This is a genomic window from sulfur-oxidizing endosymbiont of Gigantopelta aegis (assembly GCF_016097415.1).
GTDB lineage: Bacteria > Pseudomonadota > Gammaproteobacteria > GRL18 > GRL18 > GRL18.
Map to the genome: position 1 here is coordinate 187,505 of NZ_JAEHGE010000003.1, position 57,671 is coordinate 245,175.

The following is a 57,671-nucleotide window of genomic DNA, read 5'->3' on the forward strand; positions in this document are numbered from 1 at the left end:
AATACTTTTTTAATATTGATGCCTATCTCTATTTCGTCGATAGTTGTCAAAAGGCTGGCATGGATAAGCCAATTGTTCCGGGGATTATGCCCATCTCGAACTATTCACGTTTGGCTGGCTTTTCAGATATGTGTGGCGCAGAGATTCCGCGCTGGTTGGCAAAACGTCTGCAAGGCTATGGTGATGATATCGACTCCATTAAGGCACTAGGTTTAGAAGTGATCTCTAAACTCTGTGAACAATTATTGGCCGCTGGCGCACCCGGCTTACATTTTTATACGCTCAATCAAAGTAAAACGACGCTACAAATTTGTGAGAATCTTGGCCTTAAAAAATAAGCTTGTTTTTATCAAGCATCACCCTGATAAAGTGATGCTTCACAGATCAACTGATTTTTCTAGGTTCAATACAATTTAACTAAAAATCAGTTTCAAGCCCACCGCAATGGTCACAAATTCAAATACCCGTTTTATCCAACGGTTATTTGCTACTATGGCGAGGTGCGCCCCTGTAAAGCCACCGACTAATGAGCCTATTAATAGGGCTGGTAGCCAGTCCCACTGGATTTCACTGAGCATACCCAGGGTCAATGCGCCACTGCCATTCCAGAACACCCCGACTAATACCAGCGTATAAGCAACTGCCGTTTTATAATCCAAGCCGAACCAGCGTACCAGCCAAAGCGTGACGAACAGCCCCGTGCCTGAGGTCAAAGAGCCATTGAGAATGCCAATTAGAAATAGGCTCAATCCGCCTATTATCATACCTTTAGCGTGTCGATTTAAGTTTTGCAGCTCTTGCCCTAAGTCTGCTTTAAGCCAGGAGTAGACACCCAGCGATATCGTCAAAAAGCCCAATGCCATTTTTGCTTCATATTCTGGGATCTGAACAATAATAAACCCGCCAGCAATCACCCCAGGTACGCCTGAAAGCAATATAAACACAGAGAAGCCCAGTTTTAGCTTTCCGGTGCGTAAGTGGCGGATAGTCGCTCCCACACCCAATGCAACACTCGCTACTTTATGGGTAGCCAGAGCAATGCTAAAGGGGAGTCCCAAAAAAATTAGCATGGGTAATTGGATTAAGCCAGCCCCTCCACCGGCAAAGGCTGAAAATGTATTTGCCACGAAAGAAATAGCCAGCAGAAGCAACTGCTCAGCAATAGTCATATATACCTCTTTTATTCTAATTAGGGTTTATTTATAATTGGGTGTTATTTACTTTGCCAACAAGCAATAAAGTGTTATACATTAGCCACACTTGAAAAGGAATCCACAGCGCGTCGCCCTTATTACCCAAAATTGATAAGTGAAACTGGTAATAAGCCTGTGCTGCGACTAAACTGAACACTAACTATGTTAATACGACCCCCTAATTATAAAAACCATCCTATTTTTAATCGAACCAGCCTCTCGCTTGCGTTTCTGCTATGCCTGCTATTATTATCCAATAGCCTCTATGCCGATCGAAGCTTTATCAAGTGCTGGAAAAATGCCGATGGCCTTACGGAATGTGGTAATCGAATTCCCCGAGAATACTATAACCAACGAATTCGTTACATCGATGACAAGGGCATTACGCGTAAAGTCAAAGAACGCTCGAAAACCCGTGAAGAACTAGATGAACAATTTGAAGCCGATAAATTACAAGCATTAGAAGCCAAACAACAACAGAAAATCAAAGAATACGATGAAGTCCTGCTCAAAACCTATTTGAAAATTGATGACTTATTGGCCTCCTTAAACTCCAAACTCGCGATTATTGAATCACGTTCCATTATTCTTGATTCCAGTATTGAGCTCAAAAAACGAGAGTTTGGTAATCTCATTAGAAAGGCAGCAAATATGGAGCGTTCAGGTAAGCCAATATCAAAGTCATTATCATCACAGCTTGATAGCACCCGCACCACCCTGAGAAACCTGCAAAATCAGGTCAGCATTCAAGAAATTGAAACAGCAAAAATAAAAAAGGTATTTGCACACGATGTCGAACGCTTTATTCTATCCAAGGCCGAGCGAATTAAATATACTCTTAGCACCCCTAGTCAGGCAAAAAAATTACATGCCGTACGAGTAAATTGTCTCAATGAGGCGCAATGTGATTTACAATGGCAAAAAGCCAATGACTTTATCAAAGAGTTTGCCAGTACAAAGCCAATTTACACCACCGACAAAGTGTCTGTTACTGACATACCCAAAACACATAATGACATTGCCATGTCGCTATCAATACTTGACGATAAATCTGATCGTCAGCCCAATGATAATAAATTGATTATTTTTCAAATTCGTTGTAACCCTGATCGAAAAGGTCAGGAGTTTTGTGCTTCTTCTGAAATAAACAACTTATTAAAAGAGTTCAAAAGCATTATTTATCAGCAATAAACACAAGAGTACTAATTAGTGCCCATCCGTAAATAGGTTTTTTATATAAATAATCGTAGGGTGGGCATGGCTTTATCTGCCCACGCTGACTCAAGCGCTTATTATGTACACTTTCAGCGTGGGCACAAAAAGCGTGCCCACCCTACGGTCAAAATTATCAAATAATTCTAGAATAAACGGATGGATAACAATTAGTCATTTTTAACACTGACACTATTAACACTTACACTATTAACAAAGAACAACCATTTCCTTACCCAGTTTTCATCAGGCCGCTTAACGAATCGACTGCGCACATATTTGCTTAACTGCCCTTCAATAAAGCTGGACAGCACCTCAGCAAATTGACTGATGTTGCCCTGATAACTCAATTGTCCTTTAAGTTCTGCCTCTCTTAATATCTGCCTGAGTTGTGTTTCAATGCGTTGAAAAAACTGATCGGTGCGTTTTAGTAAACGTTCATGCTCACCAATTAAGGCATCTCCTAGTAAAACACGCGTAATACCGGGGTTTTTGCTCGAAAAAGTCAGTACAATTGCCATGATTTTTTCTACCTGTGCGAAAACCCCATCCTGTTTTTTGATTACCTGAGCAATCAAGCCAAAGACCGTCTCTTCACTGAATTCAATCAATGCTTCAAACATTTTGGCCTTACTGGGAAAATGACGATATAAGGCTGCTTCAGAGACGCCAACCGCTTTGGCTAGGTTGGCAGTCGTTATCCGTTCACCAGGGCGTTGCTCTAGCTCTAGAGCAAGCGCTTGGAGTATTTGCTCCTTACGATTGATCTTGGTGGCTTTTTTTTTTGTCTTGGCTGTCGTCATGGTATTATTTTTTCACTCATCATAATCATGACTCTCTTCCGCACAGTCACCAAAAATTAAAGTGCCAATACCTTCATCGGTAAACAACTCTAACATCACCGCATGCTCAATGCGGCCATCAATAATATGTGCTGAACAGACGTTATTTGCTACCGCTTCCAGTGCACAACGAATTTTAGGTAACATACCACCATGTATAGTGCCATCTGCAATGAGTTCATCCACTCTTGAAACACTCAAACCGGTCAATAACTGATCTTTTTTATCTAATAACCCGGTGGTATTGGTTAATAAAATTAATTTTTCAGCATCCAGCTCTTCTGCCAGTTTACCTGCAACCAGATCAGCATTAATATTATATGACTCACCATTCTTGCCCAGTCCAATCGGTGCTATCACTGGAATAAAATCACCATGAATAAGCATATCAATGATCGATGTATCAATATTTGTCACTTCGCCGACATGCCCAATATCGATAATTTCCGGTGCATCCATACCTTCAGCCTGATGACTAAAGGCCATTTTTTTTGCACTGATCAAGGCGCCATCTTTGCCTGTTAAACCTACAGCTTTAGCACCATGCGAATTAAGTAAGGCAACAATTTCTTTATTTACCTGACCACCAAGTACCATTTCAACCACATCCATGGTTTCTTTATCGGTCACACGCATACCACCAATAAATTCACTTTCCTTACCAATGCGTTTTAATAAATTGCCAATTTGAGGCCCACCACCATGCACAACAACTGGATTTAAACCAACGAGTTTTAGCAGAACAATATCCCGAGCAAAACCATTTTTCAACACATCATCTGTCATTGCGTTACCACCGTATTTTATCACGATAGTTTTACCTTGGAATTTTCTAATATAGGGTAAGGCTTCACTTAATACATGGGCAATCGTCGTTGCCGAACTATTATCAATACTCATAATTTCTCTAATTAATTCTATTTCTTTTGTTAAAAAATAATTTGTTAACAAGCGTATTTTAAAGAGCTTCTCTTAAAATATTTTGCTTAAAACGGAAAGTCTAGTTCCGGCTCAACAGCAAGTATTGACTCTTTAAAGGCATTAGCAATGCGTTGTAGTGCTTCTTCATCATTGGCCTCAAAACGCATGGTTAAATTGTCAGTAGTATTGGAGGCTCTCACCAATCCCCAGCCATCTGAATATTCAACTCGAATGCCATCAATAGTAATAATTTCACCATCACTAAAGCGACTCACATCAGCACTTATTTTTTCCATGATTTTAGGCCCATTATCCGTTGCAACAAGAATTTCCGGGGTGTTTAACGAATCAGGCAATTCAGCAAAAATCTGCCGTGATTTTCTTAAATCAATTGATAGGATTTCTAATACTCTAGCAGCGACAAACAATGCATCATCAAAACCAAACCAGCGTTCTTTAATAAAAATATGGCCACTCATTTCACCCGCAAGTAATGCCCCTGTCTCCAAAAGTTTACTTTTCATAAATGAATGACCACTTTTACACATGATAGCCTTGCCACCTAAACTACTAATATAGTGATCGAGTTTCCATGTTGATTTAACATCATACAAAATAGTGGCATCTTTATTACGAGACAAGATATCTTTTGCCAATAGCATTAAAATTCTATCCGGCCAGATAATCTCTCCTCCTGATGAAACCAGACCAATCCTATCGCCATCACCATCAAAGGCAATACCTAAGTCTGCTTTAATTTCATTCACTTTTTCAATCAGCTCAGCCATGTTTTCTGGACGACTAGGATCAGGATCGTGTGCCGGGAAAGTACCATCAACATCAGCATTTAATGCTGTGACTTTACAGCCTAGCTGCTCAAAAAAGGTAGTTGAAAATTTACCCGCAACACCATTTCCCGTATCAATGACGATATTCATCGGTCTTGCTAAAATAATGTTGCCTGTTATTTTAGTCATGTAGTCTTCCATGATATTCATTTGAACTAACTTACCTTCGCCACTGACCATTTCACCCTTAAGCACTTTTTGTCTGAGTTGTTGCAGTCGCACATCACTATAACTATGACCCATGATCATAATTTTCATACCATTATAATTGGCGGGGTTATGACTGGCTGTTATGATTATGCCATTACCAGCGGTTTTTGTGAGCGCACTAAAATATAAAATAGGGCTGGTGACCATGCCAATATCAACCACATTAATCCCGCTTTCCAGCAAGGCTTCTATTAATGCTTTCACCAGTTCAGGGCTGCTCTCACGCCCATCACAGGCCACAGAAATTTGTGCTTGTTTTTGTTCGGTTAATTCAACCGCAATCGCATAGGCTATTTTTTTCACCACGACGGGATTAATAAGCTCACCGACTACACCTCTAATATCATAGGCTCTGAATATTTTATCAGTAACAAAGTCTAAATATTCCTTATCCGATTCACCATGTACAGAAATACCATCAGCATTATTAAGATTACTATTCGCTGCCTCTTTTTTATCGCCATGCGTGATATTTTTATCTCTGTCAGGTAATGACACATAGCTTTTCTGCCTAGCATTTTTAATGATGAATACCAACCAGACTAATGATGAAATTAATAGAATTGCAGCCAAGCCCAAATAAACCATTACCTGCCATAATAATTCATTAGGTGTTGCTATTTGTTGTTCTGCAGGCCAAAACCTGAGGCTCCATTGAGTGCCCGCTATTTTTTTTGTTACCTGTAAAGGAAGTTTTTTTAATGCACTATTGCCTTTTTTAGCTAATATTAATTTTCTGCCAGAAAAACTCTGCACAATTTCAAGATAACCATTTTTTTCTTTAAAATCCACAATCAGTTTTTTTATGTAAGTCTGTGGTAGTTTGGCTAAAATATAGCCTGACACTATATCTTTTTTCAGATCGACATCCAGATAGGTTACTTTTTGTATAAAGAGTAATTTGGCTTCTTTAGTATTTGCTCTATGTACTTCTATTTTCATAAAACTATCCGACTTTTTACCATTGGATGCTTTTAATTCATTTAATAAGGACAAGACCCCATAGCCCATTTCAGGATCATCAATAATGTCATCATCATGAAAATCAGCAGGAATTATCTCCACAATAGACTGCTCACCCAAACGCGCTTCAAGTTCTGTTTTCAATACACCTTGCCATGATGGAATAGCAAAGTTTTTAATGTATTCGGCATCTTTTAGAATATGATTAAAATTATTCAGTTTGTATTTTAAAATTTGATTAGTTTGTCTTAGGTTTTTTACGCTTTGAGCTTCTGCTCTTTCTTTTAAACCTATTTGGTATTTTTTTTCTACACTTTCTTTGGTAGTAGAAGCACCATAAAATAAGCCCAGAGAAGTCATCATCATAAGGACAATAATCGCAATATTACGCACCATTATTTTATTTTCAGAAGCGACCGGATTGCTGTCTTTTTTGCTGTTTAAAATGTTTTTTGTACGACTATCAGGCTTTTTATTTTCCCCTTTTTTATTGCGCTTCTCATCAATTTCTTCTCTGCGCTTTGCAGAGGCTTCCTTTTTGATCATTGCCTTGATATTTTCTTTTACATTATTCATAGAATCCGTTTCCGTCTATTTCGCTAGCTTATGCTATGACTTGCCCAAATAAATTTCTAATGACTACCTGTATGACCAAAGCCACCTTCACCACGTTGACTTTGATCAAATGATTCAACAATTTTAAGTTGCGCCTGAACAACAGGTACAAACACTAATTGTGCAATGCGTTCACCGGGTTTGATAACAAAAGTTGTTTTACCACGGTTCCAACAGGAGACAAAAAGTTGCCCTTGATAGTCCGAATCAATTAGCCCAACTAAATTGCCTAGGACAATACCATGCTTATGTCCTAAACCTGAGCGAGGTAAGATAATCGCCGCCATTTCATTATTAGAAATATGGATAGCAAGCCCCGTTGGAATCAACAACGTGTCCCCGGGTAATAGGGGAGTCTCTTCATCTAAAATTGCTCTTAAATCCATTCCGGCTGAACCCTGAGTTGCATATTCTGGCATTGGAAACTCTGTGCCAACTCTGGAGTCAAGAATTTTAACTTCAACTTCGTTCATAAATACTGTTTTCCTTGGTAAGATATTATTGAGACACTAATGAGTGTCCATCCATAAATAGGGTTCTTTATCAGTATAAATAGTAGCGTGGGCACAAAATGCGTGCCCACCCTACGGTCACTTTTTGATATGCTGAATCGTTACCATTTATCTAACTAAATAATAGTACAATTTTGTCAATTAATTGTTGTGCTAGTTGTGTTTTGCTAGCAAAGGGTAATTTTTTTGTGGCGACATCATCATTCGGCTGATTGCGCCAAAATAAATGCAAGGCATTATTATCAGCCTCAAAGCCTTGATTTTCACCCACCTGATTCGCGGCTATCATATCTAGGTTTTTCCGCTGTAACTTTTCTAGCGCATAATTTTCTACATTATTCGTCTCTGCGGCAAAACCAACACAAATAGGCTTGTTAGGCAAAGCGGCAACAGCACTCAAAATATCTGGATTTTTCACAAACTCCAGTACCAAGCGATCGGCATGTTTCTTAATCTTTTCATTGGCCATCTGAACCGGGCGATAATCAGCCACTGCTGCCGTCGCAATAAAAATATCAACTTGCGTATTATCATCTGTACCGCTGTCACCGGCATTGCTATCACTGGAGCGAAGCTGTGCAAAAACTTCATCATGCATTTGCTGCGCACTACGCACCGCTCGAAAATCACAATCAATCGGTGCGTCCAATGCCGTTGGGCCACTGATTAAAATAACCTTTGCACATTCATTAATTGCAGCCTGAGCAATTGCATAACCCATTTTACCGCTACTGCGATTGCTCATATAGCGTACCGGATCAATATCTTCGATAGTGGGGCCTGCCGTGATGAGTAGGGTTTTGCCTATTAAACGCTGCTTGTTTATTCCCAATACTGCCGTGCAACGCTCAAGTATCTGCTCCGGCTCAACCATTCGACCAGGGCCTACATCACCACAAGCCTGTTCACCCTCTGCCGGGCCGGAGAAATAGATGTTTGAGCGTTGAGACAAGAGTTTGATATTGGCGACTGTCGCTTCATTTCGCCACATCTGTTGATTCATTGCTGGGGCAATCAATAGGGGAGCCGTTGTCGCTAAACACAAAGTGCTAAGTAAATTGTCCGCCAAACCATGAGTTATCTTAGCAAGAGTGTTTGCCGTTGCTGGAGCAACAACGATCAAATCAGCCCAACGCGCTAACTCAATATGCCCCATACCAGCCTCTGCCTGCATATCAAACACATCACCACGCACACTATTGCCTGAGAGAGCCTGAAAGGTCAGTGGTGTGACAAACGTCTCTGCGGCATGGGTCATCACCACCTGCACTTGTGCGCCTTGCTTAACCAATAGACGCACTAATAGCGCAGACTTGTAGGCCGCGATGCCGCCACAGACCGCAACAATGATTTTCTTTTGATGCAAAGACTGATTTATAAGGGGGTTAAAAACTGACATAGTGGTATTTTACCGATTAGTAAGCACTTACTGCAAGAATCATTGCTTAAGTATATTCCATTTGTAAGAAAATGCTCTCATGCACAGCCTCTTTATTTGTTTATCATAACAGTGCTTGCAAGGATGCAATTAAATCAACAGGAGTATGGAATGCCTATTATTGACTGGCCTGAGGCCGAACGCCCCCGTGAAAAATTATTACAGCGGGGCGCAGATGCCCTCACTGATGCCGAATTATTGGCTATTTTCCTACGCACAGGTACCAAGGGTTTTACTGCCATCGATCTTGCCTACCAATTATTGGAACACTTTTCCTCATTACGCAACCTCTTCAACGCCGATCTGGAAGAGTTTTCACAAACCAAGGGTGTTGGCCCGGCCAAATATGTACAACTACAAGCCGTACTAGAAATGTCCAAGCGCTATCTCGGAGAAACAATGGAAAATCAGGATGTTATTAGTAGCCCTGAAGACACCCGTCAGTTTCTAAAAAGCCAACTAGGCAATCGACCTTATGAAGTGTTTGCAGCGTTATTTTTAGATAATCGCCATCGTGTAATCAAATTCGAAGAATTGTTTCGTGGCACCATTGACGGGGCTTCAGTATATCCAAGAGAAGTCGTCAAAACAGCCCTAGAACATAATGCGGCGGCCTTGATTATAGCCCACAATCATCCCTCCGGTGTAGCAGAGCCAAGTACTGCCGATGAAAGAATCACCCTGCGTCTAAAAGAAGCACTGGCTTTAGTAGACATCCGCCTATTGGATCATTTAGTCATTGGTGATGGCGAAGTCGTTTCCCTCGCTGAACGGGGCATCCTATGACGTCGATGCTACTTATTCATCATCCTGATAATAGTAGTCATATTTTTCCAGTATACCGATCATAAATGCCCAGGCTTCACTATAGGACAGGCCACTATCATCCGGAATAATAATTTTTACATACAGCGTTTTTTGATATTCTGCTTTTAATTGCGCTAATATTTTGTGCAGTCTTGCCTCAGAGACTTTTTGATAAGCCCCTGTATCAGATGCTCTAAATTGAATTAGTTCTTGACCGGCCAGTTTTTCATAACGCACTTCAACCACATGCTTGCCCACTGCTGAGCGAGAAGGTTTAATCAGCTTATTGTATTTATCTTCCAGGGTTTCATATTCACCCACCAACACACTATGCTGTTGCTGAACCGCTGAAATCTGCCGTTCATAATTACTGATATTATCCTGAAAGTTCTGATTTTTTTTGCTCAGACTGGCTAGTTCTTCATCACGGTTATCCAAGGTTAAGGATTGCTGGGTTAATTGTTGTTCTCTTCTGGCCAGTGCTAAGGCCTTTATATCCAGCTTGCTCTGTAGGGAACTCATGGTGGAATTCGCCTGAGACAATTGCTGTTTGGCACGTGCTATATCAGTTGATTTAGATTTAATGACCCGATTCAAACGCTTATGTTCATCACTGAACTGAGCCAATTGCTTATCCTGCTCAACAATCAGTCGGTCTCGCTCTAAGGCGCTTTCTCTTGCTTGCATCAAGCGCAGGCGTAAAAGGGATAATTCTGACTGAGTTTGCACCAGTCTTTCTTCCAAAGTCGCTTTTTCTTTGGTGGTTTTTTGAATCACTTCTGAAGTGCGGCGTTCGGCCTCAAGGCTCAATTGCAGTTTTCTAGTGATTTCCTGGCGTTTATCCTGACTGATAAGCAAATCATGGGACGTTTTTTGCTGCGCAGCAATGCTGTCTTTAAGACGTTGTGATATTTTCTGCTCAACCACAATACGGTTCTGTAGTTCTGTCACCAACTCCCAGTTTTTTACCATCAAAATCGTTGTAGCAATCAAGAAAATCATCACCACAACGGTCATGATATCAGTAAAGGATGGCCAAAAAGACTCCTCAACTAATTGCGACTGATTTTGTCTTAAATCAATAAACCCATCACTCATTAGCAATACCCATTGTCTGTCGTGTTTCCATGGTTATTTCTTGTCTGAGTCTGAGTCTAAGCCTGATTGCTGTGTTGCCTTGGCCTTAGCGACAAAATTGGATGCAACTTGTGCATCTGCTGCTACGCCTTTATCTTCAGCCGTATTTTGAAAAGAATGGCTTTGGGAGAAATGCTGATGATCTTCAGGTAAACGAAAGCCTAGTCTTAATAGCTCTTTAATGTCCGTCAAATCATTGGACATACCCGCAACTCGTTCATCGTATTTAGATGTGATTTCATTCACTTTTGAACCCATTTCCAAATATTGCTGCTGTGATAATTGCATATTGGCTGCGGTATGACGCAAAGATTTGATCAACTCTGCCAGTTGATGAATCATATTTTCACTTTGATGAGAGAAACGTGGCACTAGGTGCAAGGTCGTCACCTGTTCAATCGCACTGAATAAATTAGTTTGAATATCGGTCAGTTTTAAATAAAAATAACCAAACAACATATAACAAATAATGGCCGTCGTCGTGGTAGAAAGTGCTGTAGACATGCCATGAATAACTTGCCCCATGCTGGCAATACCATTGCTTTCCATTAAGCTCGAAGCCCCCAAAAGGGCAATAGATAAGGAAATAATAGTACCGAATACGCCAGTGAGAATAAGAATGTTTGACACAAACTTGGGCAGACTCAAACGCGTACTTTCCGATGCCACCATGGTGGCCGCGAGGGCATTTTGATTGACCGGTGCATGCTGACGATAAATCTCCTGCATGGTCACATAGCGATGATAAATCAGGCTATTTTTATTAATGGTATCGGTCGGATTAAAATTATCCCGATGCACATTAATAATAAATTTGCCGACCGCCCGTTCTTCTTTCCAATAGAACAAGAGCGACAATACTAACTTGGCCATGCCGAGAGAAAACAGCCCTACAATTGACCCATTAATAATGTAGCCGGTATCGGTTAACTGATTTTTTAAGTACACATTTTGAATATATTCAAAATTATAAAAGATCATTATGACAACCAGAATACTGACGATTATCAGGCGTATCAGGACATTAAAACTATAATTTGATTTAAACTGTATCATAATCCAATAATAAACTAATATTTAGATGTAAAAAATTGGGGTTTCCACCTAGATTTGCCCCAAGACAGCGATAAATAACCCTGTCTTGGATGCAAAGTAATGAAACCCTGGGCTCATTAAGTTACTTAAACACTTGTTGCTGTTGACTTCTTTTGCGAATTTGTTCGTTAAAAAAATTACGATAATAAAACAACGCACTGACTCCATTGGCTTTCACATCAACCACTTTCCAGCCTCTTGGTGTTTTTAAAAATTTGAAATCAACCTGAACACTGCCGCCATTTTCTCGCATAATTCGAGCAGATGCCAGAGCCTCGTTCTCACTCGTGCGTTTTGACCTAAAGCCATCAACTACGGGTGGGTAGTTTTGATAATTGCTGAGTTTTTGTACAAAGGTGGTAATAAAGAGTTCACTGAAGGTTTCTGTAAACTGCATCTGCTGTTCCGGTGACATCAGGCGATAATAACGACCTGCCACCCAACGTGCCATGTATTCAAAATCAAAGTGTGGAGTGATTTCCTGCTTCAAGAAATAGGTAATCTGTTCCAGTGAGGCATTTTCCTGAGGACGTGCTAAGAAATTCAATACCTTCTTAATGGAATATTCCAACATTTCAGCCGGTGAGGACGTTTGTGCTGAAGGCAATAGTACTCTTGATGGACGATAATACTGTGAATAATAATTACCCTGATGACCCTGATACTGATAGTCAGGCTGTCCCTGATAGGCTTGTTGTTGATACGACTCATTTTTCACAGTATATGAACGAGTATTATTGTCATTATCAATGGTTTTAATCGTCACCGATGCACTAGACACTGTGAAAACGGTACTCATCGTAAATAAAGCTGCTCCGAGTAGAGCAATCTTTTTTATATTCATGGACATTCCTTTTTCTCACCTTATATTATAGTTTTTAGATGCTTAGATAATGATAACATTAGCTCAAATCGAAAGAAATCAATTAAATGGACAAATAATCTGTTTATTTAGCAATTACTTCATCAAATAACTTGCCTAGCGACGCGTTTTTGCGTAAAATCTCGCCTCTTGCTCGAAGTAGCTTTCGAACTACGTGAGCAAAGTATTATTTAAGCGATTGATTGGAGAACAAAAATGTCTAAGGTATGTCAGGTTACAGGCAAACGTCCTGTTGCGGGAAATCATGTTTCTCATGCCAATAACAAAGTCAAACGTCGTTTTTTACCTAACCTTCATTCCCACCGTTTTTGGGTTGAAAGTGAAAACCGTTTTATAAAATTACGTGTTACCGCTAGCGGCATGCGTACAATTGACAAACGTGGTATCGATGTGGTTCTAGCCGAGATGCGTGCTAGAGGCGAAAAAATATAATCATTTCATAATAGTCACTAAAATGATTTACCGAGAATTGTTTTTTTTAAACAAATTTTAAAAGTCAAAAAGTGAGTAGGAGAAAACAAAATGCGTGATAAAATCAAATTAGTATCTTCAGAAGGTACTGGTCACTATTACACAACAACTAAGAACAAGCGCACCATGGCTGAAAAACTGGAACTTAAGAAGTATGATCCCGTTGTTCGTAAGCACGTCATGTATAAAGAAGCTAAAATTAAATAATTTTTTAGACTTTTTTAATCGTTCGATCGCTTAATTGTTGTAGCTTGCTTTTTATAAGCCGGCTTTAAAAAGCCTGTCTATTCATTTAGTCAGGCTTTTTTTGTTACTTTTTAGTAAGCTTTAAATCTGCAAGCGTCATCACCTGGCTGATAAAATAAGCAGGCTGCTCATAGGGGTGCTCTTTTAATAGCCTTTCCAACACCGTATCAATGTTTTCATCCGCACAGACCATTTCTACTTTATACTCTGCTATTTGCTCTAACTGATTGATTTCACCAAGACTAGGCTGACTCCCTTTTAACGCACGAAACTGACCATTTCCCAGAACTTCCCAGCAACATTGGTCATAATTGCCAATTTTACCCGCACCAGACTCAAATAAGGCTTGCTTAACCCGCTCATTATCTGAGTCTGGGATGTAATAAGTGAGATAATACAATTTATAGGCCCTTTACCATTAACATGCTTCGTAATTATAATTTATCCTCAAAGTACAACGTATGCCTATCCGTATGCTAAATCAAGCTTTTTGAGCTTAATCACTACCATTGCTATTGTCTTTAATAACAATAAAATCATCAATAATTATTTCTAGTGCCTTGAATTTTACAAATCTGACCAGATTTTAAAAATATAACAATTAACAGGAGACAAACAATGAGCATTGAAGTTAATGGTAAAACAATCGCAACAGATGAAGAAGGTTTTCTGCTTAATCCTGATGACTGGAATGAAGACACTATGGAAGCTTTAATCAAACAACATGAAGCAGCAGGTCATAAGCCAGTGAATGAAACAGCACGGGGATTAGTCGAATATTTTAGAGAATATTATGAAGATAAAATGATGCATCCAAGCATGCATAAATTGATTCTAACGTTAGGTAAAGTCAAAGGAAAACATTTCCGTGATCAGGAAGAATACAAAAAGTTTTTATATGAACTTTTTCCACACGGTCCTGTCATCATGCTCAGTAAACTGGCGGGATTACCTAAACCAGTAGAAGAGGTAGAAGCTTAACGATAAATCACTAAAAAGGTGAACATAAAAATGTTCACCTTTTTTATACCGACTCCATTTTTATAAGGACTTTTTGCAGAAATACCAGTCAACACATTCATGTCCTTCCTGAAGGCATTTTTCAGCAGCTTCTGCTGTGGCAGGTGGTGGTACAATGACCTTATCACCGGGTTGCCAGTTTTCAGGTGTTGCCACACCATTTGCATCAGAAGTTTGAATAGCCTTAACTAGGCGAACGAATTCATCTATAGAACGGCCATTGCTCATGGGATAGTAAACCATGGCTCTGAGTATTCCTTTATCATCAATAATAAAAGTAGCGCGTACTGCCGATGTATCCGCTGCACCGGGGTGAATCATGCCATAGCTTTTAGCCACTTTCATGTCCAGATCCGCTATGATAGGAAAAGGAATATCAACATCAAATTTTTCCTTAATATTACGGATCCAGGCCAGATGTGAATAATGACTAATGTGGCTATACTTAACCGGACACACAACTTAAAATAACTAAAAGATAAAAAGTGTGACCTAAAATGAATGATCAAACAAAAAACCGAATAAAAGCTATACATCAGAATTTAAAGAATCAGCTGTCAAATTAGCTAATGAGACGGATCAACCCGTTTCTCAGACTGCCAGGGAGCTAGGTGTTAATGTAAATACTCTACATACCTGGATCAGTAAATATTCCAAACCGGTGAAGACGGTAGCCAATAGAAGTGATGAACACATTTATGATGAAGTAAAACGTCTGAAAAAGAATTGGCAAAAGTGATTCAGGAGCGTGATTTATTAAAAAGGCCACAGCGTACTTTGCAAGGGAAACTTTGTGAAGTACGCATGGATAACTGATCAGGCTAAAGATTACCCGGTAACGATTCTGTGCCGTTTTATGGATGTTTCCGTAGTTGCTATTATGATTGGGTTAGCTCTCCTAAAACGGATAGAGAGAAAGAAAATGAAGCGCTTACTGAGCAGCTAAAAAACTGTTTGAAGACAGTCGCAAGACTTATGGAACCCGTCGTCTTAAAAGAAAACTGGCTGAAAAAGGCGTTCATATAAGCCGCCGGAGAATTGGTCGATTAATGAAAAAGCCGGTTTGTTTTGTAAAACGAAGAGACGCTTTAAAGCGACGACTAATTCCAAGCATAATAAGCGTATATCTCCAAATTTACTGGAAAGAGAGTTTACTGTCTCTCAACCTGATCGCTACTATGTGGGTGATATTACCTATATTGCCACCAAGGAAGGCTGGTTATATTTAGCGGTTGTCATTGACTTATTCTCTAGGCAAATTGTTGGCTGGTCGATGGATGAGCGAATGAAAGCCAAGCTAGTCAATGATGCTTTACTGATGGCCATATGGAAGCGTAAACCAATGGATGGATTGCTTTGGCATACTGACCGAGGTAGCCAATATGCCTCTGATAGTCATAGAAAAATATTGTCGGATCATAACATAATTCAGTCTATGAGCCGCAAAGGAAATTGCTGGGACAATGCTGTATCAGAGAGCTTCTTTCATAGTTTGAAAACTGAATTGACGCACCATTGTCGATTCAAAACCAGAGTAGAAGCAAAGCAGGCAATATTTGAATATATTGAGGTATTTTATAATCGGGAGCGACTTCATTCGGCTAATGATTATTTGTCACCAGTCGATTATGAAATACAGCAGGAAATAGCTTAAATCGATTGATTGAAGAGGGGTAAAAGGCGACATAAATGCCGCCCATTACCGTTGACGGCCATCGGCTCCTCAGCCTGTGCCGTGAAGATATTGTAACAGGATCATTACCGTTGTGAAAATACCTTGGGTGAATGGAACGGCTCTATCGTTCCAGAGGGCAAAGCCCTTTCTCTTCATCTGTTTAAAGTTAACATGAGAAACTAAAATGATAGGAAATACAAAATGACAAAAATCACTTGAAACAGCCAAAAAATATTTAGAAAACTGTCCGGAAAAGTGTTGACACATCAGAAATACATTTTAAATCACAACATAAAGTAGTACCAAACAAACCTGCAATAGATAATGACTTCGATGAATCGACTCAGAAAGTTAAAATTAATGTCAGTAATAATCAGTTTAATGTTGAAACCTTAAACGATAAAACTTTGGCTGATAAAACATTAGCCGACAAACAAAAAACAATCAAATACTAACACCAAAGCCTAATGCTGTGACGGCCAATGCTGGTAAATTAATGAAGGTGGCCAATGAAGTAGATTTTGTGGGTGTGCAAAAAAATATAGATATCAATGACCCGACACAATTAGAGAAAGTTTTTACAATCCCAATAAGTCGTTACAATCCATTGTCGAAAAAGTCTGTATAAAATCACGTAAAGAAGATGCTATTATTCAACTCAACGCCTTTAATCATATTTTTTATTTTGACTATCAAGAACAACGTGTTTATAGCAACGTAGGGCCTGGTATTATTCGCCCACTCTGTCTTATGCCGCACGATAACCAAGTATCGTACAAGATAAAAGATGCCTCTTTTCGTGATGAATTACATGACATCATTCAATCCAATAAAAACAAAACACGACAAAAGAATCAGGAAAAACAAAGTTGGCGTATGGAGTCTTTTACCTGGCTGATTAGTCTTTGGTCTTCACGGGATCGCGTTCCTAGAGGCACACCTTTAGATCGTCCGGTTTATTTGATGCAATGGCCTAACATGACACGTTTAGCCGCTGTTCCTCATGGTGTGCGCATTGCAGCCTTGCTCTACGAACAGGCTAGCAACCTACCCGATGTTGCCCGTCAACTCGACATTGAACAACGTTATGTCTTTGCTTTTTATAGTGCCTGTAAATCCATCGGACTGGCCAATATTTCACGACGTCAAATAGATAAAACCTTTGTTAATGAGCAACCAAAACGACACAAAAACAAATCAATACTGGCTAAATTATTGGGTAAACTCTTGCATTTTGGAGAGAAAGGAGAGAAACCTCCCATCAGTAAATCTGCCTGAATAAGTACTTTTCACTTACATTATCATTATTCTTCTAAGGAATGAATTATGAACGAATTAAAAATTATCTTTGCTGGTCCTGTTGGTTCTGGAAAACCACCGCCATTGAAACCCTCAGTGACAGTGCACCGGTTTCTACCAATCAAAGCGCCACGGATATGACTCGCGTTAGAAAGGCTGAAACCACGGTTGCCATGGACTATGGCACGATGACCTTAGATGCTCAGGAAAAAATACACCTCTATGGCACTCCTGGGCAGGAACGCTTTGATTTCATGTGGGACATTCTCACCAGCAATGGTTTAGGGCTTATATTATTGCTGGATAATACCCGCCGGATCCTTTGAATGATATTGATGTGTCAACACTTTTCCGGACAGTTTTCTAAATATTTTTTGGCTGTTTCAAGTGATTTTTGTCATTTTGTATTTCCTATCATTTTAGTTTCTCATGTTAACTTTAAACAGATGAAGAGAAAGGGCTTTGCCCTCTGGAACGATAGAGCCGTTCCATTCACCCAAGGTATTTTCACAACGGTAATGATCCTGTTACAATATCTTCACGGCACAGGCTGAGGAGCCGATGGCCGTCAACGGTAATGGGCGGCATTTATGTCGCCTTTACCCCTCTTCAATCAATCGATTTAAGCTATTTCCTGCTGTATTTCATAATCGACTGGTGACAAATAATCATTAGCCGAATGAAGTCGCTCCCGATTATAAAATACCTCAATATATTCAAATATTGCCTGCTTTGCTTCTACTCTGGTTTTGAATCGACAATGGTGCGTCAATTCAGTTTTCAAACTATGAAAGAAGCTCTCTGATACAGCATTGTCCCAGCAATTTCCTTTGCGGCTCATAGACTGAATTATGTTATGATCCGACAATATTTTTCTATGACTATCAGAGGCATATTGGCTACCTCGGTCAGTATGCCAAAGCAATCCATCCATTGGTTTACGCTTCCATATGGCCATCAGTAAAGCATCATTGACTAGCTTGGCTTTCATTCGCTCATCCATCGACCAGCCAACAATTTGCCTAGAGAATAAGTCAATGACAACCGCTAAATATAACCAGCCTTCCTTGGTGGCAATATAGGTAATATCACCCACATAGTAGCGATCAGGTTGAGAGACAGTAAACTCTCTTTCCAGTAAATTTGGAGATATACGCTTATTATGCTTGGAATTAGTCGTCGCTTTAAAGCGTCTCTTCGTTTTACAAAACAAACCGGCTTTTTCATTAATCGACCAATTCTCCGGCGGCTTATATGAACGCCTTTTTCAGCCAGTTTTCTTTTAAGACGACGGGTTCCATAAGTCTTGCGACTGTCTTCAAACAGTTTTTTAGCTGCTCAGTAAGCGCTTCATTTTCTTTCTCTCTATCCGTTTTAGGAGAGCTAACCCAATCATAATAGCAACTACGGGAAACATCCATAAACGGCACAGAATCGTTACCGGGTAATCTTTAGCCTGATCAGTTATCCATGCGTACTTCACAAAGTTTCCCTTGCAAAGTACGCTGTGGCCTTTTAATAAATCACGCTCCTGAATCACTTTTGCCAATTCTTTTTCAGACGTTTTACTTCATCATAAATGTGTTCATCACTTCTATTGGCTACCGTCTTCACCGGTTTGGAATATTTACTGATCCAGGTATGTAGAGTATTTACATTAACACCTAGCTCCTGGCAGTCTGAGAAACGGGTTGATCCGTCTCATTAGCTAATTTGACAGCTGATTCTTTAAATTCTGATGTATAGCTTTTATTCGGTTTTTTTGTTTGATCATTCATTTTAGGTCACACTTTTTATCTTTTAGTTATTTTAAGTTGTGTGTCCGGTTAAGTATAGCCACATTATATGACTTTTTTTCTTGATTCGTTTAAGGATTATATTAAAGAAACCGGGGTTTCAATTGGCATTACACAAACAGATATTGTGCCTTTGGTTAAGATGGATCAGTATCAGCGTAGGCTTAAAGAACTGGGCTTTAAGGGAGCTATTTTTGAAGTGGATGCCCGTAATTTTGATGATATGTCTTATTTGGTTCAAGCCTTATTATTTACTATTGATCCTGGCCTGGAGTGTTCCGCATGAATGATGCTGCCTTAGAAAGATTAACCGATAAAAATCTGCTCCCTTCACCGGCAGGGGCTTATTATTGTGTTAGTTCCAGCGATAATGAACCCGCTCGTCTTTTTTTACAACAATTAATGGATGGTAATGAAAGCCTAACTTTTGATAGTGATACCTTGGCTGATATTTTTAAGGATATGTCGGGTCTACAAGATGAAGTCATTTATCACCTACAAAAACTCAATTTTTTACAGCAATTTGAACAAAAACAAAGTATTAAAGAGGGGACAATTGAAGATTCTCTACCAGATCTTTTAAAACAATTATCCAGCGACAAAAAAGCCTTGCTGGCAGATGGTCAGGGATTTTATTTAGCCAGTCATGGCTTTACTCATGAAGCCTCCGAAGAACTCTCAGCAATGAGTGGTGATTTTGTGACGCTTTATAGTCGTCATCAGGGTATTATCAAAGGCAATTTGAACATCCATTCCGGTGCTTTTGCTCTGGTTGATGCTGGCGGATATAGTCAACTGGGCTTCTGGCCTATATACATTGGTGAATTAGTCTTTATGTTGGTCATCTCTGGTGTCCCCCGTTTTGATCAGCAAGCTTTTGTTGATTTAGTCTGGCATTTACATAAGCGTTATTATAGTTATCAATCACCAACAGAGAACAACAACTAAAACTTATGTAACGATTCAGAAAATTATAAAGCACAATCAGAGTATCAGGTTGAGCGGTTTGTCTTTACAGGGTTTTGAAAACAGGATGTTTTCATAAAGCGTCACATGGATGTGCTTGAGCGTCCCTGTAAAGACAAACTGCTCAAGCTGGTACGGGAATTATACAGAACAATTATAGTTTATTTACTTACACACTTTTTATGATCAAAAAGAGGAAAGAACAATGAGAGAAGATATGTTATCTTCCATTTTGAATGAACTCAATGGAACTTCTGCTGATATTGAAGCATCTGCCGTCATTTCTACAGATGGTTTAATGATTGCTGCAGTATTACCACAGAGCTTAGATGAAGATAGGGTCGGTGCCATGAGTGCAGCGATGCTATCCTTAGGCGATCGCACTTCACAGGAACTTGCCCGAGGTGAATTAGAGCAAGTTTTAATTAAAGGTCGAGAGGGTTTTGTGCTCATGACCCATGCCGGTGAAGAAGCGGTTGTGACTGTATTAGCCAAACCAAAGGCAAAACTAGGATTGATTTTTCTCGATGTTAAACGTGCTGCTGATAGTATTACCAAGCTATTATAAATGCACTCTAAGCTTTGACAGTCTTACTATTAACGATAAGTTGTAAACAATAGGGTTTCATTATGCATGATATGAAAACTGACGATCTACCCGGCGATCAGTATCAGGAAGCACATCTTAAGTACCATGATGGGCAAGAACGTGATGTATTATTCACTGATATTGAAACAGAGTTCCCCGATGGCTGTCTCATTGTGTCACGAACGGATCTTAATGGTGTTATCACCCATGTCAATAAGTCCTTTGTTACCATGTCCGGTTTTGAGGAAGATGAACTCATTGGCCAAGCACATTATATTTTAAGACATCCGGAAATGCCGCCTGCTGCTTTTGGTGATTTATGGAAGACCGTTTCTAACAAAGAAAAATGGCATGGCTATGTTAAAAATCTGCGTAAAGATGGGGGGTTTTATTGGGTCTATGCTACGGTGATTCCGAATATTCGCGAGGGGAAAATCATTAGTTATACCTCCGTCAGAAGAAAGCCTTCGGCCAAAAAAGTCGCTGAATGCATTAAATTATATCCCACTCTTTTTTAAGCTATTTTTTAATGTCTATTTTTATAGAAAGTCATTCAAGTACTCTAGGAAAGCATCATGTCATATACGCTCACGATCAGTCCTGACTTTAAGCCTGATCTTATTTCCGGCTGGTATATCTTTAACACCTGGTTACAAAAAACCATTGGGGAAAATATTCACTTAGAAATGGTGAACAATTTTTCTGAATTGGGTGAGTTAATCGATGCGGATAAAATTGATCTTATCTATGCCAACCCTTTTGATATGACCAAGCTAATTCGTGAAAAATCTTTTCTTCCGGTCACTAAGCCGATTGGCAAACTGGATGAGGCTGTGATTATTGTTCATGCTGATAGTGACATACAAACAGTAGAAGAACTACAAGCAGGCATCAAAGTTTCTATCACGGATGCACCCGATGTCAATATGGTCGGCAGCATTATGCTTGAGTCCGCTGATATTTATCCAGCTGATTTTTCTACCCTAAATTGCAGCAATAATATCACTATTGCGAAAAATGTCATGAAGGGTGAAAGTGATATTGGTTTTATGCTTGCTGATTCTTTTGATGAACTGTCTTCTTTGGTCAAAAAGCAATTAAAGCTTTTAATACGCAGTAAAATTGATCTTTTACATCATACTTTTTTGATCAGTCCTAAATTATCTCAGCAGTTTTCAGCCATACAGTCTGCAATGGTTCAACTTGACCAGAATGTCAGTGGTAAAAGTTTACTACAAAGTCTGGAACTTGAAAAATGGCAGGCATTGGACAATGAAGAAGCTGAATTTATGATTGACCTTATCGATACGCTACAACCCGAATAGTTTTTGGAGGTTTACCATGTCATTTAATTTGACTATTAGCCCAGATTTTAAACCGGAATTAATCTCCGGCTGGTATATTTTTAATACCTGGTTACAAAAGCAAATCAATGTGCCTATCCATATCAATATGGTCAATGATTTTCAAGAGTTATCACAGGCCATCGATAGCGATAGCATCGATCTCATTTATGCCAACCCTTGTGATATTGCTAGACTCATCCGGGAGAAGTCTTTTTCCCCGGTAGTTAAGCCCTTAGGCAGTCACGATGAAACAGTCATTATTTCTAAAATTGGCAGTCCTATCACTAAAATAGAAGATCTCAGTAGCGGCTTAAAAGTGGCGCTCACTGACGTACCCGATGTGAATACGATGGGGATGATCATGCTCGAACCAGCTGATATTTCACCGGATGATATAGTATCCCTTCCCTGTAGCAATTATATTACGGTTGCCAAAAAGGTGATTAATGGTGAGGCTGATGTCGGTTTTCTCCTCGCTGATGCCTATGGTGAGTTTTCTAAATTGGTCAAAAATCAAACCCATGCACTCATCACCAGCCAAATCCATGTGCTTCATCATGCTTTATTAGCGGGTCCTAAGTTCTCTGAACACTTTGAAAGTTTACAACAGACTTTATCCAACATGCATAATGAGCCATCCGGTGTCTCTATTTTGAAAAATTTAGAATTGGATAAGTGGCAAGTCATGGATCATGATGAAGCTGAATTTTTAATTGATTTGATAGATACGCTTTCGACTTAAGGATCGCCCAAAGAATCACCCTAAAAATTATTTGGGTAGCGATATGATTCCTGTTAATATAGGTGGGTATATCTCTTTATTTTAGCTATATCTCTTTATTTTAACTGGATTTATCATGAAATTATTAATTCGCAACCTTGATCGCAGCACCACTGAAGCTGATTTAAAAGATTTATTCGAGGGCTATGGTACTGTGCAATCCTGTAATCTGGTCTTAGATAAAGACAGTGGCAAATCCAAGGGCTTTGCCTTTGTTGAAATGCCTAAACTGGGTGAAGCCAAGGCCGCCATGAAAAATCTGAATGGCAGACACGTCGATGATAATATGATTCGAGTTAAAAAAGCTGAAAGCAAGGCATAGCTGTGGTAGTTTAGTCACGGTACTCGAGTTGTAAACCCTTAAGAAAATTACGTAGAATTTGATCTTTACATTCACGATAATGTTTATGACCCGGCTTACGGAAAAAGGCACTGAGTTCGTGTTTGCTCATTTCAAAACCTGCTTTCAATAGAGTCTTTAAAACGTCTTCAGCTTGCATATTGAGGGCAATCTTTAATTTCATAAAGATAATATTATTGCTCAGGCGTTTTTCCGGCTCATGTTGTGGACCCTCTTTTTTGCCACGTTTTTCATTGATCAAACCATTCAAAAAGATAGCCATGTTCAAGTCTTCTAGTTTTACAAAGCCTTCATCTTCTTCTTTTTTTAGCCAGCTACTAATTTCTTCACGACTGACCTTATGATCGGCTAAAGCAAAGAGAGCAATCATTTTATTGTCATTAATATCAAAAATGTAACGAATGCGGCGTAAAATATCATTATTGGTCATTTAATTGTCCTGAATTTATCGAAATTATGAACTAAAGATTTTATAACTGTTCAGTATAATTCCCGTATCAGGTTAAATAGCTTGTCTTTACAGGGACGCTCGAGCACATCCATGTGACGCTTTATGAAAACATCCTGTTTTCAAAAACCCTGTAAAGACAAGCTATTCAACCTGATACCATGTGGGTTGTTTTAATCTACTGAATAGTTACGATTTTTTTACGAATTGGGTCAAAATAACAATCTGTTGACCATTAACCCGGCCTTCAATGTGTTCCGGATTGTCAGCCACCAAAGAAATACCACGTACTGCTGTGCCACGTTTAGCGACAAAGCTCGTGCCTTTTACATTCAAATCCTTAATGATCACCACCGTGTCACCGGCTTCAAGTTGTACACCATTGCTGTCTTTATGAATGACTTGAGGTTCATCATCACTATCGCCTTGCTTAGCACCTTCTCCCGTCGCTTGAGCCCAGGCCATCATAGCATCATCGAGGTATAACATATCTAATAAATCTTGTGGCCAGCCTTCAGCACTGAGTCGAGTGAGCATTCGCCAAGCCATCACCTGCACGGCAGGGACTTGGCTCCACATGCTATCATTGAGACAACGCCAATGATTAATATCCATTTTATCCGGATTATCAATTTGTGATGAACAGGTTTGGCAAAGTATAATATTGCTCTCGTCATCACTTTTTGCATCAATGCTATTCACAGTAATAGAACCTGACACTTCATAAGCCTGTAAATCATTTGTGGCGCCACAAAGTTCACATTTTGAATCACTACGCTCATGTAAGGTTTTTTCTATACTCATATTTTTCTCTGCTTATTGTGGATTCAATTGGGATAATTCATCAAGTAGGTTCTCAACGAGTTGCACCCCTTTTTCATCCATATTTTTTGTTAATACTTTCAAGTCACGCTCGCCATTTATTAAGGGACGAATCATCGCTCCTAAATAGCGAATATCACCACTTGATGCGACCATTTGCTCTGCCATATCGCCGAGCACTGATAATGCCTTTACATCACCCTTAGTTGCTGCATCAATTATATTGGCCAAGCCCGGTGCGGCAAATTTTTTATCTGCTGGCGCATCCATTTTCGGCAATTGAGTTTGGTCTTGAAGACCAACGAGGATGGCAAGGGCAATAGCTGCGTCTTCTTCATCTAGGCCAACGAGTAAATTCGTATCGCGTGAGCCAGATAAAATTTTTCGGATGCGTGCAATCAAGTCCTGCCAACCATTTTGCTCTGATGCTTGTAACACTGGCTCCAGTTGTGACAATAAACTTTGATTTTGACAGGCCATGACGACACTATTGATCAATTGCGCATGTACCTGGGCAATTTGTTTGGTTTTTTCGGGTAATTTTGCCATTGTTTTTCTTTTTTCTATTGAAGTCGTTGTGTCTTTGACCAAATGATATTCTGGGTCAAATTGTTGATTAATTTCAATGACAACTGATCTTGCTGCCTTCCCTGATACATGGAACAGCTTCCATTGAAGCCTCCACTTAGCTGATATTCGCTTTGCTCTAAGGCTGACTGCAAAACAAATTTTCCTGAACGCTGTATGCGATTTTTGATCGCCTGATTCAGTAATTCACTTTTATTACTATCAGCAGTATCTACAGAAGGAATAGGGGAGAGATAAACTCTTATGCGTCGCTCTGCACTGGCTTTGTTGACCGCTCGACTGTGTAACATCGCATCAATCATTTTATTGACTGCTAATAAATAATCAGCCGTCGAAATATTTTGTCTCATGGACTGATCTTGGCAGGGTGATTGTTGTTTATCATTTGCCTTGACTATAGCCCGCTCAGCATTCGACTCTTCAGAAAGAATGGGAAATTGTGTCTGGCAAGCGGTTAATAATAACATCAGTGAGGAAACGATTAGTTTTTTCAAAAGAAAGACCTCAGATCATCAAATTCATAATATCTGCTTTATTTTAAACCATTTTGACGGTCTTAGTGGGATATAAATGCATTATAAGTGCTGAATAATGATTTTTTACTAAAAAAGCTCTGCTTCACCGGATTCTGTGGAATTTTCTTTGTTGGTTAGATTTGAGATAACAGATTGAAGTAGTACGGCATATTGCGATAAGTCACCACTTTCAGAGATACTTTCTTTGGTGGTTCTTATTACTACGATTTATTAGATTTTTTGTGTGCTTTATTCAACATTTTTTAAGTGGTAAAAAGAGCTTAAACTGAGCACCTTTGCCAATTTCGCTTTGACATTCAATGCTACCATTTAATTTTTGCACGACTAAATTATAAACAATATGTGTACCCAAGCCCGTTCCTCCTTGACCACGTTTTGTGGTTACAAAAGGATCAAATAATTTATCTAAAATATTCTCCGGTATACCAGCACCATTATCAGAATACTTAAAATTCAGTGTTCCATCTTCCATAAGGAAATCAATGTTAATGTCCCCTGTCGATGCTGTTTCAAAGGCATGAATAATTGAGTTCATCACAAGGTTACTCACTATTTGATAAAAAACACCTTGATAACTCATCACCTTCAGGGTCTTATCACCTGTAATTTTAAAGTTGATATTGATTTGTTTTAAATTGGGTTCAAGCACTTTAATGATTTGTTGTAAATTTTCATAAAAATTAAAACAACTGGATTCTTCTATATGCTGATCAACAGCCACTTTTTTAAAATTACTGATAAGATGTGCTGCACGCTTAATATTCCCTAGTGCAATTTCACCACTTTCCTGTACAACATCCATATAGTCTGTGAAATCTTGTTCTAATAAATCATGATTCTCATGTTTCTTTTTAAGCTCTATACTCGCATCATTCAAATAGCTAATCGCGGTTAAACAAATACCAATGGGAGTATTTATTTCATGTGCAACACCGGCCACAAGATTGCCCAGAGAGGCCATTTTCTCAGTCTCAACGAGTTTTTCCTGCATATTCAATAAAAGTTCATTTTGTTGTTTTAATTCCTTTGTACGTTGTTCTACTTTTAAGTGTAAATTTTGTTTTTCTTTTTTCAAATCATCATAGGCTGATTTTAAGCGTTGAATCATTAATTTGAAGGTATTAGCTAAAACACCTATTTCATCGGGCCGCTCTAAAATATTATTTTCAATTTTTATTTGCTCATCAGAAAATGAAAAATTCTGTATGTTTTTACTCAACTGTGTCAGTGGAGATGTATGCATACGAATAATAAAAAGTGTTGCAGTTAAAATTAATGCCATAAAAAAAACCATCACACTGAGTAAAATATAAATTTCTTTATTTTTAAATGCAGAGAAAATATTGTCTGACGTATAATAGGCAATATGCGCATTAGCAAAAATTTCATCGTTGACCTTAGATGAATAAATAATTTCTTTGACGGGCTCACCCTGATAGCTTAATTCACGACTCATCGATAAATTAAACGCTGCTAAGGTAGGTGAATATTGAGCAATTTTTTCTGCATCCGTATGGATAATAATATGCCCTTTTGGTCCGGACAAATACCCATAGGCATAAATATCTTTTAGGACGATTGCGCTCAACCAACGCTCTAATAATTCATAATCCCTTGAGATCAGAGCATCAATACTCCCTTCGGCCAGACTTTTGGCACTGGCATAAGCCAAACGCTCTTTTTCTTCCAAGTGCTGATTATGCTGATTAAGCAAAATCGTGTAACCTGAAGTCAGCATTGCACCAATAAAAAGAAAAATAAGACTAATGGCAATTGTTGAAAATAAACTTAAATGAAATCTAGCCACTAAACTCGCCAGATTTTAGCAATTCTTTGGTTAAATTCTCTATAGCTGGATCATAAGGAATAAAACGTTTGATTTTCATTTTCTGCATGGCTTTAAGCACGGCCTGACCTTCTTCAGAATCTGGCATAGTAATAACAATTTTCTTTATTTTTATGAGTAATTCGTGTTCAAACCCAGTTCTAGAAGCTAATACATTTTCTGGATAATGGCCACTCGAGGCAATAATTTTTAACTCACCGGTGTCTATTTTTTTCTTCATTAATTGATAGTTCACACCACACATGGTCGCAGCATCGGCTTTGCCCAATAAGACATCATAAATTGAGTTGGTTAGATTTTTAGTAAACAATTCGGTGGTTTCTTCTTTCTTAGATTCAACTCATAAGTGCAACACTATTTGGTTGTATTTGTGATATTTGCTGGTTTATCGCTGGCTCATGAAATTCCCGGGGTGGCCGAGCGTAGCGATGGCCACCCCGGGAATTTCATGAGACAGCGACGCGCCTGACGGCGCTACTAAAAAAATCATAAGTACAGCAATGATTTGCTCGAAAAAATGGCCAATTGCTTGTAAAATCGGCCATTTTCTCCTGCAAGAGTAAAGTGACTTATGAGAACTTACAAGCAATTGACACAAGAACAAAGATACTACATTTCGACTGAGATTAAAAATGGCATTTCCCAGTCTAAAATTGCTCAGGCGATTGAGGTGAGTAAATCTACTATATGCCGTGAAATTAAACGCAACGCTGGTTTACGTGGCTATCGATTTAAGCAAGCTCAAGAAAAAGCCGTTAAGCGTCGCTACAATGCTTCTAAAGCAATTAAAATGACGGATGACATGATTGCCCTTATTGATGAAAAGCTTTCACAGCACCAGTGGAGTCCTGAACAGATATCAGGTTGGTTACTGAATGACAAAATGCTACTTCTTAGCCATGAACGTATTTATCAACACATATGGGATGATAAGAAGCAAGGTGGTGATTTACATCAGTATTTAAGGCGTCAGGGAAAGAAATACCAAAAGCGTGGTAGTAACGGTAAAAGCAGTCGAGGACAAATAATTAATCGAATTTCCATTGATGACCGTCCTAAGATTGTTGATGATAAACGTCGTGTTGGTGACTGGGAAATTGATACAGTGATCGGTAAAGGACACAGTGGTGCTCTGGTCACGATTGTAGAAAGAAAAACGCTTTACACATTAGTAGCAAGAGTGAATGGCAAACAGGCTGATTGGGTGACACAAGCAACAATACAATTGCTTAAACCCTTTAAAGACAGGCTTCATAGTATTACCGCAGACAATGGTAAAGAGTTTGCTTATCATGAGCAGGTAAGCAAAGCTCTTGATACAGCATTTTATTTTGCCCACCCTTATTCTTCATGGGAGCGAGGGTTAAATGAAAATACTAATGGACTGATTAGACAATATTTTCCTAAAGATACAGACTTTAAAGAAGTGACTGATAAAGAGGTTTACAACATGATGGAAAAACTTAATAATAGACCTAGAAAGGCACTCGGCTTTCAAACACCATTCCAGGCAATGAAAAAATCATTTGCAAGAACTGGAATTTCCTGCGTTGCACTTCAGAGTTGAATCCGCGTTTGGTTTTCAGGCCATGTTGATAAAGATAGGCTCTGGGTGCTAAATAACCGCCTGCGCCCATTGGGCTAACAAAGGCAAAGGTTTTGCCCTTGAGTTGGCTGACATTATTAATTTCTGAATCACTACGGACAAATATTGAACTCTGACTGGTAGTACTATCTTCAATATTTTCCATTTGGGCAATGGCAACTGCCTTATCTGCTTGCTTTAATAGGTAAAAAATATGTGAATTGACATAAAAAAGGTCAACTTGTTTTTTTTCTGCCATTTTTTTCAGCTTACCAAAGCCTCTGGGTGCAATGATATTAACAGGTATGCCAATTGCATTTTCCAGATAATTAGCAAATGGTTTCCAGTTTTTATAGGTTTTTAAAGGCGGGGCTAACGACAGGATTCCAAGGTTAATTTCCTTAAGCTTCTCATTAACCATCTCATTAACTTGAGCAGCATAGAGAGGATTCGCCAAGGAAAATATTGTGAATATTGCAAGAAGAAGTGAACGGCTAATGAAATTAACCGATAAATGCTTGATACTCATTAAATAATTCCCCTAATGCAATATATTTTAAATAGTCCAAAAAGCTATCCATTGCATATTTTGTTCTTAATTAAAAATAGGTGAAATTATCGTTTTTGTCAATAAAGCCTAAGGTGGATTCGCGTTAGCTTAAGCCCCACTTGAAGTAAAGGGATCGGATAAGATATCCTTCATACTTGCACCGGACAAAAATGCCAGCTTACTGACTTTTTGTACCATTTCTGCTGAACCACACAAAAATATCTTCCAAGCTCGTAAAGACTTGTGATTGGCCAAAGCAATATCCGGCGCATGTCCAGAACTAATACCTTCAAGATCTTCCACCCCATGTACGCAAGCATGATACGTTAAATTATCATGTGCTTGTGCCAGAGCAGTCAAAGCATCATGCAAATACAGTTCTTCAATATTAACAGCACCATGATAAAGATGTATTTCGCCCTTGTGTTGCTGATGTAAGGCATCACGAACAATGCCATACAAGGGGGCTAGCCCTGTACCTGTGCCCAGCATTAAAATACTTTGTTCAGCATCATCTGAATAAAAGCAATGACCATTGGGACCTTCAATATCAAGGTGCATACCAACTGATAATTCATTCACTAGCCATTGGCTCATTTTACCATCGGGCACATTACGTACCTGCAATTCAAGAAATTCTTCTTCACTGGGTAAGCTGGCCAGGGAATAACTACGAATATCACTCGCTGGATTTTTAACATTGATAAACTGTCCCGCATGGTAAAACATCGGCACCGGTGTCTCAAAGCGAAAACGCCACACCATAGGTGATAATTGTTCTTTTTCAACCAGATGAGCAGAAACGAAAACATCTTCATCATCAGGCAAGGCCACTTCAATATCTTGCTCAGGCTGACATTGGCAGGCGAGAAAGTGATTTAACCTTTTTTGTGTTGGCTTTAGGTCTTTTTGTGCTGATTCGTTCACTTCACCTTTGACACAATGCATAAGACAAATATGACAGGCTCCGGCACGACAGGAGTTAGCCACGTTGATGTTATTACGCAATAATGTCTCAAGTACGGTTTCATCCTGTAATTGAGCATATTTTACGCCCTGATAGCTTATTTCTGCCACAATTAAAACCTCATTTTAACGATTTAAAACATCATCTTTGGTGCCACCGGCTATAGCCATTACTTCTGCTATCAGCTCATCAGCCACATTCAATTCTTGTAAGGTACTTTGCAGATGTCCGGCAACGGCTGCAAAATGACTTTCATTCAGTCCTTTTGCAACTAATGGTGCATGTGCCTTGCGCATATCTTCGCCGGTATAGTTATTCGGACCACCAAAAGCCATCGTTAGAAAAGACTTTTGTTTGGCATGCTGGGCTTCCATATCCACTGTTTCAAAAAAATGACTAATGCTATCATCCGTTAATACTTTACGGTAAAAAATATCAACTGCGGCTTCAACTGCGGCTTCACCACCAATTTTTTCGAATAATGTGCTCATACTATTTTTCCTATTTGCTTGAATTATTTAAAAGATGCATTTTATATATATGTTATAAATAATTCAAGTGATATTAGTATTTATTAATTTACTTATTGTTTTTTCTTTTAATTAACGATATTGTCATAGCTTACTACCTTTTATCTTAATGAGCCAACTCACGAGAAAAGTATGCAGCTTACCCAGAAAACAGAATTTGCTTTGAGAATTTTGATTTATCTGTCACTTCAGGATAAACAAAAACTCAGCAATATCACTGAAATTTCTGACTGTTTTTCCTTATCGCGCAATCATATTGTAAAAATTGTCCACGAACTGGGGAAACTGGATTTTATTAAAACAACTCGGGGAAAGGGTGGAGGCTTACAATTAAATCACCATTGCCATGATATACGCTTAGGTGATGTGGTAAGAAAAATGGAGAGCAATCTAGACATTGTAGATTGTGAAAAACCCGCCTGTCCTATTGTGCCAATATGCCGCTTAAAAGGTATCTTACATCAGGCGCGTGATGCGTTTTTAGCTCAATTGGATTTATTTACTCTGGAAGATTTGAAGCAGCAGCCTGAGCAATTATTGCAATTGCTTCATCACGTTAATTAGTACCCATCCGTCAATACGGTTCTTTACTCATAAAGAACCGTAGGGTGGGCATGGCTTTATCTGCCCACGCTGACTCAATACCTTGTCTTCACACTTTCAGCGTGGGCAGATAAAGCCATGCCCACCCTACAGTCACAATTATCAAATAAAGGGATGGACACAAATTAGCTAAATTTTTCACTTCGTCGCTGCCAATTAACTTAATACCTATCTTAATGAAGTCAGTCCCACAAAACTTCCCTCATTATTTTCTGCCAGTTTACGCATTAGGGCTGCAAAGCGAGCAATATTAACTTCCGTGCCAGGATGGTTAAATAATACTGGAAAACCGACTGCATTAATCCTTACTCTTTTTTTGCTCGCACGATTTGTTTTATTAAGTCGTGCTACTGTTTCAACCACAGCCTGTATCGAACCACGAGCAAAATCATCGCCAAAAATATACAGTGAAATAGCTTTATCACTGCTATAAAAACGTCGAATAGCCTGAGAAATCCCCTCTTCAGGTGATGAATTGGAAAAAGGCTCCCATGAAACCAAGCGTTTTAATATCGCTCGCCGTCTACCCGGTGTATCTTTAATCCAGCGACCCGCATATTGACTGAACATATAGTCACCCATGTCATTCATCACTTGAATTCCTTTTACATTAGGATAAATTTTAAGTATTTCCTGCATTTTTTTTCTCACTAGGGGCCAGGCAAAATTTCGCATTGAACCCGATGTATCAATAATAAAAATAATGTATTCACTATTAACACTGATGCCACCCACAGTATTTTCTTTATTTACAACGGCTGTTGTTTGTTGCAAACGACGCATTTCATCCGTTAGACTTTGTTTCGCTTGAGCTAATTTTTCTTTAATGATGGATTGCGCATTAAGACTATTATTGGCATCTTTAAATTCATTTTTTAATTGGCTCAATGCCGATGCCTGATTTTTTTTCTGACTTTTAAGAGTGCTGTTCTCTTTGGTTGAACGAGTAAGTGCTCTATCGGTGGTTTTTATTTCACCCTGAATAATTTCTAATTGCTGTTCAAGTGCTGCCAATACTTTTCTCAAGTCCGTTGTGGTTTCTTCTATGACCAGAGGCTGTGATATTTTACTAATAACTAATAATAATATAATTGCACCAAAGCCACAGGAAACCACGTCTAAAAAAGACAGGCTGAACACTTCAATGCTTTTTCTTTGCGAGCGTTTTTTCATGGCCAGTCTCGACTTGGAGTAATAAAGGAACCTCTGGTATCAATTGCCAACTTCCAAAACAATGCGGCGGCCATTGGATCACCTTCCATTGCTAAGAGTATTGTATTCACAGGAATTTTATTATTAATTATTTTTATAGCATTACGAAATAATTTGATACGACTCGCTGAATCAATTTTACTTTTATTCGTCTTTGTCGCGCCTTGAGTGGGCAGGCCATCGGTAATTAAAATAATATTATCTGGTTTTCGCGAAAATTTATTGGCACTTGCAAATGCCTTCCTTAAATTTGTTCCTCTTTGTGGCACGATTTTCTTTAGTTGAGCAAACACACGATTAAGCTTTTCTTTATCTGTACTTTTTAGCCATTGATAGGGTTTTTCATTCTTAAGTGAAGAGTTCAAGTCATTAGTTTTATCATTAAAACTAATGATAGCAAAGCGACTATTTACCGGAAGGTTTGCTACCATCCATTGCACACTTTTAATAGCCTGCTGCCATTTTCTTGAAGCGCGTTTAATGTGATTAGGCATATTGCGTTTGACGATAATGTTAACGATTGTTTCATCTAACATAGACGCTGAACTATCCAATAAAAATAGTATTCGTTTACCCCCTAATTTTAATCCGGTTAAATATTGTCGATGCCCTTCACCTTCATATTGTCGAACTTTATTGCCGGTCTTAGCTTGTGATATATCATTAATCTTTTTCTGGGTGATATTACTTTTATTCATGGCTTTGATTTCATTTTGCAAGGCCAGTATTTTTTTTCTTATGGCTTGATTTTTCTTATTGTCCTGATTATTTTTTTTAATTATTTCTGCTTGCTTAGATTTCAGCTGTTTGATTGCATCATTTATTTGACTGGATTCATCAGCATTCTCCTGCAACTTAGTTTGCATCGCTAAATGATAAATTTTTGCTGCTTCTGTTGCTCTTTCTATCCTATCAACTTCAGCAGTAAGATCCTGTGTTTTTATTTTATTATCACTGACTATCTGTGAATTAATGATCAGCACCAATAAAACCACGGCACCAAAACCACAAAACATAATATCGAGAAACGCGAGATTAAAGGAGGAAATATCCCTCTTTTTATTTTTCATGGTGGAATTTACAAAGCGTCAGAATTATTACTAGCAATCATAGGCTTCTCAACCTTGCGATCAGGTTAGTATCACAATAGCTTTCAGAATCTAGCACCAGGCGTTCTTGTAATAATTGTAATTGATGAATAAAAAACATCAGTACAATGGAGATGACCAGTGCAATAAAAGTTGAATTAAAGGCAACACCAAGCGATTCTGTCACTCCAGTAATATCACCTTCCATTGCACGATTTGCCTGTGATAGCGCATCACCAATACCACGAACCGTACCAATAAATCCAACTGATGGAATGGCCCAGGCGATATAACGAATAATTGACAATTCAGTGTCCAGTCTTTGTGATTCTGACTCACAAATATCACGCATTGCCGTGGCTGAATCATGCACATTGGAAGTTGCTGCAAAACGTTGAATAGTCACTTTTAATGCTTTGGGTAATAAATATTGTTGCATGTTTGCTGGTAGTTCTTGTAAGCGTTGTAGCAAGGATCTGGCATCTTCTGGGCCAATGGGAAGGTCGACAGGTAATTTTAATAAGTCCATATCCAATAACTTACCTTGTTGACGTGATAAAAATCCCTTATAGCCCATAATAGAAAAAGCCCAGAACATTAATATAAAACAGGCTTCTTGCTCATAATCCCTTACTACCACATAAAAATTTCTTTTTTGCACATAAGTAGTATCCTTGAGCATCAACTCATGTTCTTGTTGGATGAATGCATCGGCTTGTGGGCGTATAACTGAAATATAAAAAGCATGGACAATTATAAAGGCAATTAATAAGGAAAAAATTTGCACAATTAGTTCCGTAGGAATATCTCTTCTATTATTCATTATTTTTCCAAATTAATTAAATCGTTTATTTTTACTGTCATTTCATATATCCACTGGAAATGATACTGAACTATCGGCATTAATTTTTTCACTGGGAATAAAAGTTGGCGGCCAATTTTTTGATTTTTGTTTAGTCTTTTGTTTGGTATTTAAAGGTGCTTTTTTTGATTGTGATTTTTGCTGTTTCTTTTCTTCAGCATAGAGATGATTACTGCCCATCATCACAGCCAATATAAAAATTAATAGTGGCAATATTATTTTTACCGCTATTTTAGGCTTTGTTTTAAACCTTATTTTAAGCATTAGTTTTGATATTAGTATCATAGTGCATATCTCGCCAGTCTAAAACCAATATCATTGGCTTTCTTTTTACTATAACTTCTATAACTGAGCCTTAATTCCTTAATCGATGAGTCACGCCAACTTGAATCTCTTACGACTCGATGGGTGCCTTTTTTAGGCCCTTTAGGATTAATAGTAATTTTCTGTCTATTGACAGAACCTACAAAAGGGGAGTAATAGTCCTGACACCATTCGGATACATTACCACCTAAATCATAAAAGCCTCGCGCATTTTTTTTATACTGACCTATAGAACTGCTTACTGCAGACTGATCATTATAATTATCAATAATATTGCTCACAAAAGACTGAGCCGATTCATCTGCAAAATTACCTGCCATATCAGGTGGCGGAAAGCCACCCGACCAGGGATATTTCTGCTGATTTTTTCCCCTTGCCGCATAAGCCCATTCTGCTTCATAGGGCAGTCTATAACCTGTTATTTTTTTATGGCGATCAATGGCACTCATTTTACCCTTGTATTCTTGATAGAATGGTTTAAGACCTTCCTTCTTACTTAACCAATTGGCAAATTTTGCAGCATCATCCCAACTTATGTTCACCACCGGCTGTTTAGCTATTGCTAGACTTTTTATTGAACTGCCACTCACACTACCTGAATTATGAGCTGCTAAATAGTGTTTGAATTGTTCATTACTGATTTCTTTTGCTGATAAATAATAAGCATAGTCTAACTTCACCCTATATTCTCTTTCATTGGAACCTCGGCCTGATTCATTATTTTTTGAACCCATTGTAAACTCAACTGCTTGAACTAAACGCATTTGTTGTTTAATGCTATTGATATAGTCTTTGATAGGGCCATTGGCTGTTATTTTAGTGACCGTTTTTTTGTTAGCTTTATTAGTAGCTGTTATTGTATTTATTTTTTTCAAGTTAAAACTAATATTCTGACTATGGTCATTCGCACGTATGTGTTTTGTTTGTGTTTTATATCCCTTGGCTTTCACAACAAGATGATGTTCCTTGGCAGTCAGGGTAAATTGACCCGATGATTTTTCTACAGGCCTGCCATCTATATATAATTTTGCTTTCGCTGGCGTGATACTAATAAATACCAAACCTTTTTTCATGCTCAGAGTTGTATTTATTTGTTTTTCTTCCTCTGCCTCAACAATAATTGACGTTTTGAATAGTTTATAACCTGATAAGCTTAGTTCAATACTATGTTTTTCATTAGGTCGAAGTTTTATTATTTCTGGTGTCTTACCCTTAAATTGACCATCTATACGTATAATACTGCCTTCTGGTTGGCTATTAATACTGACAATGCCATCTTCTTGAATTAATTCATCGATGCTAAGTGTTATATCCTCTAATGCATTTATTGTAATTTCTTTAGTGATAGATTTATATTTATCCTTGGAAATTTCAATCACATATTGTTTAGCGATTAATTCAATTTCTTTTTCTTTGCTTAAATTAAACTCAAACTTTTTAGAATTTTCTCCTTGTATACTAATGTTTACTTCTTTTGTTTGAGTCATTAATTTAAGCATAGCAAAATTAGGGATTAGTTTTACTGAAATATTTTCTAATTTATTTTTCCCAGCGACATTAATTTTCTGTTCATATATTTTATAACGTGGGTTGATAATCTTTAATTGGTGAATACCTTTTTCAATCTCATAGCGTCTAGCATTCCTAGAATTTTCAATTTCATTATTTTCCAACATAACGACATCATCTATTAAAATAGTATCACTGCTATCTGATTCGATATTAATATCAACAATACCTGGAAGTTCTATCATCTTAAATTTGAATATTTTTTTATCTTTATTAATTATTATTTTTTTCTCTAAATTCCTATAGTTTTTTTTATTCGCAAGTATTTGATACTCACCTCCCATCATAATATAACGCTGCGCAATGGGTAACACAGGAAAAAAACCATCCATATTCAGATTATCTGCTACTGGTTCAATCTCTATGCTAACAATTTCAGCCTGAAGCATAAAAAATGCCATAAGCACTAATATTAACGATAAACTAATAAAGCCAGTTTTTATAATTTTTGATTTTTTTGAGGGGCTCGTTTCAAAAGATGGTATATCTACTCTTGGCAAGTGATTTATTTTATCATGTTTATTTAATATAGAAGGAGGTGGAGAGAGGGGGATTTGCGGTGACTGTAAAACATTTTTTTCATCAGTGACTTTTATCTTAATCACATCACCCATTACTTGGTAATGAATTAACTTATCAGCAATTTTTATTACATCGCCTGATTTTAGCCAAACTGATTTTTCTATTATTTCATTGTTATGTAAAACGATTATGTTTTCTTTATTGATAAGCTCGTTATCAGCCTGAAAAAATAGATGTCCATCTTCCTGAGCAATATAAGCACAGGCTAGTGATTGATTGATTTCATTATTTATTAATTTTTTTTCAATATGAATTTTATTGGAATTTTCAGGATCATAAATAAAATTTATTGTTAAAGGTAAATCTTCGCTTGTTAATTTTTTATTTGTTGCTTCATCATTTATTTCAATCAATCGTTTCATAACATCTATCTTTTAAATTTTTTCACTACAGATAATTCTTATATAACGCGCCTTATCACTCGCACGTATTGTTATAAGTCGTCTAAAATCTCTATAGCCAGCACGAGAACCAACAATGGTATATTTACCTGGCCTAAGTTGAATTTTCTTTTCTGTTAACTTACCGTATTGTGCCACTTGATATATCACTATATCAGTCTCATTATCTGACTGTAGAAGTACGCTAACCAAAATTCCAGCATCACTGATAATCTTTTTTACTTGCACTATTTTTTTTATTAAAATCGGTGTTATATTCTTTAAATAATATAGATCCGAATTGTTATTAATTTCTGATTGTACATACTGAAGCGATTTTTTAGATTTCTCCAAAATTTTATCATTACGTAATCTTTCTGGTTTTATTATAATTGCATCTAATAAATTATTTAATCGTATATAAGCCTTGACCCTTTGTTGTGCGACTAGAATCGTATTCAAGTTTGGGTCAATCAATAGAATTTTTTTATATAGTTGGCTAGCTTCCAACCATTGTTCATTTTTTTCTAATATTTTTGTTTTATATTTAAGATTACGTATTTTTTTATTTTTTTGTTCTTTTTTAATACGTTGTTGTAACTCTTTTAAGATTATTTGACTGGGGTCTAACTTTTCTGCCTGTATAAGATACTTTTCCGCTAAAGACAGTTTCTTCCTATCTAAGGCTTTCATAGTTTTATCAATTGCCTGATTAAACTCAGCCTGTTTTTTAATGTTCTTCAATACAGCTAAATTATCTGAAATAATTTTATATTCAGGTTCTATCTTGAATGCTTTTTCAAGTAAACTTATTGCAGCATTAATATCATTTTCTTGTTGTTCTTCTGCCTGTTTTACTATTTTTTTCACATCCTTTCGGTGATTAATACGCTGTAATAAACGTTTAATCTGGGTGTTATTTGCATCAATTTTTTCTGCTTTTTGTATTGTTTCTTTTGCCTGATTTATTTTATTCTGTTCGAGTAAAGTTATTCCGGTCACTATCAGTTGCTCTAATATAATAGTTTTATTTGCTAATATTTCATCTACATTTTTTATTGCTGTTTGATATCCTTTCTCTGCATTATCAAAGTCATTTTCTTTTAATAAAATATCTGCCTGTTGAATATCTTTTAGTATCTTTTTATAAGGTTCTTCTGCCCAATCTAATATATTTTCAGCTTCTGCATTATTTTTTTTCAACATCCATTTAATTTTAATTTCTTCATTAAAAAAATCAGCTGATTTTTCTTCTTTTATTTGATCTTTTTCTTTTAAGAGTATCGATTTATTTTCACTTATTTCATTGCTAATTATTTTAGATTGTTGTTCTTTAGACTGATCTATTAAGGATGGAGAGGGCTTTAATAAAGATATAATAATGATAATCAATATACAAATTATCACTGCCATAACAACAATAATTAAGGTATTTGATTTTTTATTCTCGTTATTCTTTATTGGATCTTGTGTTTGAGAGGGTGCTTTTAAAATAGGTGTTTTCAAATATTTTCCACTGAGCTGTATATAAAACTTGGATAAACTAAAAATTAAAATCCTGTTTCTTTATGATATATTTCTTTTAATAGTTTTTTCCATTTAGCATATTGTTGCTCTGCTGAGCCTGTTAGTTTCATCGTTTTACCATCAACATCGACTATCATTGGTTCAACCTCATTACTGAACGATTCACCTAATTCTTCTATCGCTTCTTTATTTATTGCACTTTCCTTGCTGGTTTGAAAGCCTTGATAGACAGCATAACCACCTGCCGCTATCATGACACTTCTTAAAGCACCTGTTCTATTCACTACATCAGAGTTATTCGATGCACCTAATGCAATAGCTCCCACAATGGCTGCTGCACCAATTAATTTTTGTGTTAATGCCTTTCTTTCTATTTCACGTATACTTTCCAGTTCTTCACTTCTAAATTTACGCCAATTATCATAACTATCCCAGATATTACTATAATACATATCATAGTAATTGTTTATCGTATCCACCAACATCTCATCTCTAGATTTTATATTTCGGATTCTTTTTATCATAGGGTCACTTATTGCAGGAAGACGTAGTAATTCAAACTTATTATCTTTATTTCTTTTAAGATAAGTCGCATATACTTCAGGCGTCATATAGTTAGCGAATCGTATTTCTGCTATTTGTTTAATTTTTTCGATTTCAGCTAATGAAATTTTCTGTCTATATTCTATGATATCGTTTGATATCTTATTATATAAAGCCTGAAAAGCATCGAGCTTCTCTACTTCTGTTTTTCCTCGGTGATGGCTTTCAACTGTTTCAGCATAAGTTCTCTGAAACCATTGATTATTTTCTGCATCCACTACAGTGATTTGAACCTCAATACTTTCACCATCTGATGATAATATTTTTCCCTTTACTAAAATTTCACTGCCTTCACTTTCATCAGGTACCACTCTTACATTTCCCCAATAGCCTGTTTGTTGCATCGTATATTTTAAATGTATGGGCAAAAAGCGAGCTTCCGAACGTCTAATTTTTTCTGATAAGCCTTTTCTATCATCTACATCTTCAGGTAATTTTCCTGGTTCAAATAATTTTATTGAAACATTTAATAGTTCTTTATTTGATAATTCTTTTTGAATTTTAAGCGCTTTAGTATCCTTGGCCACCTCATTACCATAGGGTACATGCATAGAACTACAACCATTTAATAGTATCAATAGTAATAGTGTAAGGAGTAGGGCGCTTTTGTTATAAACCGTATTCATCAACATATAAATTTACTCAATATTTTATTTAATCGTATTTTGTTTGTAACGATAATACTCGTCCCAGAGTTTTTCTTTTAATTCTGGATCTTTTTCAGCTTCAGCCGCTTCTTTTAATTGTCGGGCAACGATATCATCATCTATTTTATCTAATTTATTGCGCTTATTATCTTTGGCTGATTTTTTTCCATAGCCTCTTCCAGATTCTCTTTTCTGATGGCTAGAATCAGAATTTGTATCTTTTGTTTCACCTTCCATTTCAGATGATTCAGATTCTTTATTTGAGTTTTGAGCAGTTTCTGAACCTTCTCTTTCTTGTTCTGATTTTCCCTGATTCGCATTTGATGTTCCCGATCCATTAGATGAGGCATCACCACCCATTTGACCACTGGATCTTTTACTACTTGTTTGCGCAATCATTTCCTCTTCTTCAAGCAACATTTCATCAAATTCTCCCAAGGCTTGCATTAATTCATCTTCAAGTCCCTGCCTTGCTTCTTCTGAAGTAGTATAGCTATTATCATCCAATTGATATTGCTTTAATTCACAAGGTAAATATTCTATTTGTTTCTGTCCATACTGCTTAGTTATTTGTTCACAATCAGCATTGATTCTAAATGATAAATAATCGATAAAAACGCCATACTCTTTATATAACGGATTATGACTTATTTTATTAAGTTGTGATCGTTTTTTTTGGGATTTTTCTCTGGTGTGATCAAGCGCTACAATATTCTCTTTAAGTCTTTGTAGATTTGCTGAAGTGGATGGCAGGTTTATGGCATAAGTATTATTGATTAAGATAAGGAATATAATACCTATTGAGCTATATTTCATCTATTATCTATCCTGGATAATTTATTGATTAACTATGTTTATTATTAAGACAATTTGTTATTAAATAAGTTTGATAACAAATTGTCTTAATAATAAACATAGTTTGATTAGTAATTTTACCCAATTTTAACTTAATGAATCATGAATACTCTCATTAAATATCAATATTACTCACTGATAATGCATTCTTTTCAATAAAGTCTCTACGTGGTTCAACATGATCACCCATCAATGTAGTAAAAATTTCATCTGCAGCAACGGCATCTTCAATTCTTACTTGCAATAAGCGTCTAACATTAGAATCCAAGGTAGTTTCCCATAATTGTTCAGGATTCATTTCGCCCAAACCTTTATAGCGTTGGATATGTTGCCCGCGTTTTGACTCATTAAATAACCAAGAATGTGCTTGCTCAAAGGTATCAATTTGTATGCGTTTTTCTCCACGCTGAACAAAGGCTTCGCCAGGAATCAATAAGCCTTCTAATTGTTCAGCGAAGTCCATCATGGTTTTATATTCACCAGATTTGAAAAACTCATGAGGGATAACATAATCATGCATTACACCATGTAATATTTCCTGGACATGAATTTCAAAATCATCTTCTTCTTTATCTTTAATAATAATATTAAAGCTAAGAGAAACACTTTTATTTTCATTCATCACTTCATTAAGATCTTCTACCCAAGGCGTAATGATGGATCTATCATTAGAATCTTCGTGAGATATTTTTTTCATCTGCATCAAAGTAGCCAAAAACGATTCGTTATAACGACTGGATAAACGATTTTTTATACTATTTACTGCAAGGTAATTTTTACTCAATTCTTCAAGCGCTGTACCACTGATGGCTGGTACATCTTCAGCAGGGTATAAGGCTGCTTTATGCAAAGCCATTTGTAATAAATAATCATTTAATTCTGCATCATCTTTAACGTATTTTTCTTGTTTACCTTTCTTAATCTTATAAAGTGGTGGTTGAGCAATATATATATAACCATTTTCAACCAATTCTGGCATTTGTCTATAAAAGAAAGTGAGCAATAAGGTACGAATGTGTGACCCATCAACATCCGCATCAGTCATGATGATAATACGGTGATAGCGTAGTTTTTCTATATTGAACTCATCTTTGCCAATACCTGTACCCATTGCAGTAATTAAGGTACCCACTTCAGCAGAAGAAAGCATTTTATCAAAGCGTGCTTTTTCAACATTAAGAATTTTACCTTTTAAGGGTAATATTGCCTGTGTTCTTCTATCTCTTCCCTGCTTAGCAGAACCGCCAGCAGAGTCCCCTTCCACTAGAAATAATTCTGAAAGAGCAGGGTCTTTTTCCTGACAGTCAGCCAACTTTCCTGGCAAACCAGCAATATCTAAAGCACCTTTTCTACGGGTCATTTCACGGGCTTTTCTAGCAGCATCTCTCGCTCTGGCCGCATCAATTATTTTTGATGCAATAGACCTTGCTTCACTCGGATTTTCTGCTAAAAAGTCCTGAAGTTTATCCGCCATCACCGATTCAACGGCACTTTTTACTTCAGAAGAAACCAATTTATCTTTGGTTTGTGATGAAAATTTAGGATCGGGTACTTTGACAGAAAGTATTGCCGTTAGACCTTCTCTGGCATCATCGCCGGTTGTGGAGGTTTTTGATTTTTTTGCCACACCACTTTGTTCAATATATTGGTTAAGTGTACGTGTTAAAGCGGAGCGGAAACCCGCTAAATGCGTACCACCATCCCTCTGAGGAATATTATTGGTATAACATGTGATATTTTCCTGATAGGTATCATTCCACTGTAAGGCTACTTCAACAGAAATATCATCTTTTACATTTTCAAAATAGATAATATTACTGTGTAGTGTAGTTTTATTTTTATTCAGATGCTCAACGAAAGCCTTAATTCCACCCACATATTCAAAGGTATCATGCTTACCGACTTCTCGTTCATCCGTTAAATTGATCTGTACACCAGAATTCAGGAAGGATAGTTCTCTTAATCGCTTCGATAATTTATCATAATGATATTCAACATCCGTAAAAATTTCTCTGCTGGGTAAGAAATAAATTTCTGTACCTGTTTTATCTGTGTCTCCCACAATCTTTAATTCACTGACTGGATCGCCTAGTTCATAAAATTGTTCATGAATTTTATTATTGCGATATATAGTCAGTTTTAATTTTTCTGATAGGGCATTAACAACCGATACACCCACTCCATGTAAACCACCGGAAACCTTATATGAATTATCATCAAATTTACCACCCGCATGTAATACGGTTAAAATGACTTCTGCCGCTGAGCTACCTTCTTCATGTGCATCAACTGGAATTCCACGACCATCATCCTTTACTGTAATACCACCATCAGTATGAATAATCACATCTACTTTTTTACAATGTCCTGCTAATGCTTCATCGATTGAATTATCAACTACTTCGAATACCATATGGTGCAAGCCCGATCCATCATCGGTATCACCAATATACATTCCGGGTCTTTTTCTTACTGCATCCAGACCTTTTAATACTTTAATATTCGACGAATCATAAGTATTAGCATCGCTCATAAAATCTTGAACTCCATGTTGGATAGGGGGGTAAAGGCTTTGCCAAGCTCTGGCATGACATAGAATCTTATATATATGACTCTCTATCGCATCCTGTTTTATTGTCTTATTATACTCGATATAGGCCTAATCGTCCTGTATTTGCGTTATTAATTAGCTCTAAGTCTCTTTATTTATTTAATTTTAATTCACATCTTATCCACAACTTTCTAACATGTTTTACATCTCATGTTCCACGTGAAACAGTTTATAATTTTTTTCATCCAAAAAACTGTATTTATCTTTATTGGTTGTCGTCAGTAGTATTTGAGAATTGAAATTTTCTAATATTGAAATAAGAATATTAATATTTACTTCATCAAGTTCACTATCAATATCATCAAGTAATAAAACATTATGATCTCGCTGATTATCTAAGTCGATTAAGAATTTAAACTGAGCTAATATCAAACATATAATGACAATTTTTTTTTGTCCTCTAGAAAGAATATCTTTGGCTGCATGTTTTTTTAATGTTATCTTCAACTCGCCACGATGAGTACCATAACGAGTAAAGCCAACTAATAAGTCTTCTGAAATCTTATCCTTAAGAAAATCAGAATATTTGATATCTTTTGTCCAGCCTTTATAATAATTTAAAGAAATATCATTTGACAATTCTTCTGAAAAAAATGATAGATATTTTTTAAATAGGGTAGATATATTAACAATTTGTTTCGATCGAAAAATATCCAAACGATCATTTAAATCGATTAGTTGTGATGACCAACAATCAATTTGCATTAGCTTATCTTGTGAAAGTGATTGAGAATATTTGTATTCTTTAGAATACAAAGAGAGTAATTTATTACGACTTGAAATAATTTTCTTATATGACCGCCAAACAGAAATGAAACTAGGTTCCACGTGGAACACTCCCCAGTCTATAAATTTTCGACGTGTGGAAGGACCAGAATCCAGTAAACTAAAACTCTCTGGCGTAATTAATCCGAGCACTACTAAATTAGTCACTGAAGAAAGAGAATTGATTTTATTAGAATTAAGATGAAGAATAGGCTGAGCATTATCTTTAGAGCGACTTATCCCTAAAGTAAACGAATCATTATCATCAGATAAAAAACGAGAAAAAATAGTACAATCATTGGAATCATGATTAATAAAACTTTTATATTTGGAACTACGAAAAGTACGAGAACGTAAAAGCAAGTAGATCGATTCAAGAATGGTAGTTTTACCAACTCCATTTGAACCATAAATGATATTAAAGAAAGGGTGTGGATTAAGAGTATATTCTTTTAAATTACGGCCATTGTGAATTTTTAATAACTCCAAAGGCATTATAAATAAACTCTTGAAATCATTTTTAATTAAAGACGCATGGGCATAACGACATACTTAGCAGCATCATTATTAAGACCAGAAATAAGGCAACTACTATTAGCATCAGTTAAACTTAGCACTACTTGATCTTCCTTAACTGCATTCAATGCATCGACAAGATAACCCACATTGAAACCAATAGAAAACTCCTCACCGGTATAATCAATAATAATATGTTCTTCAGCCTCTTCCTGTTCAGGATTATGAACAATAGCAATTAAGTTATTTTCTTTAAACTCCAAGCGAGCAGCTTTATATTTCTCAGTAGAAAGCACTGCAATTCTAGCCAAGGATTGTTTCAGTACATGGCGATCGGCAATTATATTTTTTGTACATAACTCCGACGCTGGAATCACACGCTGATAATCTGGAAAGCGGCCATCAATCAGTTTAGTCGTAAAACTTAAATCATCGAAAACAATATTCATGTGGCTTGCAGAAATTGATACATTGATGACAGTTTCACTATCAGATAATAAACGATTTAATTCAGTAATCGCTTTACGTGGCACAATAAGTTGTTGAGTAGAATCTTTAGAAATATTGATAGGATTGGTCAAACCTTCAATATTTGCATAGGCAAGACGATGACCATCAGTAGCAATACTACGTAATTCATCATTGTATATTTCAAATAATAAGCCATTCAGATAATAGCGTACATCTTGATTAGCCATGGAAAATTGCGTCGAATCAATAATAAATTTCAAATCACGTTGACTAATACTAAACTCAGAAGTAGCCGTCATAGGATCAAGGTTAGGATAGTTTTCTGCCGATAAAGTAATTAAGGTAAAACGGCTTTTTTTAGATTTAAGAATTAATTTATTATCCACTAATTCAAAATTTAACAAAGAACCAAGATCAAGATTTTTTAATATATCAAAAATCTTTTTTGCCGGAACAGTAAAATCAAAATTTAGACTACTATCTTCAATAGCAATAGAAGTCGTAATTTCAACTTCTAAATCAGTACCCGTAATCGTAAACTTTCCATCACTCACATTCACTAGGATATTTGATAAAATTGGTAGAGTCTGACGTTTTTCAACAACACCAATAACAGATTGTATGGCTGGTAATAGTTCGTCAATACCAATAGAAAATTTCATTATTAAATATCCCTCAGAAATATTATTTTATTAAAAACATATAATAATTAAATGTATGCAATATAGCTATAGTTAACAGGTAAGCTGTCGATGGAGATTAGTATAATCTTCTTCGACTATTACTTCTTCACTGCGTAACTCTTCAATTTTTCGACAAGCATAGAGCACAGTCGTGTGGTCACGACCACCAAATGCATCACCAATTTCAGGTAGACTATGATTGGTCAATTGTTTAGCCAAAGCCATTGCCACTTGTCTTGGTCTGGCGACAGAACGTGTGCGACGCTTAGAGTGTAAATCAGCCACTCGAATTTTATAATACTCAGCCACTATTTTTTGAATATTTTCAATTGATACCTGCTTGTCCTGTAAGGCAATTAAATCATGCAAGGCAATTTTGGCAAATTCAACTGAAATTTTCTGACCCTGAAAACGTGCTGTTGCAATCACTCGACGTAGTGCTCCCTCGAGTTCACGAATATTGGAACGAATACGTTGAGCAATAAAAAAGGCCACATCTTGTGGCAGATCTATATTTGCCTGAGCTGCTTTGGATAATAAAATAGCCACACGGGTTTCCGTATCAGGCAGATCAATAGCGACTGTTAAGCCCCAACCAAAACGAGATTTTAAACGTTCTTCTAAACCTGACACCTCTTTTGGAAAAGTATCACAGGTCATTATAATTTGCTTTTGACCTTCTAACAAAGCGTTAAAGGTATGAAAGAATTCTTCTTGTGATCTTTCCTTACCAGCAAAAAATTGAATATCATCGATCAACAATACATCAACAGAGCGATAGAAATTTTTAAATTGATCAATCGTTTTATTTTGTAAAGCAGTAATCATCTCTTGTACAAAGCGTTCTGAATGCAGGTATATCACTCTAGAATCTGGGTTATCTGACATGATAATATTACCCAGGGCATGAATAAGATGAGTCTTACCCAAACCTACACCACCATAAATTAAAAATGGATTGTAGTTATTATTGCTTGTACCATCACTGATAGTTTCCACAATTTGCAACGATGCAGCTCTTGCCAGCATGTTACATTTACCTTCAACAAAGGTGTCAAAACTCATATCTTTATTCAGAGCAGATTGATATTTTTTTAAACTATTGTCTTTCTTTTTTGCACTATTATTTTTCATTGTGCTAGAAATTTGGTCAGAAATACTGCTAAAAGTACCCGTCGAAGTTATCTTGGCTGAATGACCCATTCGTTGACTGCTAGAATTACTAACATTATTCGTAATGCTAGGATCAGCTTTTTTCTTGATACTGCCGACTTGTAATTCTACAGTCACTAAGTTGTCAGATAATTTAGCAATAATATCTGAGATGTTCGCTAGAAAACGTTTTTTTACAAATTCAATGACAAATTTATTGGGTGCAAATAAAACCATTTGTACTTCAGAAATCAATTTTGCTTGTAATGGTAAAACCCAAATTTTATATTCATGAGCAGGTACTTCTTTTTCTAAAGTCAGTAAACATTTTTCCCATAAATCAGATTTCATAAAAATACAAACCAAATAAACTTGTTAAAAATTAATTGAGTCAAAATAAAAAAGCTTAATTTCTGACTGAATTATTAAGAAAAACACTCTAAAAAATGCCTAAATAAATATTTTTAGGCTGTGGATAAGTCTGTGAATAAGTTATTAGGAACTTGAGCATAGAATGTTAAGAACTAGGCACATTCTATAACATATAAATTTAATTCACAATTTATCCTAGTCTGGATCACAATTTATTAAGAAGCTTTAAAATTGATTAAGCTTTTGAAAATAATGAAATTAATAGATTTACTAACAGAAAAGTGGCTTACTAATAATAATAACTATAAAATATATATAACTTATATTATTAGAACTTTTTACCTAAGAAACTATTCCCTGGATAAAAAAATAAATTGTTAAGAAAATTTTTTGTTGGATGATTAAAAAAAAGTTTTTTTAATAAAAAATATAAGTCATTTAATAATTGACTAATGCATCATTACAAATGTATAATTGCCTGCTCAAAAAAGAGTCTTTAAAAACCTAGGATTTAAACTTATTTTAAATAAGTTTTTAAAAAAGGTTTGAAGATTCTAATAAACACAAATTTAGTTTGATTGCTTAAATTTTTAAAATTTAATTTTTTTACTAAATTAAAATTAATAGTTAAAAAGTTATATCCGGGTAATATGCAATGAAAAGAACATTCCAACCAAGTAATATCAAACGTAAACGTACTCACGGTTTTCGCGCTCGTATGGCAACCAAAGCTGGTCGTAAAATTTTGAATGCACGTCGCGCTAAGGGTCGTCATCAACTAGCAGTTTAGTCATTATTGGGATTGAACTAAAAGCAATCTAAATAATACTATTGGTCGTTTTGCATGCAGTTTAAATAAACGAACAGCATGTAAAACACCGCAATACTGAATACAAAGACTGACTGTTTTAGAATTTATGTCTGATAAAAGAAAATCTCCAGAACAATCATTCAGTCGCGATCTAAGGTTACTCCTTCCAGCAGATTATAAATACGTTTTTAATCAGTCAATACGTTCATCAGACAAACTAATAACAATTTTAGCAAAATACAATAGCTCGGCTGATCAAGCAAGATTGGGTCTAGCAGTTGCTAAAAAAGCAGTTAAAACGGCTGTTCACCGCAATCGCATTAAACGTCTGACGCGTGAATATTTTCGTTTAAATCAAGATAAAATAGCCTGCGCCGATTATGTTATCCTCGTTAGGAATGGCATTGATAAAAAGGATAATAGTGATATTGTTCAGTCATTGGCCAAGCAATTTAACTATCTAAGAAAAAAGCTCACCCAAAACAACTAGGTTGATAATTTTATTCACAACAAGCAAGCCTTATGATGCTTATTCTGGTAAAATTCTTGCTTGAAAATATGCTCATTGATTAGCGATCATTATATTGACAATCCATTATATTGACGATCATTGTATTGAGGTGTCACCATTGAGTGTTTTTCAAAAAATAGCACTAGCCATACTAACAGGCTATAAATATCTTATTAGCCCGATTTTAGGCAATAATTGTCGATATTTACCCAGTTGCTCTTGTTATACTCATACAGCCATAGAACGCTTTGGGGTGATCAAAGGTGGATGGATGGGCTTAAAACGCATCTTACGCTGTCACCCTTTTCATGAAGGGGGTCTGGATCCTGTACCTGAATTGACAGAGAAAGAAAAAAAAGCATAGAGTAAAAGATAAAATGCTTTTACCTATTTTGAATGTAAAAATTATTTAAAAGATATAGACACATCACACTATGGATACACAACGTTTAATTTTATTCGCAGCCTTTATGCTAGTTTCAATGTCATTGTGGCAGTCATGGCAAATACAGGTTAATCCGCCACCAAGCAGAACACAGAGTGAAAGTGCGAGTAATTCTGCAAATAATGCCAATACACAGCCCAGTATTCCATCAGGTAATGATTTACCCTCTGTTCCAGTGAACAATACCACGGATAATGCGTCGTCAGTTCAAATGAGCACACCTTCAGTAGCCACAAAAATGGCCAGTGGTCAGCGAGTTAGAGTGAAAACTGATGTCTTTGAAATTGAAATAGATACTATCGGTGGTGATATCAGGCGTGTCGCTTTATTGGATTATCCTAATGATGTGAATCATGATCCCAGCCCAGTGGTATTAATGAATGATAAGTCGGGTACTTTTTTTATTAGCCAGACAGGTCTATTAGCGTCCAACAAAGAGAGTAATTATGCACCGGATCATAATGTCACTTATAGTATTGATAAATCCAGTTATGAGTTAGGTACACAAACTGAAATAAATGTGCCTCTAACCTGGACTTCAGAAGATGGCCAATTTACCTTAACTAAGATTTATACTTTTTATCCTGGTAAATATGAAATTAAAGTCAGGCATAAAATTACAAACAATTCTGCACTGGCCTGGCAAGGACATCTTTATCGTCAATTACAAAGAACTAATATCGAACAAGCCAGTATGTTTTTACACACTTATACCGGTGGCATGATTTCAAAAGATGTGGATGGCTTTGAGAAAATTGATTTCCCGGAAATGATGGAAGTTAATCTCAATCGTAGCAACAAGGGTGGTTGGATTTCGATGATTCAGCACTATTTTATGGGCGCATGGATTCCACCACAAAATAGTACAGAAAATTACTATACTCGAGTGACCAATAAAAATACCTCTGATCCCCATTATATTCTCGGTATGATTTCAGCCGCACAGGTCGTTAATCCAAATAGTAGCCTGGAGATGACAGATACATTATTTGTCGGGCCTAAGTTACAGCTACATATTAAAGAATTAGCACCAGGTCTTGATAGTACAGTTGATTATGGTTTTTTATCAGTCATTGCTCATCCTATTTATTGGTTACTTGATCAAATTCAAAATGTGGTTGGTAACTGGGGTTTGTCTATTATTTTCTTAACCATGATTATCAAAGGCCTATTTTATAAACTTTCTGCAGCCTCTTATAAATCCATGGCTCATATGAGAAAAGTGACACCGCGCCTAAAAGCCATACAAGAACAATTCAAAGATAATTCCGCTGAAAAAAATAAAGCCATGATGGAATTATATAAGAAAGAAAAAATTAACCCTTTGGGTGGTTGTCTACCGGTAGTGGTACAAATACCAGTGTTTATTTCTTTATATTGGGTATTATTAGAAAGTGTTGAAATGCGTCAAGCAGACTTTATGTTATGGCTGAATAACTTATCTGCACCTGATCCCTATTATATATTGCCGCTGATCATGGGTGTTTCTATGTTTGTGCAGCAAAAATTGAATCCAGCACCAATGGATCCCGTGCAGGCAAAAGTAATGATGATGTTACCCGTCATATTTACCGTCTTTTTTGCTTTCTTCCCATCAGGCTTAGTTTTATATTGGGTTGTGAATAACTTATTATCCATTTCTCAGCAATGGTATATTACCCGTTCAATCGAGAAGAATGGCTAATTTATCGAGCACTACAATTGCCGCTTTAGCTACCGCCCCCGGTCGAGGGGGTGTTGGTATTATTCGTATATCAGGTTCGCAAGCACTTACTATTGCTGAACAAGTTCTGCACCAGAATCCCAAACCACGTTATGCACACTATCTGCCTTTTTTCGATGCAGATCAGCAAGAAATAGATGCGGGCATTGCAATCTACTTTCCAGGTCCCAATTCTTTCACTGGCGAAGACGTTGTAGAATTACAAGGTCATGGCGGCCCTATTGTCATGGATATGTTATTACAGCGGGTTATTGCCTTAGGTGCTGAGCCAGCAAAACCAGGTGAATTCAGTGAACGGGCTTTTTTAAATGATAAATTAGACCTAGCACAGGCAGAAGCCATTGCGGATCTAATAGATGCCAGTAGTGAACAAGCTGCGCGTTCTGCTTTGCGATCCTTGCAGGGTGATTTTTCAAAACTAATTCATGAGCAAGTTGAAGCCTTGATCCATTTACGGATTTATGTCGAAGCAGCTATTGATTTTCCTGAGGAAGAAATTGATTTTCTTTCGGATGGTAAAGTAGAAAAAGATACCATCACTATTTTAAATGATCTGCAGCAGATTTTAATAAAAGCACAGCAAGGCTGTATTATGCGTGAAGGTATGACCGTTGCCATAGCCGGTCAGCCCAATGCCGGAAAATCCAGTTTACTTAATGCATTGTCAGGCAAAGAGTCTGCAATTGTCACCGATATCGCCGGTACAACACGTGATGTATTAAAAGAAGAAATAAATATTGATGGTATGCCTTTGCATATTATTGATACGGCGGGTTTGCGTGAGAGTGATTGCGAAGTAGAAAAAATCGGTATAGAACGCGCCTGGAATGTGATCGAAAATGCCGATCAAATTTTATTAGTGATTGATGAAAATAAAATTGATGATAAAGATAGCATAAAAATTAATCAGGATTTATTACAACAATTTCCAGACTCCATTGATATTACTCTAATACACAATAAAATCGATAGATTAGAAAAAAAACCAACAATTATTAAGTCTGAGCATCGGACTCAAATATATTTGTCGGCAAAACACAATCAAGGCATCAATTTACTCAAAACCCATTTAAAAGAATGTATGGGGTTTCAAAATGCCGGTGAAGGCAGCTTCATGGCTCGAAGAAGACATCTAGAAGCGATCAACAAAGCCATCGCAGCAGTACAAAATGGCCTTTCCCAACTACAAGAATTCTCTGCGGGTGAACTTTTAGCTGAAGAATTACGCCTAGCACAAAATTCCCTTTCCGAAATTACCGGAGAATTCACTTCAGACGATCTCCTCGGTCGAATTTTTACCAGTTTTTGTATTGGAAAATAACGAATTTTCATTAAAATCACTTGTTTCAACCTATGTTGAAATGGCTAGAAAAAGTGAAATTATGTTAAAAAAAATTCAGCTCAGATATCAAAGTGGAGAAGAGCCAGTTTGGACATCTATTTCTTAAAATAAACAACTTCAGGTAAATTAAGAAAATGTTCGTCAGAGGTGATAAGTTCAACGTGTTCATTTTGGGCTGTTGCATAAATAATCGCATCAGCAAAAGACAATTTATATTCTGAAGAAAAATCGCCAGCTAATAATGAAATTGATGTTGTTAAAGGTATTACTTTTCCTTGCTCAGTTAAAGCAATGGCTTTTAAGGCTTCCTGTTTATTTTTGACTCGACTTGCCCATTTATATAGTTCAAATTGTACTGAAGTTGGAACAATAATCGATTCAACATCTTGCATATAGACTTGATATTTATTGGCAAGAATACCATCGGTTAACCACTCAATCCAGCCACAGGTATCAACCAGGATCATAGTTTTCTATCCTGCCCGTCACGGTATTGTTCAGATTTTACCGCTTCAGCTATTTTAAATTCAGAAAAAGATCCTCTGGCATCTTCAATGGATTGCATGGGTATCATTTCAATAATCGATCCTCTGGTAATTAAAGTAAATTGTTGCCCGGATTTTATGTCCATGCTTTCTCTAATGGCCTTCGGAATTGATATTTGATATTTACTGGAGAGTTTAGCTGATATCATTATTTTACCTTTTTAATATCGATAAATATAATGTAAGATAACATTTGTATTAGGTGAATATCAATTGCCTTTGATATAAAAATATTTTAACTAAGGCAACATTTGCTTTTTAACTGCTCAGTAAAAATGTCCATTAATAGGGTTAATTCATTGGTCCTGACATAATTAGGTCTAATAACTAAGGCAATGATCCTATGGGGGCCGGGCTCATTTAAGTGAATAGCTCTGAGTTCTGATTCAGGGCGTATTAATTGGTCTAGTGCCATCTGAGGGACAATAGTTGTGCCCAGTTTACCGGCAACCATTTGAATTAAAGTGTGTAAACTAGCCGAATCAAAATCTGAATTTTGTTTTTTATTGTTAAAATTACACGCAGCCAAGGCATGTTCTTTTAAACAATGTCCCTCTTTTAATAACATCAATTTTTCTATTTCTAACTCTTCACTGGTAATTTCTTGCATTTTTTTCGGGCATTCATCTTTATGGCATATCCAGTAAAAATCTTCCTGCCAAAAATTAAAACTCATTAAGCCTTCAATGGGGAATGGCAGAGCAAGGATAGCGGCATCAATGTCACCTGATTTCACCATATTCACTAAAACATGGGATTGCTCTTCGAGAATTCTGAGTTTTAATTCAGGATATTGTTTTCTCACTTCGGGTAAGACTTTAGGCAGAAGATAGGGACCAATAGTAGGAATAACACCGATACTCATGGGGTTAGAAAAGGGTAGTTTACTATTTTGTGAAATCTGCAATAGATCGTCTAATTCCAGCTTTACTCTTTTGGCCTTATTTAGTATTAATTGGCCTGTATTAGTAATTAATACTTGTTTGTTATTGCGCTCAAAGATGGTTAAACCTAATTGCTTCTCAAGTTCATGGATGGCGGTACTCAATGCTGATTGAGAGATATTACAGGCCTCAGCTGCCTTTTTAAAGTGTAAGGTTTTTTCAATTGCTAAGGCATAATTCAGTTGTTTTAAAGAAATCATAATTTTATCGATTGATTTTATTGAACATAAACCCTATTTTAATTAGTTTTATAAAATTTAATAGCCCTTTTATTGCTGAAATGTATATTACACCTGAGACTGTCTCTAAAATTGTAACTTCTCAATAAGTCTGTGCATTTAAACAGCACAAACTTTACCTTTCAGCAACTCAGGCAGATATGGGATCAAATTTCTCTTGCTGATCCGGTCATTAATAAAATCCCAGAATGAAATTCCTTGTTTCAAACAAGTTTTCTTTAAACTGACAAAGGTATCTCTGCAAAGTTGCCCATCCTTTGAGCGTGTACTACCACTAATTTTACGCTTAATAACATATTCTCGAATATCATTTTCACTCAAATTATTATGAAGAGGAATATCAGGCCGTTCCAATACCAGCAGTAATTCTGTTTTATTTCTTGCCAATCGTTTCAGTGCCTGATTCAACGTTTCAAAGCTTGTTTTAGTCCGGCACAATTCATCAAAATGTTCAGCAATCGCTGACTTCAACGGATCATCTGGCTCAAGTTTATATTGTTTGAGATCATAAAATAGTTCCCAAATCTGAGTATGTACCCAGTTCAGTTCTTTATCATGTCGCTCATTGAGTGGTAGTATCCGCTGAAACACTCTGTCTGCATGTATCCAACATAATGCGTGCAACAAAATATCAAATTGTCCTGCATCATCACTCACAATCACCAAATCACTTGGAAAGCCACTGTTAATTAATGCCCCCAGTAAAGCGCCTTCTGTGGCAATGCGAACATGCCGTTGTGTTATGATACTATTGTTCTGCAGATAGTATTTCCAGGCTTCTTCATTATCAAAGCAAGTCTGATGACTTTGTTCAATAACGCTCAATGGCTTGTGAGGTAATTTTTCTGCTCTCATATAATCAAGTGCTGCATCGTTGAGCGTATAATCAACAGCAGCACCTCGTAACAATTGTAGAAAATTAATCCGGCTCTTATATCGAGTACTTGAAAACCAGGCAAAGGTTTCATTGCCAACGTGAGTACAATAACCATTCTTTCCATCATGACGACTACCCGTATCATCAACATGGATATAAGTACTATTGTTGATACCGGCAGTTAGCAATGTATTTTTTTCAGTATGAAAATGGTCTTTGTCATGGATTAAAATCTCATTGATCTGACCCGTTGAAATATCAAAACCTAATTCTGTTAATTGTTGTATTATCAATGGCTGAGTCACTCTCTGGTGATAATATTGATAAACGATATAACTCTGTAATGTATGGCCAAAATGTCCTATATGTGTATCAAAGCTCAATTTTCCTATACAGGTATCACCATCGGGTGTTTTATAGCGAGCCAATCGATAACGAGTATTGAAAGGCTTAATCAGCAGCTCCTGAACAAAATAATCCTGATACCCTAAAAAACGTGAATGTTCTGGCAGGTTATCTGGTTTGATAACGGTGGTTTTATGAATAGCCAATTTCTTCTTTCGTTTACGACTTTTACTAGTCCCATTTCCTGAGTTGTTTTTCTTGCTTCCTGAATGACCTGTCGGATTATCATTGTCATCATCCTTTGGCAATTTACTGGCTCTTATTTTAGGCTTTGGAGGTAGCTTTTTAAGCTTAGCAACTTCTGTTTTAAGGGCATCGATTTCAACCTGTTGGTTTTGAATGATTTCCTGTTGTTGCTCCATGAAAGCAAGGAGTAATCGGACTACCGGTGTCTTTTCTTCTTCAGGTATCTCTGGAATTGGAGGTAATTTTTTCACTATAATCAATACAGGTTGTTTTCAATAAAACAATTGTATCATGGCTTTTTAAGGCTCTTTAGTTTGCCCTGTGTTGATCAAACTCCCTCTCAGTTAAGATAATATTCAAAAATATTCTATTTCGATCTGAGACAGATCGACAGGATCATTTATAGGGATAAATTACATGGGGCAGTGAAAATGCAATTTTTGTCCTCTAAAATGCTGTCAAGACTTTTTTTGTTTTTATTTCAAGTTTTGCACAGACTTATTGAGAAGTTACGAGTGTGGCACTTAACAATATGCTTTCAGAGGAGATTTCATTGCCAAAATTAGTGGCTAGAGCATTATCTGAGAGTGAAGTATTATTACTGGGGATGCTGTCATTATGGCCATCAGGAATGCCATCATTATCACTATCATCAATGGCTTGATACAAAACCGCCTGAGCGCTGGCTGTAAATGCTTCACCGGCTTTTCTAAAGACACTGCCTGTGCTACTACTGGCAGCAGGATTTCCAGTGACGGTGATGGTGAAGCCAAAAGGTCGGACAATAAATTGACCGCTAACGCTGAGTGTTGCCGCGCTGATGGGGGGTGTGGTGGTATTGTCGGCAACGAGTGTCTTAGTTGCATATAAGGTGATTTGTCCCACGTCGTCATAGAGAAAGGATAGTGGTGCAATCCCATTGGCATCAAAGTTCATGGTGACAGCGGTGTAGTTACTCACCGCGCCATTATCATTGCCAGCGATAGCGATGCCGGTGCTATAAATTGAATTGGCTGATAAATTTAACAAGCCTGAAGCCTGACAACTGCTTGGATTATTGCATTCATAGGCAAAATTAACCGCTGTGTTTACGTTGGCAAAAGCAGTGGTGCAAGCACCACTCTGTGTATCAGTACGAATGGCTTGCAGGCCAATGTTCTGTGCGCCCGGCGCGGTGGAAGAGGGCTTGCTGCCTATTTGCTTGCCAATTGCCAAGGTGCTGAGGCTGGCTATATCGATAAAGCGAAAGGCTGTGTTGGTAAAGTTTAGAGGTAAATCTTCTGATGCAATGGCAGCACCGGTTAATTCAGTTGAATTACCATCAGTGACATTAATATCAATACTGGAGACCGTGCTTTGTGCCAGGTAAAAAGTCGCTGAGGAGGTACCTGCCAAAATACTCAGTGGTGAGCTAATAATACTATCAACAGCGGGCGTAGTAGTGATGGTGATGCTGGCATTGGAGCTAATATCTAGTGCGGCATGATTAATGTCATGAGCCGTGACAGTCACGAGTGAGGCCTCACAAGTCAGGCCTGTACCGCTATGACTGATGGCATAGTGATCGGCAATGGCGGTGACAATCACTTCAACACTATCGCTGATAATATTATTGTTATAATCCACGGCTTTATAAGTGGCAGTATAAGTACCTGCCTTAGTGTAGCTATGGCTGCTAGGAGTTAAAACAGTGGTACATAAATCGACAGTTGAAGTGTCCAGT

Annotated in this window: 57 protein-coding genes and 4 pseudogenes (2 of these 61 running past the window's edge); 23 read left to right on the top strand and 38 right to left on the bottom strand. The window is 37.0% G+C overall.

The window, feature by feature from the left end; genetic code table 11:
• Window positions 1–338, top strand: partial view of a methylenetetrahydrofolate reductase [NAD(P)H] gene (gene metF / locus JEU79_RS24380; RefSeq protein WP_198266522.1) — the 3' portion only. The gene continues 514 nt to the left of window position 1, outside the view; only the last 338 of its 852 coding nucleotides appear in the window; its start codon lies off the left edge, out of view; its stop codon occupies window positions 336–338.
• 75 nt (window positions 339–413) lie between these two features.
• Here the strand turns inward: metF and JEU79_RS24385 are convergent, their stop codons facing one another.
• Complete coding sequence (locus tag JEU79_RS24385) at window positions 414–1,169, bottom strand: sulfite exporter TauE/SafE family protein (RefSeq protein ID WP_198266523.1); 756 nt, start codon at window positions 1,167–1,169, stop codon at window positions 414–416.
• 186 nt (window positions 1,170–1,355) lie between these two features.
• On the opposite strand from JEU79_RS24385, the gene JEU79_RS24390 reads away from it, so the two are divergent.
• Complete coding sequence (locus JEU79_RS24390; protein WP_198266524.1) at window positions 1,356–2,384, top strand: hypothetical protein; 1,029 nt, start codon at window positions 1,356–1,358, stop codon at window positions 2,382–2,384.
• Window positions 2,385–2,575: 191 nt separating this feature from the next.
• Here JEU79_RS24390 and slmA read toward each other — a convergent pair whose 3' ends face one another.
• The 5 genes from slmA to coaBC all read right to left on the bottom strand — a co-directional run bounded on the left by slmA (window position 2,576) and on the right by coaBC (window position 8,715).
• A complete protein-coding gene (gene slmA, locus JEU79_RS24395; RefSeq protein WP_198266525.1) occupies window positions 2,576–3,208 on the bottom strand; it encodes a nucleoid occlusion factor SlmA in 633 nt (210 codons plus the stop codon).
• Window positions 3,209–3,220: 12 nt separating this feature from the next.
• Window positions 3,221–4,147, bottom strand: coding sequence for an acetylglutamate kinase (gene argB / locus JEU79_RS24400; protein WP_198266526.1), 927 nt, complete (start codon window positions 4,145–4,147; stop codon window positions 3,221–3,223).
• A gap of 86 nt (window positions 4,148–4,233) precedes the next feature.
• Window positions 4,234–6,765 (bottom strand): phosphomannomutase/phosphoglucomutase, encoded by a 2,532-nt coding sequence (locus JEU79_RS27185; RefSeq protein ID WP_246540710.1) that lies wholly within the window; start codon window positions 6,763–6,765, stop codon window positions 4,234–4,236.
• A 56-nt stretch (window positions 6,766–6,821) separates the two neighbouring features.
• The gene (gene dut, locus JEU79_RS24410) at window positions 6,822–7,277 is read right to left on the bottom strand and encodes a dUTP diphosphatase (RefSeq protein WP_198266527.1); all 456 of its coding nucleotides are present in this window, start codon (window positions 7,275–7,277) and stop codon (window positions 6,822–6,824) included.
• A 151-nt stretch (window positions 7,278–7,428) separates the two neighbouring features.
• Window positions 7,429–8,715, bottom strand: a complete 1,287-nt coding sequence (gene coaBC / locus JEU79_RS24415) for a bifunctional phosphopantothenoylcysteine decarboxylase/phosphopantothenate--cysteine ligase CoaBC (protein ID WP_198266528.1) — start codon at window positions 8,713–8,715, stop codon at window positions 7,429–7,431.
• 150 nt (window positions 8,716–8,865) lie between these two features.
• On the opposite strand from coaBC, the gene radC reads away from it, so the two are divergent.
• Window positions 8,866–9,540: a RadC family protein gene (gene radC, locus JEU79_RS24420; protein ID WP_198266529.1), complete on the top strand. Its 675-nt coding sequence runs from the start codon at window positions 8,866–8,868 to the stop codon at window positions 9,538–9,540.
• Window positions 9,541–9,552: 12 nt separating this feature from the next.
• Here radC and JEU79_RS24425 read toward each other — a convergent pair whose 3' ends face one another.
• The 3 genes from JEU79_RS24425 to JEU79_RS24435 form a co-directional block, all read right to left on the bottom strand.
• The gene (locus JEU79_RS24425; protein ID WP_198266530.1) at window positions 9,553–10,659 is read right to left on the bottom strand and encodes a coiled-coil domain-containing protein; all 1,107 of its coding nucleotides are present in this window, start codon (window positions 10,657–10,659) and stop codon (window positions 9,553–9,555) included.
• Window positions 10,660–10,692: 33 nt separating this feature from the next.
• On the bottom strand, window positions 10,693–11,679 hold the full coding sequence (locus JEU79_RS24430) for a hypothetical protein (RefSeq protein ID WP_198266531.1): 987 nt from the start codon (window positions 11,677–11,679) through the stop codon (window positions 10,693–10,695).
• Between the two features lie 196 nt (window positions 11,680–11,875).
• Window positions 11,876–12,574 carry an MlaC/ttg2D family ABC transporter substrate-binding protein gene (locus tag JEU79_RS24435; protein ID WP_198266532.1) on the bottom strand — a complete coding sequence of 233 codons (699 nt, stop codon included), beginning with the start codon at window positions 12,572–12,574 and terminating at the stop codon, window positions 11,876–11,878.
• 297 nt (window positions 12,575–12,871) lie between these two features.
• Between JEU79_RS24435 and rpmB the strand changes: the two genes are divergently transcribed.
• Window positions 12,872–13,108: a 50S ribosomal protein L28 gene (rpmB, locus tag JEU79_RS24440; protein ID WP_198266533.1), complete on the top strand. Its 237-nt coding sequence runs from the start codon at window positions 12,872–12,874 to the stop codon at window positions 13,106–13,108.
• Between the two features lie 90 nt (window positions 13,109–13,198).
• Window positions 13,199–13,354 carry a 50S ribosomal protein L33 gene (rpmG, locus tag JEU79_RS24445; protein ID WP_198266534.1) on the top strand — a complete coding sequence of 52 codons (156 nt, stop codon included), beginning with the start codon at window positions 13,199–13,201 and terminating at the stop codon, window positions 13,352–13,354.
• A 103-nt stretch (window positions 13,355–13,457) separates the two neighbouring features.
• Here the strand turns inward: rpmG and JEU79_RS24450 are convergent, their stop codons facing one another.
• Entirely contained in the window at window positions 13,458–13,793 is a 336-nt protein-coding gene (locus tag JEU79_RS24450; protein ID WP_198266535.1) for a YqfO family protein, read from the bottom strand.
• A gap of 218 nt (window positions 13,794–14,011) precedes the next feature.
• On the opposite strand from JEU79_RS24450, the gene JEU79_RS24455 reads away from it, so the two are divergent.
• Window positions 14,012–14,374, top strand: a complete 363-nt coding sequence (locus JEU79_RS24455) for a TusE/DsrC/DsvC family sulfur relay protein (RefSeq protein WP_198266536.1) — start codon at window positions 14,012–14,014, stop codon at window positions 14,372–14,374.
• Window positions 14,375–14,434: 60 nt separating this feature from the next.
• On the opposite strand, the pseudogene JEU79_RS24460 reads toward JEU79_RS24455, so the two are convergent.
• A pseudogene (locus JEU79_RS24460) lies at window positions 14,435–14,845 on the bottom strand (redoxin domain-containing protein); the annotation flags it as partial.
• A 76-nt stretch (window positions 14,846–14,921) separates the two neighbouring features.
• Between JEU79_RS24460 and JEU79_RS29050 the strand changes: the two are divergent.
• The 3 genes and pseudogenes from JEU79_RS29050 to JEU79_RS24490 form a co-directional block, all read left to right on the top strand.
• Window positions 14,922–16,067: pseudogene (locus tag JEU79_RS29050) on the top strand (IS3 family transposase); the annotation flags it as partial.
• 771 nt (window positions 16,068–16,838) lie between these two features.
• A complete protein-coding gene (locus tag JEU79_RS24485; protein WP_198266537.1) occupies window positions 16,839–17,366 on the top strand; it encodes a hypothetical protein in 528 nt (175 codons plus the stop codon).
• A 48-nt stretch (window positions 17,367–17,414) separates the two neighbouring features.
• Window positions 17,415–17,701, top strand: a pseudogene (locus JEU79_RS24490) (GTP-binding protein); the annotation flags it as partial.
• A 308-nt stretch (window positions 17,702–18,009) separates the two neighbouring features.
• Here JEU79_RS24490 and JEU79_RS29055 read toward each other — a convergent pair.
• Window positions 18,010–19,165, bottom strand: a pseudogene (locus JEU79_RS29055) (IS3 family transposase).
• Between the two features lie 67 nt (window positions 19,166–19,232).
• Here JEU79_RS29055 and JEU79_RS24510 point away from each other — a divergent pair.
• From JEU79_RS24510 to JEU79_RS24540, 7 genes are all read left to right on the top strand, one after another.
• Window positions 19,233–19,469 carry a GTP-binding protein gene (locus JEU79_RS24510; RefSeq protein WP_198266539.1) on the top strand — a complete coding sequence of 79 codons (237 nt, stop codon included), beginning with the start codon at window positions 19,233–19,235 and terminating at the stop codon, window positions 19,467–19,469.
• The gene (locus JEU79_RS24515) at window positions 19,466–20,131 is read left to right on the top strand and encodes a hypothetical protein (protein WP_198266540.1); all 666 of its coding nucleotides are present in this window, start codon (window positions 19,466–19,468) and stop codon (window positions 20,129–20,131) included. Before JEU79_RS24510 ends, JEU79_RS24515 begins: the two co-directional genes overlap by 4 nt.
• Window positions 20,132–20,354: 223 nt before the next feature.
• Window positions 20,355–20,717 carry a roadblock/LC7 domain-containing protein gene (locus JEU79_RS24520; RefSeq protein WP_198266541.1) on the top strand — a complete coding sequence of 121 codons (363 nt, stop codon included), beginning with the start codon at window positions 20,355–20,357 and terminating at the stop codon, window positions 20,715–20,717.
• A gap of 62 nt (window positions 20,718–20,779) precedes the next feature.
• Window positions 20,780–21,256 (top strand): PAS domain-containing protein, encoded by a 477-nt coding sequence (locus JEU79_RS24525; protein ID WP_425511203.1) that lies wholly within the window; start codon window positions 20,780–20,782, stop codon window positions 21,254–21,256.
• A 57-nt stretch (window positions 21,257–21,313) separates the two neighbouring features.
• Window positions 21,314–22,063, top strand: a complete 750-nt coding sequence (locus tag JEU79_RS24530; RefSeq protein ID WP_198266542.1) for a PhnD/SsuA/transferrin family substrate-binding protein — start codon at window positions 21,314–21,316, stop codon at window positions 22,061–22,063.
• Window positions 22,064–22,079: 16 nt separating this feature from the next.
• Window positions 22,080–22,826, top strand: a complete 747-nt coding sequence (locus JEU79_RS24535) for a phosphate/phosphite/phosphonate ABC transporter substrate-binding protein (RefSeq protein ID WP_198266543.1) — start codon at window positions 22,080–22,082, stop codon at window positions 22,824–22,826.
• Window positions 22,827–22,941: 115 nt separating this feature from the next.
• Complete coding sequence (locus tag JEU79_RS24540; RefSeq protein WP_198266544.1) at window positions 22,942–23,187, top strand: RNA recognition motif domain-containing protein; 246 nt, start codon at window positions 22,942–22,944, stop codon at window positions 23,185–23,187.
• A 10-nt stretch (window positions 23,188–23,197) separates the two neighbouring features.
• On the opposite strand, the gene JEU79_RS24545 is transcribed toward JEU79_RS24540, so the two are convergent.
• From JEU79_RS24545 to JEU79_RS24570, 6 genes are all read right to left on the bottom strand, one after another.
• Window positions 23,198–23,656 (bottom strand): YehS family protein, encoded by a 459-nt coding sequence (locus JEU79_RS24545; RefSeq protein ID WP_198266545.1) that lies wholly within the window; start codon window positions 23,654–23,656, stop codon window positions 23,198–23,200.
• Window positions 23,657–23,863: 207 nt separating this feature from the next.
• Window positions 23,864–24,478 (bottom strand): PhnA domain-containing protein, encoded by a 615-nt coding sequence (locus tag JEU79_RS24550; RefSeq protein WP_198266546.1) that lies wholly within the window; start codon window positions 24,476–24,478, stop codon window positions 23,864–23,866.
• A 12-nt stretch (window positions 24,479–24,490) separates the two neighbouring features.
• Complete coding sequence (locus JEU79_RS24555; RefSeq protein WP_198266547.1) at window positions 24,491–25,045, bottom strand: hypothetical protein; 555 nt, start codon at window positions 25,043–25,045, stop codon at window positions 24,491–24,493.
• 14 nt (window positions 25,046–25,059) lie between these two features.
• On the bottom strand, window positions 25,060–25,578 hold the full coding sequence (locus JEU79_RS24560; RefSeq protein ID WP_198266548.1) for a hypothetical protein: 519 nt from the start codon (window positions 25,576–25,578) through the stop codon (window positions 25,060–25,062).
• 274 nt (window positions 25,579–25,852) lie between these two features.
• Window positions 25,853–27,427: a HAMP domain-containing sensor histidine kinase gene (locus JEU79_RS24565; RefSeq protein ID WP_198266549.1), complete on the bottom strand. Its 1,575-nt coding sequence runs from the start codon at window positions 27,425–27,427 to the stop codon at window positions 25,853–25,855.
• Window positions 27,420–27,776 carry a phosphate/phosphite/phosphonate ABC transporter substrate-binding protein gene (locus tag JEU79_RS24570; RefSeq protein ID WP_198266550.1) on the bottom strand — a complete coding sequence of 119 codons (357 nt, stop codon included), beginning with the start codon at window positions 27,774–27,776 and terminating at the stop codon, window positions 27,420–27,422. Before JEU79_RS24570 ends, JEU79_RS24565 begins: the two co-directional genes overlap by 8 nt.
• A 261-nt stretch (window positions 27,777–28,037) precedes the next feature.
• Here JEU79_RS24570 and JEU79_RS24575 point away from each other — a divergent pair, with 261 nt between their 5' ends.
• Window positions 28,038–29,033 carry an IS30 family transposase gene (locus JEU79_RS24575; RefSeq protein ID WP_198263143.1) on the top strand — a complete coding sequence of 332 codons (996 nt, stop codon included), beginning with the start codon at window positions 28,038–28,040 and terminating at the stop codon, window positions 29,031–29,033.
• Here JEU79_RS24575 and JEU79_RS24580 read toward each other — a convergent pair.
• The 3 genes from JEU79_RS24580 to JEU79_RS24590 all read right to left on the bottom strand — a co-directional run bounded on the left by JEU79_RS24580 (window position 28,942) and on the right by JEU79_RS24590 (window position 31,059).
• Window positions 28,942–29,580 carry a phosphate/phosphite/phosphonate ABC transporter substrate-binding protein gene (locus JEU79_RS24580; protein ID WP_198266551.1) on the bottom strand — a complete coding sequence of 213 codons (639 nt, stop codon included), beginning with the start codon at window positions 29,578–29,580 and terminating at the stop codon, window positions 28,942–28,944. The two genes, JEU79_RS24575 and JEU79_RS24580, sit on opposite strands and share 92 nt — an antisense overlap.
• 129 nt (window positions 29,581–29,709) lie before the next feature.
• Window positions 29,710–30,678, bottom strand: coding sequence for an FAD-binding oxidoreductase (locus tag JEU79_RS24585; RefSeq protein WP_198266552.1), 969 nt, complete (start codon window positions 30,676–30,678; stop codon window positions 29,710–29,712).
• A 15-nt stretch (window positions 30,679–30,693) separates the two neighbouring features.
• Window positions 30,694–31,059, bottom strand: a complete 366-nt coding sequence (locus tag JEU79_RS24590) for a group I truncated hemoglobin (protein WP_198266553.1) — start codon at window positions 31,057–31,059, stop codon at window positions 30,694–30,696.
• A 171-nt stretch (window positions 31,060–31,230) separates the two neighbouring features.
• Here JEU79_RS24590 and JEU79_RS24595 point away from each other — a divergent pair, with 171 nt between their 5' ends.
• Window positions 31,231–31,662, top strand: coding sequence for an Rrf2 family transcriptional regulator (locus tag JEU79_RS24595; protein WP_198266554.1), 432 nt, complete (start codon window positions 31,231–31,233; stop codon window positions 31,660–31,662).
• Window positions 31,663–31,869: 207 nt separating this feature from the next.
• Here the strand turns inward: JEU79_RS24595 and JEU79_RS24600 are convergent, their stop codons facing one another.
• The 12 genes from JEU79_RS24600 to dnaA all read right to left on the bottom strand — a co-directional run bounded on the left by JEU79_RS24600 (window position 31,870) and on the right by dnaA (window position 47,899).
• Window positions 31,870–32,874 (bottom strand): VWA domain-containing protein, encoded by a 1,005-nt coding sequence (locus JEU79_RS24600; RefSeq protein WP_198266555.1) that lies wholly within the window; start codon window positions 32,872–32,874, stop codon window positions 31,870–31,872.
• Entirely contained in the window at window positions 32,871–33,983 is a 1,113-nt protein-coding gene (locus JEU79_RS24605) for a vWA domain-containing protein (protein WP_198266556.1), read from the bottom strand. Before JEU79_RS24605 ends, JEU79_RS24600 begins: the two co-directional genes overlap by 4 nt.
• 37 nt (window positions 33,984–34,020) lie before the next feature.
• Window positions 34,021–34,824 (bottom strand): MotA/TolQ/ExbB proton channel family protein, encoded by an 804-nt coding sequence (locus tag JEU79_RS24610; protein ID WP_198266557.1) that lies wholly within the window; start codon window positions 34,822–34,824, stop codon window positions 34,021–34,023.
• Between the two features lie 42 nt (window positions 34,825–34,866).
• A complete protein-coding gene (locus JEU79_RS24615) occupies window positions 34,867–35,148 on the bottom strand; it encodes a hypothetical protein (protein ID WP_198266558.1) in 282 nt (93 codons plus the stop codon).
• Complete coding sequence (locus tag JEU79_RS24620; RefSeq protein ID WP_198266559.1) at window positions 35,145–37,700, bottom strand: SUMF1/EgtB/PvdO family nonheme iron enzyme; 2,556 nt, start codon at window positions 37,698–37,700, stop codon at window positions 35,145–35,147. Before JEU79_RS24620 ends, JEU79_RS24615 begins: the two co-directional genes overlap by 4 nt.
• Window positions 37,701–37,712: 12 nt before the next feature.
• Window positions 37,713–39,224, bottom strand: a complete 1,512-nt coding sequence (locus JEU79_RS24625) for a tetratricopeptide repeat protein (RefSeq protein WP_198266560.1) — start codon at window positions 39,222–39,224, stop codon at window positions 37,713–37,715.
• Between the two features lie 44 nt (window positions 39,225–39,268).
• Window positions 39,269–40,399: a hypothetical protein gene (locus JEU79_RS24630; RefSeq protein WP_214660673.1), complete on the bottom strand. Its 1,131-nt coding sequence runs from the start codon at window positions 40,397–40,399 to the stop codon at window positions 39,269–39,271.
• A gap of 99 nt (window positions 40,400–40,498) precedes the next feature.
• A complete protein-coding gene (locus JEU79_RS24635; protein ID WP_198266562.1) occupies window positions 40,499–41,311 on the bottom strand; it encodes a hypothetical protein in 813 nt (270 codons plus the stop codon).
• 154 nt (window positions 41,312–41,465) lie between these two features.
• Entirely contained in the window at window positions 41,466–43,883 is a 2,418-nt protein-coding gene (gyrB, locus tag JEU79_RS24640; protein ID WP_198266563.1) for a DNA topoisomerase (ATP-hydrolyzing) subunit B, read from the bottom strand.
• Window positions 43,884–44,102: 219 nt separating this feature from the next.
• Window positions 44,103–45,221 (bottom strand): DNA replication/repair protein RecF, encoded by a 1,119-nt coding sequence (gene recF, locus JEU79_RS24645; RefSeq protein ID WP_198266564.1) that lies wholly within the window; start codon window positions 45,219–45,221, stop codon window positions 44,103–44,105.
• A gap of 29 nt (window positions 45,222–45,250) precedes the next feature.
• On the bottom strand, window positions 45,251–46,375 hold the full coding sequence (gene dnaN / locus JEU79_RS24650; protein WP_198266565.1) for a DNA polymerase III subunit beta: 1,125 nt from the start codon (window positions 46,373–46,375) through the stop codon (window positions 45,251–45,253).
• 72 nt (window positions 46,376–46,447) lie between these two features.
• Window positions 46,448–47,899, bottom strand: coding sequence for a chromosomal replication initiator protein DnaA (gene dnaA / locus JEU79_RS24655; protein WP_198266566.1), 1,452 nt, complete (start codon window positions 47,897–47,899; stop codon window positions 46,448–46,450).
• Window positions 47,900–48,575: 676 nt separating this feature from the next.
• Here dnaA and rpmH point away from each other — a divergent pair.
• The 5 genes from rpmH (at window position 48,576) to mnmE (ending at window position 52,731) form a co-directional block, all read left to right on the top strand.
• Window positions 48,576–48,710, top strand: a complete 135-nt coding sequence (gene rpmH, locus JEU79_RS24660) for a 50S ribosomal protein L34 (RefSeq protein ID WP_198266567.1) — start codon at window positions 48,576–48,578, stop codon at window positions 48,708–48,710.
• Window positions 48,711–48,837: 127 nt separating this feature from the next.
• Window positions 48,838–49,221 (top strand): ribonuclease P protein component, encoded by a 384-nt coding sequence (gene rnpA, locus JEU79_RS24665; protein ID WP_198266568.1) that lies wholly within the window; start codon window positions 48,838–48,840, stop codon window positions 49,219–49,221.
• A 139-nt stretch (window positions 49,222–49,360) separates the two neighbouring features.
• The gene (gene yidD / locus JEU79_RS24670) at window positions 49,361–49,606 is read left to right on the top strand and encodes a membrane protein insertion efficiency factor YidD (RefSeq protein WP_198266603.1); all 246 of its coding nucleotides are present in this window, start codon (window positions 49,361–49,363) and stop codon (window positions 49,604–49,606) included.
• Between the two features lie 70 nt (window positions 49,607–49,676).
• The gene (gene yidC, locus JEU79_RS24675) at window positions 49,677–51,371 is read left to right on the top strand and encodes a membrane protein insertase YidC (protein WP_198266569.1); all 1,695 of its coding nucleotides are present in this window, start codon (window positions 49,677–49,679) and stop codon (window positions 51,369–51,371) included.
• Window positions 51,364–52,731, top strand: coding sequence for a tRNA uridine-5-carboxymethylaminomethyl(34) synthesis GTPase MnmE (gene mnmE, locus JEU79_RS24680; protein WP_198266570.1), 1,368 nt, complete (start codon window positions 51,364–51,366; stop codon window positions 52,729–52,731). Before yidC ends, mnmE begins: the two co-directional genes overlap by 8 nt.
• Before the next feature lie 116 nt (window positions 52,732–52,847).
• On the opposite strand, the gene JEU79_RS24685 is transcribed toward mnmE, so the two are convergent.
• From JEU79_RS24685 to JEU79_RS24705, 5 genes are all read right to left on the bottom strand, one after another.
• The gene (locus JEU79_RS24685; RefSeq protein WP_198266571.1) at window positions 52,848–53,219 is read right to left on the bottom strand and encodes a type II toxin-antitoxin system VapC family toxin; all 372 of its coding nucleotides are present in this window, start codon (window positions 53,217–53,219) and stop codon (window positions 52,848–52,850) included.
• Entirely contained in the window at window positions 53,216–53,446 is a 231-nt protein-coding gene (locus JEU79_RS24690) for an AbrB/MazE/SpoVT family DNA-binding domain-containing protein (protein ID WP_198266572.1), read from the bottom strand. Before JEU79_RS24690 ends, JEU79_RS24685 begins: the two co-directional genes overlap by 4 nt.
• An 86-nt stretch (window positions 53,447–53,532) precedes the next feature.
• Window positions 53,533–54,441, bottom strand: coding sequence for a hydrogen peroxide-inducible genes activator (locus tag JEU79_RS24695; RefSeq protein WP_198266573.1), 909 nt, complete (start codon window positions 54,439–54,441; stop codon window positions 53,533–53,535).
• A 138-nt stretch (window positions 54,442–54,579) separates the two neighbouring features.
• The gene (locus JEU79_RS24700) at window positions 54,580–56,199 is read right to left on the bottom strand and encodes an IS66 family transposase (RefSeq protein ID WP_198266574.1); all 1,620 of its coding nucleotides are present in this window, start codon (window positions 56,197–56,199) and stop codon (window positions 54,580–54,582) included.
• 247 nt (window positions 56,200–56,446) lie between these two features.
• Window positions 56,447–57,671, bottom strand: partial view of a DUF6701 domain-containing protein gene (locus JEU79_RS24705; RefSeq protein ID WP_198266575.1) — the 3' portion only. 263 nt of this gene lie beyond the right edge of the window; only the last 1,225 of its 1,488 coding nucleotides appear in the window; its start codon lies beyond the right edge, outside the window — the gene reads right to left on this strand; the stop codon is at window positions 56,447–56,449.

Excerpts from the sequence above, each read along its gene's own strand:
- JEU79_RS24385 (WP_198266523.1), bottom strand. The coding sequence starts at position 1,169 with ATGACTATTGCTGAGCAGTTGCTTCTGCTGGCTATTTCTTTCGTGGCA.
- JEU79_RS24390 (WP_198266524.1), top strand. The coding sequence starts at position 1,356 with ATGTTAATACGACCCCCTAATTATAAAAACCATCCTATTTTTAATCGA.
- slmA (WP_198266525.1), bottom strand. The coding sequence starts at position 3,208 with ATGACGACAGCCAAGACAAAAAAAAAAGCCACCAAGATCAATCGTAAG.
- argB (WP_198266526.1), bottom strand. The coding sequence starts at position 4,147 with ATGAGTATTGATAATAGTTCGGCAACGACGATTGCCCATGTATTAAGT.
- JEU79_RS27185 (WP_246540710.1), bottom strand. The coding sequence starts at position 6,765 with ATGAATAATGTAAAAGAAAATATCAAGGCAATGATCAAAAAGGAAGCC.
- dut (WP_198266527.1), bottom strand. The coding sequence starts at position 7,277 with ATGAACGAAGTTGAAGTTAAAATTCTTGACTCCAGAGTTGGCACAGAG.
- coaBC (WP_198266528.1), bottom strand. The coding sequence starts at position 8,715 with ATGTCAGTTTTTAACCCCCTTATAAATCAGTCTTTGCATCAAAAGAAA.
- radC (WP_198266529.1), top strand. The coding sequence starts at position 8,866 with ATGCCTATTATTGACTGGCCTGAGGCCGAACGCCCCCGTGAAAAATTA.
- JEU79_RS24425 (WP_198266530.1), bottom strand. The coding sequence starts at position 10,659 with ATGAGTGATGGGTTTATTGATTTAAGACAAAATCAGTCGCAATTAGTT.
- JEU79_RS24430 (WP_198266531.1), bottom strand. The coding sequence starts at position 11,679 with ATGATCTTTTATAATTTTGAATATATTCAAAATGTGTACTTAAAAAAT.
- rpmB (WP_198266533.1), top strand. The coding sequence starts at position 12,872 with ATGTCTAAGGTATGTCAGGTTACAGGCAAACGTCCTGTTGCGGGAAAT.
- rpmG (WP_198266534.1), top strand. The coding sequence starts at position 13,199 with ATGCGTGATAAAATCAAATTAGTATCTTCAGAAGGTACTGGTCACTAT.
- JEU79_RS24455 (WP_198266536.1), top strand. The coding sequence starts at position 14,012 with ATGAGCATTGAAGTTAATGGTAAAACAATCGCAACAGATGAAGAAGGT.
- JEU79_RS24485 (WP_198266537.1), top strand. The coding sequence starts at position 16,839 with ATGCCGCACGATAACCAAGTATCGTACAAGATAAAAGATGCCTCTTTT.
- JEU79_RS24510 (WP_198266539.1), top strand. The coding sequence starts at position 19,233 with ATGACTTTTTTTCTTGATTCGTTTAAGGATTATATTAAAGAAACCGGG.
- JEU79_RS24515 (WP_198266540.1), top strand. The coding sequence starts at position 19,466 with ATGAATGATGCTGCCTTAGAAAGATTAACCGATAAAAATCTGCTCCCT.
- JEU79_RS24520 (WP_198266541.1), top strand. The coding sequence starts at position 20,355 with ATGAGAGAAGATATGTTATCTTCCATTTTGAATGAACTCAATGGAACT.
- JEU79_RS24525 (WP_425511203.1), top strand. The coding sequence starts at position 20,780 with ATGCATGATATGAAAACTGACGATCTACCCGGCGATCAGTATCAGGAA.
- JEU79_RS24530 (WP_198266542.1), top strand. The coding sequence starts at position 21,314 with ATGTCATATACGCTCACGATCAGTCCTGACTTTAAGCCTGATCTTATT.
- JEU79_RS24535 (WP_198266543.1), top strand. The coding sequence starts at position 22,080 with ATGTCATTTAATTTGACTATTAGCCCAGATTTTAAACCGGAATTAATC.
- JEU79_RS24540 (WP_198266544.1), top strand. The coding sequence starts at position 22,942 with ATGAAATTATTAATTCGCAACCTTGATCGCAGCACCACTGAAGCTGAT.
- JEU79_RS24545 (WP_198266545.1), bottom strand. The coding sequence starts at position 23,656 with ATGACCAATAATGATATTTTACGCCGCATTCGTTACATTTTTGATATT.
- JEU79_RS24550 (WP_198266546.1), bottom strand. The coding sequence starts at position 24,478 with ATGAGTATAGAAAAAACCTTACATGAGCGTAGTGATTCAAAATGTGAA.
- JEU79_RS24555 (WP_198266547.1), bottom strand. The coding sequence starts at position 25,045 with ATGGCAAAATTACCCGAAAAAACCAAACAAATTGCCCAGGTACATGCG.
- JEU79_RS24575 (WP_198263143.1), top strand. The coding sequence starts at position 28,038 with ATGAGAACTTACAAGCAATTGACACAAGAACAAAGATACTACATTTCG.
- JEU79_RS24580 (WP_198266551.1), bottom strand. The coding sequence starts at position 29,580 with ATGAGTATCAAGCATTTATCGGTTAATTTCATTAGCCGTTCACTTCTT.
- JEU79_RS24590 (WP_198266553.1), bottom strand. The coding sequence starts at position 31,059 with ATGAGCACATTATTCGAAAAAATTGGTGGTGAAGCCGCAGTTGAAGCC.
- JEU79_RS24595 (WP_198266554.1), top strand. The coding sequence starts at position 31,231 with ATGCAGCTTACCCAGAAAACAGAATTTGCTTTGAGAATTTTGATTTAT.
- JEU79_RS24600 (WP_198266555.1), bottom strand. The coding sequence starts at position 32,874 with ATGAAAAAACGCTCGCAAAGAAAAAGCATTGAAGTGTTCAGCCTGTCT.
- JEU79_RS24605 (WP_198266556.1), bottom strand. The coding sequence starts at position 33,983 with ATGAAAAATAAAAAGAGGGATATTTCCTCCTTTAATCTCGCGTTTCTC.
- JEU79_RS24610 (WP_198266557.1), bottom strand. The coding sequence starts at position 34,824 with ATGAATAATAGAAGAGATATTCCTACGGAACTAATTGTGCAAATTTTT.
- JEU79_RS24615 (WP_198266558.1), bottom strand. The coding sequence starts at position 35,148 with ATGATACTAATATCAAAACTAATGCTTAAAATAAGGTTTAAAACAAAG.
- JEU79_RS24620 (WP_198266559.1), bottom strand. The coding sequence starts at position 37,700 with ATGAAACGATTGATTGAAATAAATGATGAAGCAACAAATAAAAAATTA.
- JEU79_RS24630 (WP_214660673.1), bottom strand. The coding sequence starts at position 40,399 with ATGCATGTACCCTATGGTAATGAGGTGGCCAAGGATACTAAAGCGCTT.
- JEU79_RS24635 (WP_198266562.1), bottom strand. The coding sequence starts at position 41,311 with ATGAAATATAGCTCAATAGGTATTATATTCCTTATCTTAATCAATAAT.
- gyrB (WP_198266563.1), bottom strand. The coding sequence starts at position 43,883 with ATGAGCGATGCTAATACTTATGATTCGTCGAATATTAAAGTATTAAAA.
- recF (WP_198266564.1), bottom strand. The coding sequence starts at position 45,221 with ATGCCTTTGGAGTTATTAAAAATTCACAATGGCCGTAATTTAAAAGAA.
- dnaN (WP_198266565.1), bottom strand. The coding sequence starts at position 46,375 with ATGAAATTTTCTATTGGTATTGACGAACTATTACCAGCCATACAATCT.
- dnaA (WP_198266566.1), bottom strand. The coding sequence starts at position 47,899 with ATGAAATCTGATTTATGGGAAAAATGTTTACTGACTTTAGAAAAAGAA.
- rpmH (WP_198266567.1), top strand. The coding sequence starts at position 48,576 with ATGAAAAGAACATTCCAACCAAGTAATATCAAACGTAAACGTACTCAC.
- rnpA (WP_198266568.1), top strand. The coding sequence starts at position 48,838 with ATGTCTGATAAAAGAAAATCTCCAGAACAATCATTCAGTCGCGATCTA.
- yidC (WP_198266569.1), top strand. The coding sequence starts at position 49,677 with ATGGATACACAACGTTTAATTTTATTCGCAGCCTTTATGCTAGTTTCA.
- mnmE (WP_198266570.1), top strand. The coding sequence starts at position 51,364 with ATGGCTAATTTATCGAGCACTACAATTGCCGCTTTAGCTACCGCCCCC.
- JEU79_RS24685 (WP_198266571.1), bottom strand. The coding sequence starts at position 53,219 with ATGATCCTGGTTGATACCTGTGGCTGGATTGAGTGGTTAACCGATGGT.
- JEU79_RS24690 (WP_198266572.1), bottom strand. The coding sequence starts at position 53,446 with ATGATATCAGCTAAACTCTCCAGTAAATATCAAATATCAATTCCGAAG.
- JEU79_RS24695 (WP_198266573.1), bottom strand. The coding sequence starts at position 54,441 with ATGATTTCTTTAAAACAACTGAATTATGCCTTAGCAATTGAAAAAACC.